Source organism: Ruegeria sp. PrR005 (assembly GCF_010500245.1).
In the GTDB taxonomy this organism is placed as follows: Bacteria; Pseudomonadota; Alphaproteobacteria; order Rhodobacterales; family Rhodobacteraceae; genus Ruegeria_B; species Ruegeria_B marisflavi.
Map to the genome: position 1 here is coordinate 56,923 of NZ_JAAGOX010000054.1, position 57,167 is coordinate 114,089.

Below are 57,167 nucleotides of genomic sequence, written 5' to 3' on the forward strand. Positions count from 1 at the left end.
CAGGGTCCCCCCGGACCGCTACTCAGCCCTCATGCAACAGACACGCGCCCTCATCAGCACCGTCTATTATCCGCCGCTTCCATAACGGCGGCTGCAATTCCTGTTCAACCGCCGCGATCCGGCGGTCCGAACATTCCACAGCCCAGACCCCATGACCCGGCATCGCGGCCCCCTTCGGAGCCTACCATGTCCTGTCACCTCACCTTCTCCTCAATCGGCCTTCTGGGCTTTGGTGCCTTTGGGCGGCTGATCGCCGCCCACCTTGCCCCGCATCTGCCCTGCCTGGTTCATGATCCTGCTCTGCCGCAAGGGGCCACCCTGCCCTCTGGCGTAACCGCCACCAGCTTCGCGGGAGCTGCCAGTTGCGATCTGGTGATCCTGGCGATGCCGGTCACCGAAATGGCGGCGGCCTGCCGTGCCATCGCACCCCATCTGCGACCCGGCACTGTGGTGGTCGACGTAGGCTCGGTCAAGCTGGCCACGGCCGCCATCATGCAGGCGCATCTGCCCGCACATGTGGGACTGGTGGGCACCCATCCGCTGTTCGGCCCGCAGAGCGCGCGAGACGGCATCGTGGGCCGCAAGATCGCCATCTGCCCGATCCGGGGCAAGGCCCACCTGCCGGTGGCGGCCTTTCTGCGCGCGCGTCTGGGGCTGCAAGTGATCGTCACCACACCCGAGGCGCATGACCGCGAGGCAGCGACGGTTCAGGGGCTGACGCATCTCATCGCGCAGGCACTGGCCCGAATGGGCCCCTTGCCCAGCCGTATGACCACGGCCAGTTTCGATCTGCTGATGCAGGCCACCGAGATGGTCCGCAACGATCCGCCCGGCGTGCTGGCCGCGATCGAATGCGCCAATCCCTTTGCGGCACCGGTACGGGCGGAATTTCAGGCCCTGATCGCGGGGCTGGACCGCTCCTATGCCGGGCCCGATTGAAAAAGGCCCGCGCAAGCGGGCCTTCAACTCTTACCTAATTGCCGGATCAGCAGTTGCCGCTGGCGCAGAGCTGGTCCTTGACCATCGGGCCCACCTTGCCAAAATCCATTTGGCCGGTATAGCGCGACTTCAATTCGCCCATCACCTTGCCCATGTCGCGGATCGACCCCGCACCCGTGGCGGTGATCGCTTCGCGCACCGCTTTTTCGACCTCGCTCTCGTCCAGCTGCTTGGGCAGGAACTCCTCGATCACCGAGATTTCCTCGCGCTCGCGCTCAGCGAGGTCAAGCCGGCCGCCTTCTTCGTAGGCGCGGGCGCTTTCCTGACGCTGTTTGGTCATCTTGCCAAGGATCGCCAGCACTTCGGCATCGCCGCAGCAGGCCCCATCCTCGGCACCGGCACCGCGCACGGCGATATCGCGGTCCTTGATCGCTGCATTGATCAGGCGCAGCGTCGAAAGGCGGGCGGCTTCTTTGTCCTTCATCGCCTGTTTCAACGCCGCATTCACCCGGGTGCGCATGTCCATATGCTGTTCCCATCCCCATGAGATTGCTCAAGTTCCGCAACATAACGAAAGAAAAAGCCCGGCACAACAGGGGGGGGCACATGTTAAGTTATTGAAAAGTAACGATAGCCTAAAATTTGATCGGGCTTGACCCTACCCCGCAACCCCCTTAGGTATGCGACCGTTTACCCAGACAGGAGAGTCGCGTCATGGCCCAGAACGCCACGTCCAAGCCCACCGCATGCCTGGCGCTCGCCGATGGGACGATATTCTACGGCACAGGCTTTGGCGCCACCGGTCAGACCGTGGCCGAGCTGTGTTTCAACACCGCGATGACGGGATATCAGGAGATCATGACAGACCCCTCTTATGCGGGTCAGATCGTGACATTCACCTTCCCCCATATCGGCAATGTGGGCGTCACCCCCGAGGATGACGAGACCGCCGATCCGGTCGCTGCCGGCATGGTGGTGAAATGGGATCCGACGCAGCCATCGAACTGGCGCGCGGCGGAAGAGCTGAAAGGCTGGCTGGCCCGGCGCGGCCGGATCGCCATCGGCGGCATCGACACCCGCCGCCTGACCCGCGCCATCCGCCAACAGGGCGCGCCACATGTAGCGCTGGCGCATGACCCCGAGGGCAAGTTCGACATCGCGGCGCTGGTCGCCGCCGCACGGGCCTGGCCGGGCCTCGAAGGCATGGATCTGGCCAAGGACGTAACCTGTGCGCAAAGCTATCGCTGGGACGAGATGCGCTGGGCCTGGCCCCAGGGCTATGCCCGGCAAGAGACCCCTAAACACAAGGTGGTGGCGCTGGATTTCGGCGCCAAGCGCAACATCCTGCGCTGCCTGGCCTCGACCGGGTGCGACGTGACCGTTCTGCCCGCCACCGCCACCGCTGCCGAGGTGCTGGCCCATGCACCCGACGGGGTGTTCCTGTCCAACGGTCCGGGCGACCCGGCGGCAACCGGCACCTATGCGGTGCCGATGATCCGCGAGATTCTGGACACCACGGACCTGCCGGTATTTGGCATCTGCCTGGGCCACCAGATGCTGGCGCTTGCACTGGGCGGCCGCACGGTCAAGATGAACCACGGCCATCATGGCGCCAACCACCCGGTCAAGGATCTGGAAACCGGCAAGGTCGAGATCACCTCGATGAACCACGGCTTTGCTGTGGATGCCCAGACCCTGCCCAAGGGTGTTGTGGAAACCCATCGCTCGCTCTTCGACGGATCGAACTGTGGCATCCGGATGACCGACCGGCCAGTGTTCTCTGTGCAATACCACCCCGAGGCGAGCCCCGGCCCGCAGGACAGTTTCTATCTGTTCGAGCGGTTCTCCGAAGCGATGGACACACGCAAGGCGACCGTCTGATCAAAACAGTGACGATTTAGACCGTTTGGATTGATCTTAACGGTGCATTAACCTGAATTGCGCAACCCTGACATTCGCGTTGGATGTCAGGGTTTTGCATTATGAGCGAGCTTCAATTCAGGCTGAGTGCTCCGGTCGCGGCATGGCCCGTCTACGCCGGGCATCTGCCGTTGGGCCGCTATCTGGTGCGCAGCGGTGTCATCACGCAGGAACAGCTGCTCGCGGCGCTGCAATTGCAGCTGCGCCTGAACGCCCCGATCGGCGAGATTCTTGTGGCCGAAGGCTGGGCCGAACCGACCGATATCCTGCGTGCCCTGGCCCTGCAAAACGGGGTGCAATGGGCGGATCTGGCGCTGGAACCGCCGCGTGCCGATCTGTGCGGATTGAAGCCCCACACGTTCTGGCTCCGACATGGTGTGATCCCCTGGATGCGCCTGGGTCCGATGGTCATCGTTGCCACATCGCGCCCCGATCGGTTCGACGAGGTGCGCGCCGACATGGCCGGGACCGGCCTTCTCTTGATGCCGGCGCTGGCCAGCCGCGACCAGATCGAGGCGGCGCTGGCACGATGTTACTCGGCGACACTGGCACGGCTGGCGGAATCCCGGGTCGATGGGATCTACAGTTGCCGCGATTGGCGGCTTGTTGCCCGGCTGCCCGCGCTTCTGGCCCTTGCATTGCTGGTGGTGGTGCCCTTCTGTCTGGCGCCATTGTACGGATTCGCGCTTCTTTTCCTTGCCGCGGCTCTGTCGCTGCTCCTGTTCACCGGGTTGAAAGCGGCGGCGCTGGTCGCGCATCTGTTGAACCAGGCTCATCTCACCGCGCCGAGCCGGGCAGAGCCCGCGGGGACTGTTCAGGGGCTGCGGCTTCCCAAGATCTCGGTCCTGGTGCCTCTTTACAAGGAGCGCGAGATCGCCGGCGCTCTGGTTGCACGGTTAAGCCGGTTGACCTATCCTAAGGCGCTGCTGGACGTGATCCTGGTGCTGGAAGAAAAAGACCGGGTGACGCGTGACACGCTGGCAAACTGCGTTCTGCCGCACTGGATGCGGGTGATTGAGGTGCCCGGCCATTCCGGCCTGACCACCAAACCGCGGGCGATGAACTATGCGCTGGATTTCTGCCGGGGCGAAATCATCGGTGTCTGGGATGCCGAGGACGCGCCCGTGCCCGATCAGCTGGAACATGTCGCCGAACGTTTTGCCCGCGCGCCCCGCGACGTGGTCTGCCTGCAAGGGATACTGGACTATTACAACCCGCGCAGCAGCTGGCGCGCGCGCTGTTTCACCATCGAATACGCCAGCTGGTTCCGCATCATCCTGCCCGGAATCGCCCGGCTGGGGCTGGTGGTGCCGCTGGGGGGCACCACCCTGTTCTTTCGCCGTGCGGCGCTTGAACAACTGGGCGGGTGGGACGCACATAACGTGACCGAGGACGCCGATCTGGGGGTTCGGCTCTGCCGCGCGGGTTACCGCACCGAACTGATCGACACGGTGACCTATGAAGAGGCGAATTTCCGTACCTGGCCCTGGGTCAAGCAGCGCTCGCGCTGGCTCAAGGGCTTCATGGTGACTTATCTGGTGCATATGCGGTCGCCCCGACGGCTGTGGGCCGATCTGGGCCCGGCGCGCTTTCTGGGCGTACAGGCGTTCTTTCTGGGGACCTTGGGGCAATTCCTGCTGGCGCCGGTCCTGTGGTCTTTCTGGTTCCTGCTTCTGGGCCTGCCGCACCCGCTGACGCAGATGCTCTCACCCATGATCCTGGTTGCCTGCATCTCGGTGTTTGCGGCGACCGAGATGCTGGCGCTGGTTGCAGGGCTGATTGCCGTATCCGGACGGGAACGGCGCTTTCTGCTGCCCTGGGTGGTGAGCATGCCGCTCTATTTTCCGCTGGGCGTGGTCGCGGCCTACAAGGCCCTCTACGAGATGATCGTGAAACCGTTCTTCTGGGACAAGACGCAGCACGGCCAGGCGGGCGAAGAGCCCTGCGGTTGACATCGCGGCCGCATCCAAACCGGAGCGCCACAAGGTTTTGAAAAAACCTTGTCCACAGGATTTCGGGGAAATCCTGTCGCTCGCTCCGCCTCAGCGTCGTTCGCGACGACCGGCGTCCAGCTTGAGCCGGGTCATGAATGCAATCGAGATATGATCCTTGAGCGCCTGCGCCGCGCCTTCCTCATCGCGGGCCGCGATGGCCTCGACGATGCCCTTGTGCTCGCCCTGCGCGATCTGGCCTCGCCCCTCTGCCGCCAGCGAAGTGGTCGCCATCAGCGCCATCGTCCGGTGTACGAGGTCGAGTTGCTGCACCAGATAGCGGTTGTGCGAAGCGAGGTGAATCTGCTCGTGAAAGCGGCGGTTGGCGCGGCTCAGCGCCTGCGGGTTGCCCACCAGCTTGTCATCGGCCTCGACCATTTCGCGCAACACCGCGATCTCCTCGGCGGTGGCGTGTCGCGCGGCCAGCCGCGCGGCCAGCCCCTCCAGCTCGCGCCGCACTTGATACAGCTCGGCCATCTGGTTGTGATCCAGCGAGGCCACGATCATCGACCGCCCGTCGCGTTCCAGCAGCGACTGGGTCTCGAGCCGTTGCAGAGCCTCGCGGATCGGGGTTCGCGACACCCCAAAGCGTTCAGCCAGCTCGCTTTCCACCAGCCGGTCACCTGGCTTGTAGACTCCGCTGTCGATGGCTTCGAGGATCAGGTGATAGGCGTCTTTCTGCGCCGGGCGGCTCTGGCTCATCTGTTTCTTGTCTCCCTGTTCCATCCTGTCTAGCCGCCGCCTGCCCTACGGATCAAGTGCGGGCGTTGAAATGAGGGCGGATCTGGCCTAAGTCCAAGCCATGGTGCGCGATGCTTTCTCTCATGTGACGACCTGGGTGTTCGATCTCGACAACACCCTCTATCCGCCCGCTATGCGGCTCTTCGACCAGATCGAAGTGCGGATGACCGCCTATGTGATGGAGGCGCTCGGTGTCACCCGGGCCGAGGCCGATCGACTGCGCGCGCAGTACTGGCGGCAATACGGCACAACGCTCGCCGGGTTGATGCGCGAACACGGGCTCGACCCCGATCCCTATCTGGTGGCGGTGCATGAGGTGGACATGAGCCACATGACCCCAGACACCGCGCTGGCCAGCCACATCCGCGCCCTGCCCGGCCGCCGCATCGTCTATACCAACGGCTCGGCCCCCTATGCCGAACGGGTGCTGGCCGCGCGCGGGCTGACCGGCCTATTCGATGCCATTTATGGCGTGGAACACGCGGGCTACCGACCCAAACCAGAGCGCGCTGCATTCGAAGAGGTGTTCACTCGCGACGGGGTGATCCCCGAGCGCGCCGCCATGTTCGAAGACGACCCCCGCAACCTGACCGCCCCGCACGAGATGGGGATGCGCACGGTGCATGTGGCCCCTGATCCGCATCCGGCCGACCACATCCACCACCATACCGACGATCTGACCGGCTTTCTCTCCCGGCTGACCTGACGGCGCTCAGTGCCCGTCGCCCAGCACGGGCAGGAAGCCGCCGCTGTCGGGGTCGCGTTGCATCTCGTAATAGAACCAGCGCCGGTGCGCGGGCGCCTTTTCCTTACGAAAAGCGATCACCGCGTCGCGCCCGTCGGTACGCAGGTTGATGGCGCCATAGACGCCGACATTGCGGCGGAACACCTCGTCCAGCAGCTTGCGCTTGGCCGCACGCATCTCGGCCAGCGCCGCCGCATCCGCCCCTGTACCTTTGGCCAGTTCCACCTCGATCCGTGCGTTCAGCCGGTCAAGCGCCGGGCGCAGGTCATCGCGCTCGCGCTCGCGGGTCGAGCGCAGGAGTTCAGTGGACAGGATCAACGGCCGCGCCCCGGCGCCGGTCTTACCTAACAGCCCCAGAAGGTCGGGGCGCGGATGCACGTGCCCCTCCTCATCGCCCGAGGACACAACATAGGCTGCCGGATGGGCGGCGAACAGAAACTCTTCGGTCACATCGGACGAGCCATGATGGCAGGTCTTCATCAGATCGACGCCGAACCGCTCGGCGGCAGCCGTGATCGCATCGGGCCTGGCGATCGCCTCCAGTTCGGTCTCGGTCGCCGCCAGCGGCGCCGAGACCGGCACATCGCCATAATGCTGCATCAGAAAGCACTCGGCCGAGGTGTTCAGATCGCCGCCGAACAGCACCCGGAACCCGTTGAAATCCAGCCGCAACAACACCGAATGGCCGTTCTTGGTCTTGCCCTCATCCATCGTTCGCGAGGTCGGCCTGTCGCCAAAGGCGCGCAGGCGCGGCTGGCCCGCGGCATCGGGTTCAACCACAGGCCCCAGCACCTCGATGGTCACCAGCCCGCCGTCAGCAGGGGCAAACCCCGGCAGCCAGGCGCGCCCGTCCTCCTGCACCGAATGGGCGGTGGTCAGCGCGGTCACCGGGCCGATCCGGTCCGCCTCCAGTGCGGTCTGCATCAGTTTGGGATAGAGCTTGCGCCCGCGCCGGGCCGGATCGGACAACAGCGCCCGCATCTGTGCGTCGGTCTCCACGATATCGGTCAGATAACCACCTTGTTCGGGCCCCAGCAGATCGTCGCCCACCCGCTCGACCAGCCCGCTGTGATAGACATGCTCGATCCGCAGGCGGCGGTTCTCGAAGATCGGCTGGAAACCGCGATAGTGATCGGCATCCGGATGGGTGACGATGGCGGCGTGGATCTGGCCCGAATTGTCGAAATCGCGGAACCGCCAGTTGAGAAACCCGTTGGTGTTGCGCCCTATCCCGGCGTCGATAACCATCACGCGCGGCAGGTGATGATGGCCCGGTTCGGTCACGATACAGGCATCGCCCTGGCCGATGTCGAGAAAGATCAGTTCCAGCACCCGCTCGTCCTGTAATTCGGCGCGTTTCATCAGATAGGGTTTCTTGCCGTAACGGACATGGGTCCAGGTGGCATCGAGCGGATCGCGGACATCCACCCAGTCGCCCCAAAGCACCTGTTTGACCTTGCGGCGACTGGTTTTGCCGTTCTTTTCAATATCGCGGTAAAGATAGCTGACCGGACCGCGTGCATATTTCAGCGTCATGGGAAATCTCCGTCTTTAATACAATTCCCGGATGATAACACAAAAGCGGATTCGCCGCGCGCCCCGGTCTGGACCGCCCGATCAGCGGCGCCGCGCCGCAGGGGCTGCGGCATCGCGTTGCACTGCGGCAAAAGGTGACTTTTTTACTCAGGTTCCAACACCTATCTGCCCCCTTACAGATATCAGAAAGGACCTGACATGAGCGCCATCGACCTGCCCCGCAACCTGCCCCTGGGCCAGCGTGTGCTGTTTGCCATCCCGCTGCTGGGCCGCATCGCCAAGGAAGTGACCTATGGCGACAGCGACAACATCTATTACGCCATCGCCGCCGGGCTCAGCCTGTGGGGCATCGCCATCCTGCTCTTTGGCATCCCCGGCCTCTATATCCCGGCGCTGGCGCTGGTGCCGGTGATCTGGACGCTCTTGATCCTGATCAGCCGCGGCTGAGACCACCGGACAGGATGTCGCTTGGCACCCCGGCCCGTTCCGGAATAGGGTGCCGCGCAACAGACGGAGCCTGCCCATGCAAGAGAGCTGCGACATCCTGATTTCCGGCGGCGGCATCGCCGGGTTGACTGCGGCGGCGGCCTTTGGAAGCGCCGGGTTCCGGGTGATCTGCGTCGATCCGGCGCCGCCGGTGACCGAACGCGACGTGGACGGATCGGACCTGCGCACCACCGCATTCCTGCAACCGGCGCAAGTGCTGCTGGAAAACTGCGGCCTCTGGGCGCGGCTGGCCGATCATGCCGCCCCCTTACAGATCATGCGCATCGTCGATGCGGGCGGCGAGGTGCCCGAACCGCGCGTGGTGCGCGATTTCAACGCCGCCGATCTGAGCGACAAGCCCTTTGGCTGGAACCTGCCCAACTGGCTGCTGCGGCGCGAGATGGTGGCGCGGCTGGCCGAACTGCCCAATGTGGATTTCCGCCCCGGCACCGCCACCACCAGCCTGTTCACACGCACAGCCGAGGCACGGGTGGGGCTGAGCAACGGCAGCCGCGTGATCTGCAAGCTGGTGCTGGCCGCCGACGGGCGCAGCTCGCCCATGCGCGAGGCGGCGGGGATCGGGGTCAAGGCTACCCGATATGGGCAAAAGGCGCTGGCCTTTGCTGTCACCCACCCGATTGCACATCAGAATGTCTCAACCGAGATCCACCGATCCGGCGGGCCCTTCACGCTGGTGCCCTTGCCCGATTGGCAGGGGCAGCCCTCGTCCGCCGTGGTGTGGATGGAACGCGGGCCAAAGACGCTGGAATTGCTGGAGATGGCGCCCGAGGCGTTTGAGGTCGCGATGACGGAACGCTCCTGCGGCCTCTTCGGACCGCTGACACTGGCCTCGCGCCGGACCATCTGGCCGATCATCAGCCAACGGGCCGAACGGCTGGCCGGCGAACGGATCGCTCTGATGGCCGAGGCCGCGCATGTGGTGCCGCCGATCGGCGCCCAGGGGCTGAACATGTCGCTGGGTGATCTCCGCACGCTGCTGGACCTGGCGCAGGCCCGGCCCGAGGGCCTGGGCGATGACCAGATGCTGTCTGCCTATCACAAGGCGCGCCATGCCGAGATCGAGCTACGTGTGAAAGGGATAGACCTGCTCAATCGCGCCTCGATGGTCGAGGCGCGCCCTTTGCGGGACGCGCGCGCGATGGGGCTGAACGCGCTCTATTCGCTGGCGCCGGTACGCCGGACCCTGATGCAGATGGGTCTGGGCGTGCGGTGAGCCCCGGGGCGCTGCCCCGGACCCCGGAGTATTTCGACCAGAAAGAAGCCAGAGTCAGAGCACCTGGTCGAGCACGCGTTTCAGCCGGTCAATCGTACCGTCGACATCATAGAGCTTGTCGAGTCCGAAGAGACCCAGCCGGAAGGTGCGGAAATCGACCGGTTCGTCGCATTGCAACGGTACCCCGGCCGCAATCTGCATACCCAGGGCCACGAATTTTTTGCCGTTCTGGATATCGGGGTCGCTGGTATAGCTCACCACCACGCCCGGGGCGCCAAACCCTTCGGCGGCGACCGAAACGATGCCCTTGCCCTTGAGCAGCGCGCGCACCCCGTTGCCCAACGCCCATTGCGCGTCGCGTAGTTTGTCGAAGCCATAGTCGCGGGTTTCGGCCATGGTGTCGCGGAAGGCGCGCAGCGCATCGGTGGGCATGGTGGCGTGATAGGCATGCCCACCACCCTCGTAGGCCTTCATTATGTCGCGCCATTTCTTCAGGTCGACAGCGAAACTGTCTGATTGAGTCTCAGCCAGCCGCGCCTCTCCCCGTTCGGACAGCATCACCAGTCCCGCGCAGGGCGAAGCGCTCCAGCCCTTTTGCGGCGCCGAGATCAGTACGTCGACGCCGGTCGCCTTCATGTCGACCCAGACGCAGCCCGAGGCGATACAATCGAGCACCATCAGCGCGCCCACCTCATGCGCGGCGGCCGCCATGGCGGTGATGTAATCGTCGGGCAGGATCACCCCGGCGGCGGTTTCCACATGCGGGGCAAAGACCACATCGGGTTTTTGCTCACGGATGGCCGCCACAACATCCTCGATCGGGGCCGGGGCAAAGGGAGCGGTGCTTTCGTTGCCGCTGCGGCGCGCCTTCATCACCGTTGTCTCTGACGTCAGGCTGCCGGTCTCGATGATCTGGCTCCAGCGGTACGAGAACCAGCCGTTTCGCACCACCAGCACGCGCGCGCCTCGGGCGAACTGGCGTGCGACCGCCTCCATCGCATAAGTGCCACCGCCCGGGATGATGGCGACCCCATCGGCATTGTAGACCGTGCGCAGCATCTCCGAGATATCGCGCATCACCTGCTGAAAACTGGCCGACATATGGTTGAGCGAGCGGTCGGTAAAAACGACTGAGAACTCTTCGAGCCCATTGGGATCGACGGTATCAAGCAGGGCAGGCATGGGCGTATCCTTCTGAGGTTTGCCCAAAGACTACCCGCCCCGGCCCCAAGGTAAAGGGGCCAATTCGCACTTCATCTCGCTGCAAGTACTCCGGGGTGAACTGGCCGAAGGCCAGGAGGGGCAGAGCCCCTCCCTCTGCCTTACAGGATCGCCGGCAGGTTCAACCCATGCTCGCGGGCGCAGTCGCGGGCGATGTCATAGCCCGCATCGGCATGGCGCATCACGCCCGTCGCGGGGTCGTTCCACAACACGTTACCGATGCGCCGGTCGGCGTCCTCGGTCCCGTCGCAGCAGATCACCATGCCGGAATGCTGGGAAAAGCCCATCCCGACGCCGCCACCATGATGCAGCGACACCCAGGTCGCGCCCGACGCGGTGTTCAACAGCGCATTCAGCAGCGGCCAATCGCTGACCGCGTCCGAGCCGTCCATCATTGCCTCGGTCTCGCGGTTCGGACTGGCGACCGAGCCGCTGTCCAGATGGTCGCGGCCGATCACGATGGGGGCCTTCAACTCGCCGTTGCGCACCATCTCGTTAAAGGCAAGCCCCGCCCGGTGCCGGTCGCCGAGACCAATCCAGCAGATCCGCGCCGGCAGGCCCTGGAACGCGATCCGTTCCTGCGCCATGTCAAGCCAGCGATGCAGATGCTCGTTCTCGGGGAAGAGTTCCTTCATCTTGGCATCGGTTTTCAGGATATCCTCGGGATCGCCCGACAGGGCGCACCAGCGGAACGGGCCGATGCCCTTGCAGAACAGTGGGCGGATATAGGCGGGCACAAAACCCGGAAAGGCAAAGGCGTTCTCGAACCCTTCGTCCAGCGCCACCTGGCGGATATTGTTGCCATAATCCAGCGTCGGCACGCCCGCGTTCCAGAAATTCACCATCGCCTCGACATGGGTGCGCATGCTGGCCCGTGCGGCCGCTTCGACCCGTTTCGGGTCGCTCTCACGGGCCGCGCGCCATTCCGCCATGCTCCAACCCTGTGGCAGATAGCCGTTCAGCGGGTCATGGGCGCTGGTCTGGTCGGTGACGATGTCGGGGCGCATGCCGCCCGCCTGCATCCGGGCATAGATCTCGGGGAAGATATCGGCGGCATTGCCCAACAGGCCCACCGATTTTGCCTCGCCCGCCTTGGTCCAGCGGTCGATCATCTCAAGCGCCTCGTCCAGCGTCTCGGCCTTTTCATCGAGGTATTTGGTGCGCAGGCGGAAATCGATCGAATCCGGGTTGCACTCCACGGCCAGACAGCACGCCCCGGCGAACACGGCAGCCAGCGGCTGCGCGCCCCCCATACCGCCAAGCCCCCCGGTCAGGATCCATTTGCCGGTCAGGTCACCGTTGTAATGCTGGCGTCCGGCCTCGGCAAAGGTCTCGTAAGTTCCCTGCACAATGCCTTGGGTTCCAATGTAAATCCACGATCCGGCGGTCATCTGGCCGTACATAGCCAGGCCCTTTTTATCCAGCTCGTTAAAATGGTCCCAGGTGGCCCAATGCGGCACCAGGTTCGAGTTTGCGATCAGTACGCGGGGGGCATCCTTGTGGGTGCGAAAGATGCCGACCGGCTTGCCCGACTGCACCAGAAGGGTCTGGTCTTCGTCCAGGTCGCGCAGGCTGGCGACGATGCGGTCGAAATCCTCCCAGGTGCGCGCGGCCCGGCCGATGCCGCCATACACCACCAGTTCATGCGGGTTTTCGGCCACGTCGGGATGCAGGTTGTTCATCAGCATCCGCATCGGCGCCTCGGTCAGCCAGCTTTTGGCGGTGATCTCGGTGCCGGTGGCGGGATAGATGTCGCGGGTATTCTTGCGGGGATCGGTCATGCCGGCCTCCATTCTGTGAGCAGGGTCAGGATCTGGGTGAGAGGAGCGCGCAGGCGGTCTGCGCGATCGGGCAGATAGGCCCAGGGCGCGGCCTCGGTCATATAGGAGGATTGCGCCAGTTCCATCTGGATGGCGTGTTGCCCTTCGGCCGGGCGGCCATAGTGGCGGGTGGTCCAGCCGCCCTTGAAGCGACCGTTGAGGATATGCGTGTAACCCTCTGCATTAGAACACATTTTCAACACACCGCATTCGATCTCCGCAGCGCAGGTCGTGCCCTCATTCGTGCCGATGTTGAAATCGGGCAAGGTGCCCTGGAACAGGAACGGGATATGGCTGCGGATCGAGTGGCAGTCGTAGAGCACCGCAAATCCGTGGATCGCGCGCACCCGCTCCATCTCGGCCGTCAACGCCGCATGATAGGGCGCGTGCCAGGTGTCGCGGCGGTGCGCGATCTCGGCGGCGTCGGGTTCCTGCCCCGCGCGCCAGATCGGGTTTCCATCAAAATCGGTCAGCGGGCAGAGCGTGGTGGTGTTCTGACCGGGATAGAGGCTGACCCCCTCGGGGTCGCGGTTCACGTCGATCACATAACGGTGCACGGTGGTGCGCACCGTCGTTGCCGGGACCAGCCCTGCGTAAAGGTCGTGAATGTGCCAATCGGTATCGGCCAGCGCGCGGCCAGTGTCGTTCAGCCGCCCGGCAATTCCGTCGGGCAGATCGGTGCCGGTATGCGGCAGGCCCAGCACCAGCGGGCTGTCGGCGCGGGCGACCTCGATCATGCCGCCACCTCCATCCCGGCCACACGCGCGATATCGCCGTCACGCACCATGGCGGCCGCGGCCTCGATATCAGGCGCCAGATAGCGGTCCTCGGCCAGCGTCGGCACATGGGCGCGCAGATGGGCGATTACCGCCTGCAAACGCTCCGACGTGACCAGCGGCGCGCGGGCCTCGATCCCCTGCGCGGCACACAACAGCTCGACCCCCAGGATCACCGACAGATTGTCGGTCATCCGGCGCAGGCGCAGCGCGCCATGCGCGGCCATGCTGACATGATCCTCCTGGTTGGCCGAGGTTGGGGTCGAATCGGTCACGCAGGGGTTGGCAAGATGCTTGTTCTCGCTCATCAGCGCCGCTGTCGTCACCTCGGCGATCATGAAGCCCGAGTACAGCCCCGGATCGGGGGTCAGGAACGGCGGTAGATCGTGGCTCAGCGTCGGGTCGACCATCAGCGCCACCCGGCGCTGCGCAATGGCGCCGATCTCGGCCACGGCCAGCGCGATCTGGTCGGCGGCAAAGCCCACATATTCGGCATGGAAATTGCCGCCCGAGACAATCTCGCCCCGCTCGACCAGAACCAGCGGATTGTCGGTGACGGCATTGGCCTCGATCTCCAGCGTCCGTGCCGCCATGCGCAGCACATCCAGCGCCGCGCCCACGACCTGAGGCTGGCAGCGAATGCAATAGGGATCCTGTACGCGGGTATCGCCCTCGCGATGGCTCTCGCGGATTTCCGAGCCTTTCATCAGCTTGCGCATCCCGCGCGCCACGTCGATCTGGCCCGCATGGCCGCGCAGGGCGTGGATCTCGGGTACCAGCGGCGCGGTCGAACCCATAATGGCGTCAGTCGAGAGCGCGGCGATGACCATTGACGCCTCGGCCATGCGCCAGGCGTCGAACAGGCCCGCCAGCGCGTTGGCGGTGGAAAACTGGGTGCCGTTGATCAGGCCCAGCCCCTCTTTCGGGCCCAGCACGACAGGGGTCAGCCCGGCCTCGGCCAGTGCCTTGTCAGCAGCCATGCGGCAGCCCTGAAACATCGCCTCTCCGGCGCCGATCATCGCCGCCGTCATATGCGCCAGCGGGGCCAGATCGCCCGAGGCCCCGACCGAGCCCTGCTCGGGCACCACCGGGATCACGCCGCGCTCCAGCATCGCCTCGATCAGCTCGATCACCTGCCAGCGCACGCCCGAGGCGCCCCGGCCCAGGGACAACAGTTTCAGCACCATCATCAGCCGCGTGCGCGCCTCGGACAGGGGCTGGCCGACACCGCAGCAATGGCTGAGGATCAGGTTACGTTGCAGCGTGGCGGTATCCTTGGCTGCGATCTTGGTCGAGGCGAGCTTGCCAAAGCCGGTATTGATGCCATAGACGGCTGCCTCCCCTGCGGCGGCCTTGGCCACCATGGCGGCGGCGGCATCGACGCCCGCGCGCGCCAAAGGGTCCAGCCGGACGGGCACGCCGGTACGATAGATGTTGCGGAGCGTGGCCAGGTCGGTGGACCCGGGGGTAAGCGAGATCATTCAGAGCTCTCCGATAAGTCGTTCGTTCAGGGGGTTGAAGCCGATCCGATAGGCCAGCTCGGCGGGTGTCTCGACATCCCAGATGGCAAGATCGGCGCGCAGGCCCGGCGCGATCCGGCCCCGGTCGTCCAGACCCAAAGCGCGGGCGGCGTGACAGGTCACGCCCGCCAGCGCCTCGGCTGGGGTCATGCGGAACAGGGTGCAGCCCATGTTCATGGTCAAGAGCAGCGAGGTCAGCGGCGACGAGCCGGGATTGCAATCGGTCGCCAGCGCCATCGGCACGCCATGGGCGCGGAAATGTGCGATGGGCGGCTGTTGCGTTTCCCGGATCGTGTAAAAGGCGCCGGGCAGGATCACCGCGACCGAGCCGCTCGCGGCCAGCGCTTGGGCGTCCTCTTCGGTGGCGTATTCCACATGATCGACCGACAGCGCACCATAGCGCGCAGCCAGTTGCGCACCACCCAGATGGCTCAGCTGTTCGGCATGCAGCTTGACGGGCAGGCCCAGTTCGGCGGCAATCTTGAAAACGCGCTCAATCTGATCAGGCGAAAAGGCGATCCCCTCGCAGAACCCGTCCACCGCATCGACCAGCCCCTCGGCATGGGCCGCGCGCAGGGCGGGAATGCAGACCTCGTCGATATAGGCGTCGTCCCGCCCCTTGTATTCGGGCGGCGTCGCATGGGCACCCAGAAAGGTGGTGCGCACCGTGACCCGCCGCTGCTGCCCCAAAGCGCGGGCGGCGCGCAGCATGGACAGTTCGGTCTCCAGATCCAGCCCGTAACCCGACTTGATTTCGACGGTCCCTGCCCCTTCGGCAATCAGCGCATCCAGGCGCGGCAACGCTCCGGCTACCAGCGCCTCGGCGCTGGCCGCGCGGGTGGCGCGCACGGTCGAGACAATGCCGCCCCCGGTGCGCGCGACCTCTTCATAGGTGGCGCCATTCAGCCGCATCTCGAACTCGGTGGCGCGGTTGCCGCCGAACACCAGATGGGTGTGACAGTCGATCAGCGCCGGCGTCACCAGCCGCCCACCCAGGTCGCGCCGGGGCAAATCCTCGGGCAGCGTCGCGCCTTGCTCCAGCACCTCGGCGATTCGCCCTTCGCGCACCGCCAGCGCCCCGCGCCTCAGGCCATAACCCGCTGATCCTTCGGTCATTGTCGCCAAATGGGCGTTGCTCAGCAGATAATCCAACTTGTCGCCCATCCGCGTCACATCTCCTCTTGCTGGCGGGTAACGTATGTGAGTAATATCATTATGTCTAGACATTAGAGGAAGACATGCAGAGGATTTTCGCGCGCCGCGCCCGCACCGCCGAAGGCTGGCAAACCGATGTCGCCGTCACGCTCGAAGATGGCCGGATCACCGCCGTTCAAGACGGCCAGTCGCCACAATCCGACGACGTCCAAGTCGATGTTCTGCTGCCCGCCCTGGGCAACCTGCATTCGCACACGTTCCAGCGGGCAATGGCCGGCATGACCGAGCATCGCGCCGCCGGACAGGACAGTTTCTGGACCTGGCGCAGCCTGATGTACCGCTTTGTCGACCAACTGACGCCCGAGGATTACGAGGCGATCGCGGCGCTCACCTTCATGGAGATGATGGAGGCCGGATATGCCGCCGTCGGTGAGTTCCACTATGTCCACCACACGCCCGGCGGCGCCCCCTACGCGCGCCTGACCGAGCTTAGCGACCGGGTCTTTGCCGCGGCAGCCGAAACCGGCATCGGCCTCACCCATCTGCCGGTGCTTTACAGCTGCGGCGGCGCGGGCGAACAGCCGCTGGCCGGGGGCCAGCTCCGCTTTGGCAACGACATCGAACGGTTCGCGGCCCTTGTTACCCAGGCCCGGGCACACGCCGTCTGCGCCCTGCCCGCCGATGCCCACGTCGGCGTGGCGCCGCACTCGCTGCGCGCGATCCGCCCCGCTGACCTGGCCGAGGCAGTGGCCCTGGCCGAGGACAACCCGATCCACATCCACATCGCCGAACAACCCCGCGAGGTCGAGGAGATCAGCGCCTGGCTGGGCGCGCGCCCGGTCGACTGGCTGCTCTCGCATGCCGAGGTGAACGCGCAATGGTGCCTGATCCACGCCACCCATATGACCGAGGCCGAGACCATCGCAATGGCGCGGTCCGGCGCAGTTGCGGGTCTTTGTCCGATCACCGAGGCTAACCTGGGTGACGGCCCGTTCAACGGGCCGCTCTACCTGCAAAACGGCGGCGCCTTCGGTGTCGGATCCGATTCCAACGTCCGCATCGCCCTGGGCGAAGAGCTCCGTACGCTCGAATACTCCCAACGCCTGCATCACCTGCAACGCAACGTGATGATCGCGGGCGAAGGCTCGGTCGGCGCCGCGCTCTACCTTGGCGCGGCCTCAGGCGGGGCGCGGGCACTTGGCCGGAATTCAGGCCGCATCGTGCCCGGTGCGCTGGCCGATCTGGTGGCGATCGACGCCAGCGGCCCGGCACTCTGCACGCTCGACGGCGACGCCATGCTGGACGGGCTTTGCTTTTCGGCACCCGACAGGATCGTCACCGACCTGTGGTCGGCCGGACGGCACAGGGTCAGGTCCGGCAGACATGTTGAACACGACCGGATCGTCCAGACCTATAAAACCCGATTGCAGGCTCTCCTGTCACGAATATGACACTAGTTAGCGTCAATTCCCCTTTACTCTCGGGCCGGAATCTGGGCAATAGCCAACGGAGTTTTTTTTCAGCGGAAGGCAATTGCTGTTGAAGAAACAGATGCGCACCAGTTTTCACGCCGTCCGGGACGAGGTGAAACGCCGGATAGAAAGCCGCGTTTGGCCGCAGGGTACCTTGCTGCCGACAGAGGCGGAACTGGCCGAAGAGTTCGGCTGTGCCCGGGCCACGGTCAACCGTGCCTTGCGCGAGCTGGCGGATCAGGGTTTTGTCGAGCGCCGCCGAAAAAGCGGCACTCGCGTCATGACCGCCCCGGTCAAACAGGCGCGGTTCGAGATCGCAATCGTGCGCCACATCGTCGAAGAACAGAACGCCGAGTACCGCTATGCCCTGGTCGAGCGCAAGGTGGCCGAGGCCCCGGCCTGGCTTGCCTCGCAGCTTGGGCTCGAAACCGGCACGCGGGTGCTGCACCTGACGTGCATGCATTACGCCAACAACCGCCCCTTCCAGTTCGAGGAGCGCTGGGTCAACCTCCGCGTCGTGCCCGCCATCGAACAGGCCGACCTAACAAAAATCGGCCCCAACGAATGGCTGCTGAACGCGATCCCCTTCACCGATGCAGAGATTGCCTTTTCCGCAGTGGCCGCCGACAGCAGGCTGGCCGATTTCCTGGCCACCACGCCGGGCACCCCGGTCATGCTGCTGGAACGGACCACCTGGCTCAAGGGCCAGCCGGTGACCTTTGTCCGGATGACCCATCATCCGGGTTACCGGGTTCGCTCGGAGTACTGACCTCGCCTCCCAGCCGTCGCCTGTTTCCGTCGGGGAACAGTGCCGAGCGACACAGGCAACGCCCGCTTGCAGTCGGCAAGTCGCTGCTGGCACGCGGCGCAGAACCGGAGCGTCCGAAACCTTGCCGTTCTCCCCTGTCCGGTATTAACATTTGATGTTTTTCAGGCTTTGCATGACAATAATCGCCAGGGTTTCCAGCCTGCGGTTCGAGGGGAAATATTGAAAAGACGCCTGTCCACAATCATGGCAGCGGATATCGTCGGCTATTCTGCCCAGATGCAGCGCGACGAGACCGGTACGCTCGACCGGACGACACGGCTGACCACGCTGCTCCAAAGAACAGCGGCCCGACATAACGGGCGCATCTTCAACCGCGCCGGAGACGGCTTTTTCCTGGAATTCTCCAGCCCGGTAGCGGCTGTTCGCTGCGCTTACGAAACTCAGCTCCATCTGGCGGAACCCGCGTCGCGCCAGTCCATCGGCCTGGAACTCAGGATCGGGCTGCACCTGGCGGATGTTATCGTGGAAGGTGACGACCTGTTGGGCGACGGCGTGAACATTGCCAGCCGGATCGAAGGACTGGCAGAACCCGGCACGGTCCTGCTCAGCGGCGCGGTGTTCGACTACGCAAAGCGGGGCGCGCAGCTCAGGTTTCAGAAACTTGGTGAAAGGCCTCTCAAGAACATTGAACACACCGTCACGCTCTATACCGTCATTGGCGAGCTCGGCATGCAGAGCCTTGGCACGGCGATGATCGAGGAGCCCCGACTGCCGGAACCTGCGCGGAGCGAGCGTTTGGTCAATTCGATAGCAGTCGTTCCTTTCCGAAACCTCAGTAGCGACCCCGACCAGGAATATTTCGCCGAAGGTCTGACCGACGACCTGATCACCGAGTTGGCACGCTTTCCAGATGTGACCGTGATCTCGCGAAATGCCAGCTTTGGTCTAAAGGGCATAGATGCGAATGCACCCGACATAGGACGGAGCCTGGCGGCGCGGTTCTGTCTCGAAGGCGGGGTACGCAAACTCGGGTCACGCGTCCGGATCAGCGCGCACCTGACCGACACGGAATCGAACGAACAGGTCTGGGCGGAACGCGCTGATTGCAGCATGGACGAATTGTTCGATATCCAGGACGACCTTGTGGCCAAGATCGTCTCTTGCGTTGCCGGTCAGATAGAACGGCAGGCCGAGGCACTGGCCCGCCGCAAACGCCCCAAGGATCTGGAGGCATACGAATGCCTCATTCGCGGCCTGTCCTATCATCGCCTCGGCGGAGTGACCCGGGAAAACGCGGAACAGGCGCTGCGCTGGTTCGACGAGGCGTTGGATCGCGACCCTGAGTTCGGTCGGGCATATGCCTGGCGGGCCTGTGCGCTGGCCACGGTCTCTGAATGGACGGGTGAAGACGTCTGGGACGAGTTGATGCGTGCCGGCAAGCGCGCGATAGAGTTGGACGAAACCGACGCCGACAGCCATCGCATCGTCGGATCGCTGGCCTTCTATCAATCAGATTTCGCACTTGCGAAATACCATTTCGACCGCGCGCTGACCCTCAACCCCAGCCATGCCTATGTGGTGGGGCGCACCGGCGAGCTATACAATTTCCTGGGCGATGGAAAAACGGCGCTCACCTATCTTGAACGGGCCAAGATGCTCGATCCGTTCCTGCCGGAATACTGCCGCGAGCTCGAAGCGGTAGCCCACTACGTTCAGGGCGATTTCGAAACCTGCTACCGGGTGGTGGGCGAATTCTCGCGTCTGACCCGGCGGTCGGCAGCCTATCGTGCCGCCGCCGCGACACAATTGAACCAGCCAGAGCGAACACAGACGGCGGCACGCGACCTGTTGATGCTGGATCCGCAGTTCGACGCCGAACAGTTCATCCAGACAGAATATTACAAGGACCGTGACTTCGCGCACCTTTTGCGCGACCGGATCCGCGATGCGCTGTCAACCGTTTCGGTCCGACTTGCAGGCTAGGTTCAGCCGATCGGCCCCGGCAAGCGCTCCTCGCTCAGCAGAACGTTGGCCTCGACCTCGCCCGCGCCGGGCAAGGTCATGATGCGCCGCCGCAGGATACGTTCAAAATCGCTCAGATCCCGTGCCACCACCCGCAGGCGATAGTCATAAAGGCCCAGCACATGCTCGACCGTCTGCACCTCGGGGATAGCGCTGACGGCGCGTTCGAAATCCTCCAGGCTGACGCGGCCCTTGCGCGCCAGTTTGACCCCCAGAAATACGGTGACGCCAAATCCCAACGCCTCGGCGTTCAGGCGCAGGCGGCGGCCCTTGATCACCCCCGCCTCCTCCAGCCGCCGGATGCGCCGCCATGTAGCGGGCTGTGACAGGCCGAACCGCCGGCCCAGCGCGCCCGCGCTTTGGGTTGCGTCCTGCGCCAGGGCGCGCAGCAGCTTGCGGTCGATCTCGTCCAGCTCGGTCATACCGGCAGTACCTCGTCGCGCTTGAGCCGCGCGATATGCATCAGCGCCTCGATATCGGCGATATGCGGCAGGGTCAGGATGCGGTCGCGATAAAGCTGCTGGTAATGCGCCATGTCGCGGGCAATCACCGACAGGCGCACATCGACCCGGCCCAGAAAGGTCTGGATCTCGATCACCTCGGGCACCTTGCGGGCGGCCTCGATGAAATCGTCAAAGGCGCGCGGCTGGGTCTTGTCGAGCGTGACGCGCAAACTGACCTCGACCGCAAAGCCCAGCGCCGCCCAGTCGATCACCGCCTCCTGCCCCTGGATGATGCCAGCCGCCTGCATCTTCTCGATCCGCCGCCAGCAGACGCCCGAGCTGATCCGGCACCGCTCGGCCAGTTCGGCGGCGCCGAGACTGGGGTCGGCCTGATAATGGCGCAGGATGCGGCGGTCGATATCGTCAAGCATGAATTTTCCACAATCTGCACATCTGACGAATTATCTTTCACTAAATTGGAAAACTCTCAACCCTGATCCTCTCGCAACCCACCGCCGCAACCGTTAGAAACGCGGCAATCGAAACAGAAAGGACCGGCATCATGCGCGTCTATTACGATCGTGACTGCGACATCAACCTGATCAAGGACAAGAAAGTGGCCATCCTGGGCTACGGCTCCCAGGGCCACGCCCACGCGCTGAACCTGCGCGACTCGGGCGCCAAGAACCTGGTCGTCGCCCTGCGCGAAGGCTCGGCCTCGGCCAAGAAGGCCGAAGGCGAAGGGCTCAAGGTCATGGGCATCGCCGAAGCGGCAGCCTGGTGCGACGTGATCATGTTCACCATGCCGGACGAACTTCAGGCCGAGACCTACAAGAAATACGTGCATGACAACATCCGTCCAGGCGCGGCCATCGCCTTTGCCCACGGCCTGAACGTGCATTTCGGCCTGATCGAGCCGAAAGAAGGCGTCGACGTCATCATGATGGCGCCCAAGGGCCCCGGCCACACCGTGCGCGGCGAATACACCAAGGGCGGCGGCGTGCCCTGCCTGGTCGCGGTTCACACCGACGCCACCGGCAAGGCGCTGGAAATCGGCCTGTCCTATTGCTCCGCCATCGGCGGCGGCCGCTCGGGCATCATCGAGACCAACTTCCGCGAGGAATGCGAAACCGACCTGTTCGGCGAGCAGGCCGTTTTGTGCGGTGGTCTGGTCGAGCTGATCCGCATGGGTTTCGAAACCCTGGTCGAGGCCGGCTATGCACCTGAGATGGCCTATTTCGAGTGCCTGCACGAAGTGAAGCTGATCGTCGACCTGATCTACGAAGGCGGCATCGCCAACATGAACTACTCGATCTCGAACACCGCCGAGTATGGCGAGTATGTCTCGGGTCCGCGGGTTCTGCCCTACGAGCGCACCAAGGCCGAGATGAAAGCGATCCTGCGCGACATCCAGACCGGCAAGTTCGTGCGTGACTTCATGCAGGAAAATGCCGTCGGACAGCCCTTCTTCAAAGGCACCCGCCGCCTGAACGACGAACACCAGATCGAGCAGGTGGGCGAGAAACTGCGCGCCATGATGCCCTGGATCTCGGCCGGCAAGATGGTCGACAAGTCCAAGAACTGATCGCCGGACAGCCGGAGATACAAGAGGCGCGCCGCTGGCGCGCCTCTTTGTTGGCAGATTTTTCGCTATAAATTCGGTTCCAATTTGGAAACGAATCGTTTCACGGGTTCGTGAACCCTTTTTCTTGCCATTTTGAAAATAACCGAAAAGGTCAATACTTGACTGACCTGAGTAACCGTCCTCCACTAGCGCCCTATTTTCCAGGGGGGGGAATACAATGGCCACATTCATCGAAATCGCTGGGTTTTCGAGCGGCCCGTTCGCAGACGACACGTTTGACAGCGCAGATACCGGAGACAACTTTCTGATCGGGGACGCTGGGAACACGCTGCTCGGCCCGGGAACGGGCGGCAACGATACGCTAGCGATTTCGGCAAGCTATTCCGGAACAAATGTCATCGCAGGAGACAGCAGCAACCTGGCGAGCGGGGCCACCGGTGGCAACGACACCTTGACAGGCGGTGACAATGCTGAACGGAACGAGATGTACGGTGATGCCTATAACATGCAGGCGTTTTCAACCGGTGGAAACGACCTTCTGATTGCGGGTGACGGCGCGTTCAAAAACGAGATGTACGGCGACGCTTACCTTGGGAATTTCCAATCTGTTGGCGGCAACGACACCCTGATCAGCGGAACCGGCAACGACCTTTTGGTTGGGGATTTCATGTTTCAATTTGGGGCGCTCACGGGTTCGGACATCTTCGTATTTCGTCCAGATAATGGCCAGGATCAGATAGTCGATTTCGAGCGGGGCAAGGACAAGATAGACCTGTCCGAACTCGTAATAGTCGACCTTTCAATCCCGAGGAAGGGCCTCGACAGACTCCCTGAAAAGGCTCTTGACGCGCTACTGGCGCGACACTCGCAATCCTTGAGCTTCGACGACCTGGATTCGAACGGTAGTGGCGTGCTGGACGACGGCGACGATTTTGTTTCAGTTGCCGATGGCCAAACGACGATAGACCTTGGGGCTGCCTTGGGCGGCGCCGTGGGAGAAAACACTGTTGAAATCCTGAACGTAACGGGTCTAACAGTCGACGACTTCATTTTCTAGGGCTGCCAGAGCGGCGACGCTGGCGAAATCCCAACATTGGCTCATTTACCGGCGTGATCCCGCGCGGGTTCGTTTTGATGGAATTGGCCAATGTGCGATTTTGCAGACTGGCGCGCTGGCAGCGGCCGCGACCCCAGTCGGTATCTTGATTGCCGCCACCGCGATCGAGCAGCTGCTCGACCGGCACCTGACCGATGAAGAGGATCTTGCGGTGCCGATCCTCCTGCATCACAAGCTGAGGGGCTAATCTTCGGCCCAAACCGAACCGTCGCCCATTGACCCCGGCGTCGCGCCGGGGTCATCTGGCGCGGCCCGAACGAAAGCGCATAAGTGACCCAGACCCCCGACATTACCGGCAAAAGCTGGGCCATGATCGCCACGCTCGGCTTTGTCTGGGGCGGCACCTTTCTGGTCCAGGCGATGGCGCTGGAAACAGCGCCGCCTTTCTGGGTTGCCGCCGGGCGCATCGGTTTTGCCGCCACGCTGACCGCTCTGGTCTGGCTGGCGCGCGGCGGGCGCATGTTCACCGCCGAAGATACCAACTGGCCCACGCTGACCTTGGTGGCGGTCCTCTCTGCTGCCGCGCCCTTCATGCTGATCGCCTGGGGCCAGCAATACGTGACCTCGTCCTTTACCGGCGTGTCGATGGCGGCGGTGGCGCTGATCGTGCTGCCGATGGCGCATTTCCTGCTTCCAGGCGAGCGGATGACCTGGCGCAAGACCCTGGGCTTTATCATCGGCTTTGCCGGGATCGTGCTGCTGATCGGCCCCGGCGCCTTCGCCAGCAGCGGCGCGGGCATAGAGCCTCTGGGACGGCTCGCCTGCCTGTCGGCGGCGGGTTGCTATGCAACCAGCTCGGTGCTGATGCGGCGGTTGCCGCCGCTCGACCCGGTGGGCCTTTCTGCGGCGACGCTGCTGATCGGCTCGGCCGTCGTGATCCCGCTGGCGCTGGTCAGCCACGGGCTGCCGCCTGACCCGGGCAGCAAGGGGCTGATGCTGATCGCACTACTGGGACTGGTGCCGACAGCGGCGGCGAACCTGCTCCGGATCATCGTGGCGCGCACCGCCGGTCCCGTCTTCATGAGCCTGACCAACTACCAGGTGCCGGTCTGGTCGGTACTCTTGGGCGCACTGGTGCTGGGCGAGCCGCTGCCACCCACCCTGCTCTGGGCGCTCCTGATGATCCTGACCGGTGTCGCGCTCAGCCAATATGGCGCGCTGCGGCGGCTGTTCACCGGCCGTTAACGCCACCCTCGCTTCATTTCGCCGAAAATACTCCGGGGGAGTCGCGCGTCCGCGCGACGGGGGGCAGCGCCCCCTAGGCCGGCGCGGATACCGCGTCGGCCACCGCCTCGACCACGCTGTCGACGGTAAGGGTCAGCAGCGCCTCATCCTCGCATTCGGCCATCACCCGGATCAGCGGTTCGGTGCCCGATTTGCGGATCAGCAACCGGCCCGAACCCTTGAGCGCCACCTCGGCCTCGGCAATCGCCCGCTGCACCGGCGCCATCTCCAGCGGCGCCTGCCCGGCGGCATAGCGCACGTTTTTCAACAGTTGCGGCACCGGCGCGAATTGCCGCGCCAGCGCGCTGGCGGGCTGGCCCGAGCGCACCATCTCGGCCAGAAAATGCAGCCCCGCCATCAGCCCGTCGCCGGTGGTGGCAAAATCACTCATCACGATATGGCCCGATTGCTCGCCGCCCAGGTTGAAACCGCCCTCGCGCATCCGCTCGACCACGTAGCGGTCGCCAACGGCGGTGCGCTCCAGCCCGATCCCCTGCCCGGCCAGATACCGTTCCAGCCCCAGGTTCGACATCACCGTCGCCACCAGCGCGCCGCCTTTCAGCTGCCCCTCGGCCGCCCAGCGCGCCGCCAGCAGCGCCATCAGCTGGTCGCCATCAGCGGGGGTGCCGGTCTCGTCGATCACGATCACCCGGTCCGCATCGCCATCCAGCGCGATACCGACATGGGCGCCATGCGCCACAACCTGCTCGGCCGCCGTTTGCGGATGGGTCGAGCCGCAGCCGCGATTGATATTCAGCCCGTCGGGCGCGATACCCACAGGGATCACATCGGCGCCCAGTTCCCACAGGATCTCGGGCGCGGCGCGGTGGGCGGCGCCATTGGCGCAATCGACCACCACCTTGAGCCCGTCGAGCCGCAGATCGCGCGGCAGCGAGGATTTCACCCGCTCGCCATAGCGGAACCGGGCATCATCCACCCTCTTGGCGCGGCCGATATTCTGGGCCTGCGCCGGGTGCACACCCTCTTCGATCAGCGCCTCGATCTCGATCTCGGCCTGGTCGGACAGCTTGAACCCGTCCGGGCCAAAGAACTTGATGCCGTTATCCTCGGCCGGGTTGTGGCTGGCCGAGATCATTACCCCAAGATCGGCCCGCATCGAGCGGGTCATCAACCCGACGGCAGGCGTCGGCACCGGCCCCAGCAGCAGCACATTCATGCCGGTCGAGGTCAGCCCGGCAGTCAGCGCGCTTTCCAGCATATAACCCGACAGGCGGGTGTCCTTGCCAATAACAACCCGGTGCACACCGCTGGCGTCGCGGCGGAAATAGCGCCCCACGGCGGCCCCGATCCTCAGCGCCATCTCGGCGGTCATCGGGTGGGTATTGGCGGTGCCCCGCACCCCGTCGGTTCCGAAAAGCTTGCGCATCGCCGCCTCACTGTCGTTCTGATCTTGTAAAGATCAGCTTTAACGGACGGCAGCCCACAGACGCAAGGCCTGCGCGGTTTCGGCCACGTCGTGGACCCGCAATATCTGGACGCCCTGCGCAAGCCCCGCCAATCCAACAGAAATCGAGCCCGGCGCGCGCGCCTGGGCCAGCGGTTCCTTGCCGATGGTGCCGATGAACCGCTTGCGCGAGACCCCCAACAGGATCGGACAGCCGATGCCGTGGAACAGCGACAGGTTCCGCAAGAGCGTCAGGTTATGCACCTGTGTCTTGCCGAACCCGATGCCCGGGTCGATCACGATCTGACCGCGCGCCAGACCCGCCGCCGCCAGCCTGTCCACCTGCGCCGACAGGAAATCGTAGACGTCGAGCAATACGTTGTCGTAGTGCGGATCCTGCTGCATGGTCGCCGGATCGCCCTGCGCATGCATGATGCAGACCGGTGTGCCGGTGTCGGCGCAGAGCGGCGCCAGCCCGGCGTCAAAGGTAAACCCCGACACGTCGTTGACCAGGCTCGCACCGGCGGCCAGCGCCGCCTCGGCCACCGCTGCCTTGCGGGTGTCGATGGAAATCGCAGTGCCGGTTTCGGCCCGGATCGCCTCGATCACCGGCTCGATACGGCGGATTTCCTCGTCGACCGGCACTTCGATGGCGCCGGGGCGGGTGGACTCTCCGCCAATATCCAGCAGCGAGACGCCCTGCTCCACCATCGCCAGCGCGGCCTGCACGGCGTCGGCCACACCATAGTGCCGCCCGCCATCCGAGAAACTGTCGGGCGTGACGTTCAGGATACCCATCAGATGCGGGCGGGCCATGTCGAGCCCGGCAATCGCATCGCGCGCCCCGGTCAGCCGCTCCAGCCATGGCGCGGGAATCCCCGCGACCGGAACGACTTCGATTGCCCCGTCACGGGACAGGTGTTCGGCATGGGTGAACCACAACTCGCCACCACCCAGCGGCACTGCATCCTTGGGCCGTGCCGCGCCCTGCTGCACCAGCGGTCGGAAATAGTCGCTCACAGGTCGGCTTGCTCCACCGGCACCGCGCGCAGCGGCACGCCGGCTTGGGCAGGCAGCGCCGCGCCGATCACCAGCATTTCGCCCGCCTCGAATGTGGCGGCGAACCAGGCGGCCAACGCCACTGCATCCGAGGGCTTGGCCGAGGGGCCATCGACCGCGTCCAACACGATCTTGGACGGCGCCCAGACGCAGATCTGGCCGTTCTTCATCGCCCAGTCCAGCTCGGTCCGGGTCGACACCACCTTGCAACGGTGATCCTTCGCCGCCAGCCGCCAGGCATTCTGTTCGATCGCGAGCAGGTCGATCCGCCGTTGGGTCATCGCGTGCCCGGTCTGCGGCACCGCCAGCGCCGAAGCGCCGACACAGATGATCAGCGGCCGGTCGCGATGTTCCAGCTGGTCGATCCAGCCCTTGAGGTGCCCCGAGTCTATCGCCGCGTTCGACAGATAGACTAGGCGCGGATGCGGGCGCAGATCCTCGGTCTGGTCCACATGCAGCTTGTCGCGGCCTCGCACGATCTCGACCCCCAGCGCGCCGGGGCCGCGATCCAGCTTCTCGATGCGGACAAAGGCCCGCACAGCCTGCGGCTCGTGCAGGATCAGTTCCGCTACCCGCTCGGCCAGGGTTTCGAGCAGGTTCAACCGCTCTTCGGCCAGGGCACGGGCAATCGCCTCGGTCACCCGGTCATAGGACAGGATCCGGTCCACGTCGTCGTCGATGGGGCCGGTCAGAGGCATCACCTCGACCACCACGTTGAAACAGATGCGCTGGGTGGTGCCGCGCTCGGCCTGAAAGGCGCCGATCTCGACCTCGACCACATGATCGCGCAGCGAGATACGGTCCAGCGGACCGCGCGATGCCGTCGCCTCGGACCGTTCCGAGGGATGGGCAAAGGCGAGGCGGATTTCGGAACTCATCTGGCGGGCCTTTCCGGGGTCATGTCAATTTGGCCCTCAATAGGCGCTTTCGCCGTCCATAATATGACGACATACGCCATGCCGGCAACCGAATGCGGCATCAGGTGACGCGAAACCAGCTTGTCATGCCCGACATGGCGTGGCCCAGCATGTGACAATGCAAAAGCCACTTGCCCGGATTGTCCGCCGCCAGCGCGATCTGCCGGGTTTCGCCCGGCGGCACCAGCACAGTATCGCGCCAGGGGCCCGGTTCGCCATTTGCCCCGATCAGGCGGAAATGGTGGCCATGCAGATGCATGCCATGGTCGAAACCCGTCTCGTTGACAAAAGCGATGCGATGCAGGCTGCCGCGCGCGGCGTCGAGGAACGGGGCCTCGGGCCGGTCGGCCCGGCCATTGAGCGCCCAGAACTTGCCCAGTTGCGCCAGTTCGCGCCCACCCATCTCGGTTTCGCCCAGCAGGGCGCGGTCGAGCCAGCGCATCGCCCCGCCCTGAAGGCGCATCTCATGCAGCGGCGCCGCCGCAAGATCGCCAATCTCGGGCAGCGGATTGGGCGGCAGCGCCTCGGGCACGCCCCGGCGCGCCTGGGCCGCCTGCCCGCCCACGTCGAACCGGCAGAGGCCAAAACCGCCGTCGCGTTCGATACTCAGCAGACTGGCCGCCGCGCCGCTCTCGGCGGTGACGTCCACGAACAGGTCGGCCCGCTGCGCCGGGGCCAGCGAGAAGGCACCGCTGACCACCAGCGGTGCCTCCAACGGCATCCCGTCCAGCGCCACGATCCAGCCCTCCAGTCCGTCCAGCCCGACCTCAAGCACCCGCGCATTGGCGGCATTGACCAGCCGCAGACGCAACCGCTCGCCGTTCTTCACCTCGAAAGCCGGGTCAAACCGGCCGTTCACGGTGAACAGGTTGCCAAACCGCCCGGCATGGCTCAGGTCATGGCCGTTGTCGAAATTCCCGTCGATGGTGGCGGTTTCGGGATCAAGCCGCCAGTCGTCCAGCATCAGCACGATATCGCGGTCGATATCGGGGGCCTGCGGCTCGCCCACGATCAACGGGCCGTAAAGACCGCGCGCGACCTGCTCCATCGAGCGGTTGTGCGAGTGGTACCAATAGGTACCGGCATCCGGCACCTGAAAATCATACTCGAAACTGCCGCCCTGCGGCACCGCCTCCTGCGTCAGGCCGGGCACACCGTCCATCGCGTTGTCGATGCGGATGCCGTGCCAATGCACCGCCGTCGGCTGCGGCAATTTATTGACCAGTCGGCGGGAAACCCTGTCTCCCTGCGCGACCCGGATTTCGGGGCCGGGGGTGCCGCCGCCATAGCTCCAGATCGCGGTGTCGGGATATCCCTCGGGCGCGATCTGCTGGCGGCTCTCAGCCGCGACCAGCTCGGGCATGGCGGCAAAGGCGCGGCGCGGCAACAATGCCAACGCGGCGCCGGTCGTCAGAACCTGTCTACGGGTAAGTTTCATCGCGGGCCTCCGTGACCCGCAATATAGACGCTCTTGGCACGTCTTCCAGCATGGCTGCGCGCGGGTGCGTCAATCGGTTCCGAACCGGCCCGATCAGTTACTGGCGGTGCGCTGACCCGGGCTGTAGAACACGTGAACGCCGATCTTGGCGGTCTGGGTGAACCGCCGCGACCAGCTGGGGCGCACGGCAGTGGTGTGATAATAGGTGGCGCCGCCCGTCAGCTTTTCGGCCACCCCGTCCAGCGCCAGCCGGGCCACCTTGGCCACCCGTTCATAAGCGGCCTTCTCGGCGATCACATCCTTGCGCCCGTCACAGGTGTAGGTGAACTGGCATTGGTACTTGCGACCCGTCCCCTGCTTGATCACACCACAGGGGGTGTCGGGAAAACGTTCGCTCTGGACCCGGTTCAGGATCACTTCGGCAACCGCGAACTGCCCTTTGACAGTCTCGCCGCGCGCCTCGAAATAAAGCGCCTCGGCCAGACAGGCCCATTGCTCGCCGCCTTGCGCCTTGGGCTGTTCGTCGATCCAGGTCCGCGAAAACGACACCTCGACCGGACCCGCGTCGGGTTGTGGACGGAAGGCGTTCAGATAGTCGCGAAACCGCTTTCCCTTCGGCGCAGATTCAGCAGATTTTGCCACAGCCTGGCGCTCTGACCCTCGATCCGCCATGGAAATATTCGGCACCGCGATGGCGGCCGACAGCAAGGCTGTCAGTAGAAATCGTTTCATATCCCAAACCCCACACAAGGCAACCGCGCCGGTTCCTCCCCAGTCGGCGCAGAGGTGCCAATACCTCAGACTTTCGCAAAGGTCCAGTTTTGGAGAATTTGCAAGGGTCTATCGCCCGAAAACACAGAGATTTTTCGAACGCTGAATCGGTGCATCACCACTATATCTAGAGGTTGATCGCCAAACTATATACCAAGTTTATCCGAGATTGCCAATTGCGCCGCAGCCAGGCGCGCGACCGGTACACGGAAGGGGGAACAGGACACATAGTCAAACCCGGCAGCCCTGCAAAAGGCGATTGATTCGGGGTTGCCGCCATGTTCGCCACAGACTGAAACGGTTACTTCAGGCTTGGCCCGCCGGCCCCGTTCCACCCCCAGTTTCAACAATTCGCCCACGCCATCCTGGTCCAGCACATGGAACGGATCTTCGGTGAACACCCCTTGCCGGACATAGGCCGACATGAACCGGCCGGCGTCGTCCCGCGACAGGCCATAGGTCATCTGCGTCAGGTCGTTGGTGCCAAAACTCAGGAACGAGGCGCAATGCGCAATCTCGTCGGCGCGCAGGCAGGCGCGCGGCGTCTCGACCATCACGCCAAGACGATAGTCGAACTCCTGCCCCCGCTCCGAGGCCACCGCCGCCGCCACCGCATCGATGCGCGCCTTGACCAGTTCCACCTCACGCTTGGCCGACACCAGCGGGATCATCACCTCGGCCACCACCGGTTCGCCCTTGCGGCTGGCCTCCAGCGTCGCCTCGAAGATGGCCCGCGCCTGCATGTCGTAGATTTCGGGCACGGTCACGCCCAGGCGCACGCCGCGCAGCCCCAGCATGGGGTTGTACTCGCTCATCGCCTCGACCCGGCGGGTCACGTCGCTGACCGGAATATCCAGCGCCTCTGCCAGCTCGCGCTGACCGGCGCGCGTGGTGGGAAGGAACTCGTGCAGCGGCGGATCGAACAGGCGGATACAGACCGGCTTGCCCTCCATGATGCGGAAGAGCTGCACAAAATCCTCGCGCTGCATCGGCAACAGCCGCTCCAGCACGGCCTTGCGCCCCGCAGGCGTGGCGGCAAAGATCATCTCGCGCATCACCGTCAGCCTGCCCGGTTCAAAGAACATGTGCTCGGTCCGGCACAGCCCGATCCCCTGCGCATCAAAGTTGCGCGCAGTCTGCGCATCGGCAGGCGTGTCGGCATTGGCACGGATGCCGATATCGCGCTCGGCATCGGCCCAGGCCATCAGCGTCTGGAAACTGTCGTCCAGCGCCGCTTCCATCATCGCGGGCTCGCCCGCCAGCACCTGGCCGGTGCTGCCGTCGATGGTCAGGATGTCGCCGGTACGAAACACCCGCCCGTCGGGCGCCTTGATCATCCGCGTCTTGGTCTGGAATTCCATGTCCGAGGCGCCAACGATACACGGCAGGCCCAGACCGCGCCCGATCACCGCCGCATGGCTGGTCATGCCGCCCCGCTCGGTCAGTACCGCCACGGCGGCATGCATGCCGCGCACATCCTCGGGCGAGGTCTCGCGCCGCACCAGAACGCAGGGTTCCCCCCGCGCGGCGCTGGCCTGCGCCTCGGCCGCGGTGAACACGATCTTGCCCGTGGCAGCCCCCGGGCTGGCGGCGATGCCAGTGGTCAGCACATCGCGCTTGGCCTGCGGGTGCACCTGCCGGTGCAACAGCTCGTTGATCGAATGCGGGTCGATCCGCATCACCGCCTCTTGCGGCGGAATGATGCCGTCCTCGGCCAGCCGCACCGCGATCCGCAGGGCCGCACGCGCACTGCGCGGCACCCGGACGCCGTCGAGAATATGCACATGGCCGTTCTCGATCACGAACTCGACCTGCATCTCCTCGCGCAGTTTTTCACGCATCAGCGCCGCATGCGTCTTGAGCGCGGCAAAGGCCTCGGGCGCCACATCCTCAAGCGAGACACCGCGTGGATCCTTTTCGAGATAAAGCGCCTCGGCCCCTGCCCCCAGCGCGTCGCGCCCCTGGCTCTGGCTCAGGTAACGGCCGGTGATCTGCGGCAGCCCGGTGGCGGGCTCCACCAGTTGCAGCACGCCCGAGCCGCATTCGCCCTGGCCGACGCCCGGGATCATCTCCTGCACAACAAGGCCCAGCCCTGCATCGGCGGGCGCGCCCTTGGCCTGACGCAACAGCCGGGCCGAGGTGCCATCCCAGGCGCGCGCCATCGAGCGCAGCACAGCAGCCAGCTGTTCACCCGGATCCTGCGGGAAACTCTCGTCGGTCTCGTCCTCATAGGCGCGCAAGCTCTGGCGCAGCCCCTCGCGGCCATCGGCCTCGATCTCGTCAAAAACATCCGGATCCAGCCGCGCCACGTGAATGGCAAAGGTCTGGACAAAGCGCAGATAAAGCGCCGCCGCCGCCTCGGCCCCCATCTTGTCGCTGAGTTCAACAAAACGGGCATCGTTCATGCCGATGTTCAGCACCGCGCCGGGCCCGCCCCAATCGGGATCCTCGGAGCTGGGCCGCACGCACAGCAGCGCGGTCGGTTCGAACTGGCTGACGATGGCGGCGATATCGGGCAGTTGCCCCCGCGCGATGTCATGCACCGCCGAAAAGGAGAGCGCCACGGTGCGTGGCACCGGCAGGTCGAGCCGCACCAGCCGTTGCAGGCATTTCGCCCGCCCGCCATGGGTGGCGGTTGCCACCGGTGCGATGGCGGTGATCAACGTCGTGTTCGGATTATTCTGCACTGCGGCACCTTTTGGTTTGGGTGCAGAATAAGGGCGTTTGGGGCTGGCGCAAGCGCCATGTGCGCACAGGCGGCACCTGCGGCAGCCGGGGAAATGAGTATTTGTTACCAGAAAGAAGCAGCAGGGGGCGCCCGCCCGGCACCCGCCCGCCTAGTTCAAGTCGCTCCGCCCTCGATCCGGGTCAGATCGGCGGTGCTGGAACAGACCTTGCGGATCTGGCTGAGCAGGTTCAGGCGGTTGCGCCGCACCACCTGGTTGTCGGAATTGACCTGCACCTGATCAAAGAAGGCATCGACCGGCGCGCGCAAGGCGGCCATGGCCGTCATGGCGGCGGCGAAATCCTCGGCCTTGAGCGCCGCGTCGATTTTCGCCTGTGCCTGATCCAGCGCGGCAAACAGCGCCTTTTCGCTGTCGGCTTCGGCGAATTTGATATCGGCGCCAAAGGAATATTCGACCCCGTCCTTCTCCTCGGCCTGGGTCAGGATATTGTTGGCGCGCTTGAAGCCCTGCACCAGATTCTCGCCATCCTCGGTCGCGATCACCGCGTTGAGCGCGCGGGCGCGCTTGACCAGCAGGTTGAGGTCGTCGTTGCCCTCCATCGCGATACAGGCGTCGATCACGTCGTGGCGGATGCCCTCGTCGCGCAGGAAGACCTTGAGCCGGTCATGGATGAAGGAGAGGAGATCGGCGGAAAGATCCGGCACGTCCCCGGCCAGCGCCTCCAATGCGCCCGGATCGCCCAGCTTCTCCTTGATGGTCTCAAAGGCGGCGCCAAACACACCATGATCAGCGATCTCGTCGATCAGGTCCGACAGCGCGGCCGCGCCATTGCTGGCGTGGTACTTGTGCCGCACCAGCTGCGCGTCGATGGGTAGGTCGAGCGGCAGGCGCAGATCGTTCGTCAGCACCAGCCGGATCACCCCCAGCGCCGCCCGGCGCAGGGCAAACGGGTCTTTCGACCCGGTGGGTTTCTCGTCGATGGCCCAGAAGCCGGTCAGCGTATCCAGCTTGTCGGCCAACGCCACGGTGACCGAGAGCGGCGCGGTGGGCACGTCGTCCGAGGGGCCAAGCGGCGCGTAATGCTCTTGCGCAACCGCGGCGATGGCGGCGTCATGGCCAGCGGCCGCGATGTAATAGCGGCCCATTAACCCCTGAAGTTCGGGGAATTCGAATACCATCTCGGAACTCAGGTCGGCCTTGGCCAGTGTTGCCGCCTGTTCGGCCTGCCCGGAATCCGCGCCGACAACCGGGGCCAGTTCGCGCGCCAGCGCGGCGATGCGGCGGATACGGTCGCCCTGACTTCCCAGCTTGTTGTGGAAGGTCACGTTTTCCAGCGCGTCCGTCCAGTCGGACATGCCCGCGCGCGCCACGCGCAGATCATTGTCCCAGAAGAACTTGGCATCGGCCAGACGCGCCGACAGCACCTTCTGGTTACCGGCCAGGATGGTGGCGCCGTTATCAGCGGTCTCGCGGTTGGCCACGGTGACAAACCGTTCGATCCGGCCGGTCTTGGGATTGCGGACCGAGAAGAACTTCTGATGCTCGCGCATCGAGGTTTGCAAGACCTCGGGCGGCAGGTCCAGGAACTCACCCCCGATCTGGCCCATCAGCACGACGGGCCATTCGACCAGCCCCGCGACCTCGGCCAGCAGGCCCTTGTCATCGACCAGTTCCAGCCCGGCGGCAAAGGCCATGTTCTGGGCGTCGTTCCAGATATGCTCGGCCCGCTCGACCGGGTCCAGCACCACAAAGGCGCGTTTGAGCTTTGTCTGATAATCCTCGAACGAGGTGACGGAAAACCGGTTCGGCGCCATGAAGCGGTGACCGGCGGTGCTGTCGCCCGCCTTGATCCCGTCGATGTCGAGCGGCACCACCTCGGCCCCGGCCTCGGTGGTCAGGATACACAGGATCGACTGCAACGGCCGCACCCAGCGCAAGGACCCCGCGCCCCAGCGCATCGACTTGGGCCAGGGGAAGTTGCGGATGGTGTCTTCCAGCACCTCGGCCACGATCGCCGCCGCCGGCCGGCCCGGCTTTTCGATAGTGGCGAAATAGATCGCGCCCTTGGGCGTCTCGCGCTCTTCCAGCTGGTCGCGGCTGATCCCGGCGCTACGCAGGAACCCCTCGACCGCCTGCTCGGGCGCGCCCACCTTGGGGCCCTTGCGCTCTTCGCGCAGGGTCGGGCTTGCGTCCAGCAGCCCCTCGATCGCCAGCACAAGGCGGCGCGGCGTGCTGAGTGCCGCGGCATGGGCATAGGTCAGGCCCGCCTCGACCAGACCGTCAGTGATCCGCTTTTTCAGGTCCTCGCCGGCACGCGCCTGCATGCGGGCGGGGATTTCCTCGGAAAACAGTTCGATCAGCAGGTCGGGCATGGTCGGTCCTTAGAAATTGACGATCATCTGGATGACGACCGCATTGGCGATGTCCACAAAGAAGGCGGATACAAGGGGGAGCACGATAAAGGCAAGAGGCGACGGACCATAGCGCTTGGTCACGGCCGTCATATTTGCAATCGCGGTCGGTGTGGCGCCCAGCGCAAAGCCACCGAACCCCGCCGCCAGCACCGCTGCGCGGTAACCGCCGCCCATCGCGGGGAACAACACCAGCAGGATGAACCCCAGGGCAAACAGCGTCTGAAGCGCGATGATCACCGCCAGCGCCAGGCCGGTCTCGGCAATGGTCCAGAGTTGCAGGCTCATCAGCGACATCGCCAGGAACGCGCCCAGCGCAAATTCCGAAATCAGCGCCAGCGTCGGCGTGCGCGACACGCGCGGGGCGCGCGGAAACAGCGCCGTGCGCAAGTTGCCCACCACGATGGCGGTCAGCAGGCAGGGCACGAAGAGCGGCAGTTTCAGCCCCATCTGGTCAATGCTCTCATACAGGCCATACCCCAGCAGGATCGAGACGTTCAGCGTCAAAAGTACCCGCATCAGCGACTTGTGGTCGATCCGGGGCGGTTCCTCGTCCTGCTCGTTGGGCAGACCAACGGTCAGTTCCTCGTCCGGGCGGTTCGGGGTCAGCTTGCGGCTGTCCACCAGATAGGTGGCGATGGGCCCGCCGATCAGCGCCGCGATCACCAGACCCAGCGTCGCCACCGCGACCCCCAGCTCGGTGGCCGCAGGCAGGCCGGTCACCCGCGCCACCTCGGGCGCCCAGGCGATGGCGGTGCCGTGTCCCCCGATCAGCGCGGCCGAGCCGAACAGCACCCCCGACTGCGCCGGAAACCCGAAGACCACCGCGCCCAGCACCCCGATGACATTTTGCGCCACGATTGTCAGCAGGGTCAGCACCAACAGGATCGCCAGCGGCTTACCGCCCGCGATCAGATCGCCAAGCCGCGCGTTCAGCCCGATCCCGGTAAAGAACAGCACCAGCAGGAAATCGCGCCCGGTCAGGTCAAAGGCCAGCTCGATCCCGAACCCGGAATAAAGCCCCAGTACCACCAGCGAGGCCAGCAATCCCCCCGTCACCGGTTCGGGGATGCTGAACCGTTCCAGAAACGGCAGCCGGTCGTTGATCCGCACACCGATCAGATAGACCGCCAGCCCCAGGGTCACGGTCATGAAGGCGGATATGTGCAGCGTTTCTGTCACCTGTCCCGGCCTGTCGCCTCAATTCTCGGGCCGGGCCGGGCATTCCTCGCCGACCACGGTGCCGTCATAGGCCTTTTGCCCGCAGTTGTTCAGCACATGCCAGGCATAGCCCCGCCCAGCCTCGGTCACGGCGACAATCCGGTCGACGCCATAATGCACGTTCTTGGCCCCCAGATAGGCCCGCGCGCGGCCGCTTTTCAGCGCCTCGTCGATTCCGCCCGCATCATAACACTCGAACCACGCGGGCGCGGTCAGCGGCTCGGGGTTCTCGACCGGGGTATAGGCCGCGCTCAGCGCATCGAGATCAAGCGGGGTGGTGAAACAAGCACGGTAACGAATGGGGGAACTGTCGGCGTCGATGGCCTGAAATCCTTCATAGGCGATGACCTCCGCCCGGTCGCCGCCCTGTGGCACCAGCGTCACATCCTGCCCCGGGCGCGGCTCGACCTCGTAATAGTAGCCGTAGACCTGAAGATAATACATCGACAGGCCGGCGCTCACGGCGCACAGCGCCAGCAGGATAACAAGAACTTTGCCGGTCATGTCTCTCTCCTTCTGCGCCGCGCGCTTTCGCCGGGCGGCAGAATCGTTCAGGGTGGGCTTTGATCTGTGCGCATAAATGTAGGAGACCGGCCGTGGATACCAGCTTTGCCGTCACTTTTTTCGGCGCGCTCTTCGCGATCATGAACCCGGTTTCCAGTCTGCCGATCTTTCTGAGCGTGACCGAAGGCGCCCCGGCGGCGGTACAGCGTCAGATCGCGCTGAAGGTCGCGCTCTATTGCTTCGTGCTCGGCGCCGCCTTTGCCCTGGCCGGTACACAGGTGCTGACGCTCTTCGGCATATCGACCGACGATTTTCGCGTCGCGGGCGGGCTGGTCGTCCTTCTGCTTGCGCTCAACATGCTGAACGGCGACGAAAGCAGCTCGCATCACGGCACCGATGACGAAAAACGCTCCTATCCGGCGCCGGACGCTGTGGCCTTCTACCCGCTGACCTTTCCCATCATCGTCGGGCCGGGCACCATCACCACGCTCATCGTCTATGCCCACCAGGCGACAACGCCTGCGCATGTCACCGCCTTTGCCGCGGTCTTTGTCGGGATGGTCGCGCTGCTCGCGCTGACCTTCTACAACGCGCCGGCGCTGGCGCGGCACCTGTCGGGAACCGCCCGCGTGATCATGAGCCGCCTGATGGGGATGATCCTGGCCGCCATCGCGGTCGGCATGATCGTGACCGGTCTCAAGACCCTGTTGCCCGGCCTGGCCTGAGCCGTCAGATCCAGTCGAGATTGACCTTCGACGGTGAAAACCGCCCGGCCATGCGCGTCTTCAGCGCCCGAAACCGGTCGCGCAGGTCCGAAAACTTGCGTTCATGGATCTCGACCAGCTTCACCCGGATCGGCGCAAAGAGATCCCGCGCGTCCATCTCTTCCAGGATATCCAGCTCCGCCCCCTCGATATCCATTTTCAGCATCGCGATATCGCCGTGATCGGCGATCAGCCCCTCCAGAAAGGCGGGAGAGCGATCATCTCGACCTCGATCACATCCGCCGCATCCGCGCTGATGCCGCGCCCACCGGGAAGTGTGGTGCAAGATCGAATTGGGCGCAGCGCTGAACCGGCGTTCCAGCAGCGAATAGGCATAAGGGTCGGGTTCGAAACAATGCACGGTGGCGCCCGTCGCCGACAGAACCTCTGTCACGTCGCCCTCATTGGCGCCGCAGTCGATCACCACGTCACCGGGCCGCAGCATGGCCGCCGCCCCGGTCATGAAGCCCTCGCTTTGCGCCGTGCCAACCTGCCGTTTCAGCTGCCGCCGCGCCTTGCGCAGCTTTTCCTCATAGCGCTCGCGCGTCGCCTCTTCTATTCGGATGCCTCTGCCCTGATGTCCTCAGGCGGCAGCATAGCCCCCGGCGGTCGTCTGCACAAACGCATCCGCGCATTGCTTGGCCAGCGCCCGCACCCGGCCGATATAGGCCTGCCGCTCGGTTACCGAGATCACGCCGCGCGCATCCAGCAGGTTGAAGATGTGGCTTGCCTTGATGCACTGATCGTAAGCCGGATGCGCCATCACGATGCGCTTGCCGGTCTTGGGGTCGTCATGGGTTTGCGCCAGGATCGCGGCACATTCCGCCTCGGCCTCTTCGAAATGCCGCAGCAGCACTTCGGTATTGGCCACGTCGAAGTTCCAGCGCGCATATTCCTCTTCGGTCTGCTTGAACACGTCGCCATAGCTGAGCGGAATAGGTGACTGCGGATCGTTAAACGGCATGTCCATCACATGGTCGATGCCCAGAATGTACATCGCCAGACGTTCCAGCCCATAGGTCAGCTCACCCGAGACCGGCGCGCAGTCATGCCCGCCCACCTGCTGGAAATAGGTGAACTGGCTCACCTCCATGCCGTCGCACCAGACCTCCCAGCCCAGACCCCAGGCGCCCAGCGTCGGGCTTTCCCAGTCGTCCTCGACAAACCGGATGTCATGCAGCGCCATGTCGACGCCGATCGCCTCCAGCGAGCCGAGATACAGCTCTTGCAGGTCGGGCGGGCTCGGTTTGATCAGCACCTGGTACTGGTAATAATGCTGCAACCGGTTCGGGTTTTCGCCATAGCGCCCGTCGGTCGGACGGCGCGAGGGCTGCACATAGGCCGCGGCCCAGGGGCTGCTGCCCAGCGCGCGCAGCGTCGTGGCCGGATGGAACGTGCCCGCGCCCACCTCCATGTCATAGGGTTGCAGGATGGCGCAGCCCTTCGAGGCCCAATAGGTTTGCAGCCGCAGGATGATTTCCTGGAAAGAGCGCGGTGCGGAGCGGGTCGTGTCGGTCATCGGGCGGCCTCGGGCGCTGGAAAACGGGTCGCGCCTTTCCTATGCAAGCGGGGGGGCAGCGTCAACGGCGCTTGTGGCGGCACGCCCGCCGCCGCTGCGATGATTGCGCCACACCCGTTTTTCCCCTGTTGCCGGGCATGGCATTTGCGCCAAATACCTGCATAACCTGCTTCAACGATACGTATTTGAAGGTACGGAACCAAAGAATGACCAGACTGTTTGCTGTAATCCTGTCCCTTGTTTCGCTGATTGCCTCGCCGCTCTTTGCCCAATCGGATACCGATGTCGTCTGGGTCCAGATCGAGGCGCAACCCAATCTGAGTACCGCCCAGGCACGGGCTCAGGATTATGCCGGCAGCCTGGGCGATGTGGCCGGGTTCTCGCTGGGCGGTGGCTGGTACGGCATCGTGCTGGGCCCCTATCTGCGCCCCGATGCCGAACAGGTGCTGCGCGTCTACCGCGCCGAGGGCCGTATCCCCCGCGACAGTTTCATCGCCCTCAGTGCCGGGCTGGGCCAGCAGTTCTGGCCGATCGGCGCCAATGTCCTGGGTCAGGGCGCGGTCAGCGCCCCGGTTGAACAGACGGCCGAACCCGCCGCCCCCGCCACTCCCGCAGCGCAACCCGAACCGGCCGACGAAACCCCGGCCGAGGCGCGCCGCAGCGAACAGGCGCTCAGCCGCGAGGAGCGCCAGGCGCTGCAAACCGCGCTTCAGGCGGCGGGCTTCTACAACGCCGCCATCGACGGCGCCTTTGGCGCCGGGACCCGCCGGTCCATGGCCGACTGGCAGAGCTTCAACGGGTATGAGGCGACCGGCGTGCTCACCACGCTCCAGCGCAGGGCGCTGATGGACCAGTACAACGCGCCGCTGATCTCGGTCGGCATGGCGCGGCGCTACGACTCGCAGGCCGGGATCGAGATGGACATGCCTCTTGGCGCGGTGCGCTTCAGCCGCTACGAGCCGCCCTTTGCCCATTACGAGGCCAGCGGCGACGAAGGCATCCGGGTGCTGCTGATCAGCCAGCCGGGCGACAAGGCGACGCTGTTCGGTCTGTATGACATCATGCAGACGCTGGAAATCGTGCCGCTCGACGGCCCCCGCGAACGCGGCAGCGACAGCTTCACGCTCGAAGGCCGCGGCAACGGCATCGTCTCCTATACCGAGGCGGCGCTCGCCAATGGCGAGATCAAGGGCTTTACCCTGATATGGCCGCAGGGCGACGAGGACCGGCGCGCCCGCGTTCTGGCGGCGATGAAAGAGAGCTTTACCCGCACCGAGGGCGTGCTGGACCCTGCCGCAGGCGGCGATGCCGAACAGCGCGTCGACCTGGTGTCGGGCCTCCAGATCCGCAAACCGCGCCTGTCGCGCTCGGGCTTTTATGTCGACGGCAAGGGCACGGTGATGACCGTGGCCGAGGCGGTGACCGGCTGCACAAGGGTGACGCTGGATCATGATTACGAGGCACAAGTGATCGACACCGACGCCGGACTTGGCGTCGCCGTGTTGCGCCCGGTTGAGCCGCTGGCGCCGATGCAGGTGGCCGATCTGGCCACCGACGCGCCGCGCATCAACGCCGAGGTGGTGCTGTCGGGCTTTTCCTACGAGGGCGTGCTGGGCGCACCGACGCTGAGCTTTGGCACGGTGGCGGATGTCTCAGGCCTGCGGGGCGAGACGGAACTTGCCCGGCTCAGCCTGACGACCCAGACCGGCGATGCCGGCGGGCCGATCCTGGATACCAGCGGCGCGGTGATCGGCATGTTGCTGGCCGAACCGGCAGGCAGCCAGCAACTGCCCCGCGACGTCAGCTTTGCCGCCAAGGCGCAGGCGCTGCGCGACGTACTGACCGTGGCGCAAGTTCCGGCACGGGACGCTGTCGGCACAGGCACCGTCACGCCCGACGAGATGAGCCGCCGTGCAGACGGGATGACGGTTCTAGTCAGCTGCTGGAACTAAGGTCCGCCCGAGCTTCAAGGCTGGGGGCGCTGCCCCCAGACCCCCGGAGTATTTCAGACCAGAAAGAAGCCAGACCCGCGCCGCGATCAGGCGTCGCGCAGGTCGGGGGTGAGACGGATCAGCGTCGGCCACGGGCGTGACAGCGCCGCGACGACCTCGGCCTGCATGTCCGCCAGCGTGGCCGGGGCGGCAGCGGCGGCACCGTAAGCCTCGGCCAGTTTCACGAAATCGGGATTGCGCGCCACCACCGCGTTGGGGGCGATCTGGGCCCGGGTCATGCTGTCCTCGATCTCGCCGAGCTTGCCGTTGTCCCACAGGATGATGGGCAGCGGCAGCCCCAGTTCCACCGCCGTGCCCAATTCCTGCACCGTGTACTGGAACCCGTAATCGCCCGCGATGGCCAGTGTCGGCTTGCCGCGCCGGGCCACCGCCCCGCCGATGGCGGCGGGCAGCGCATAGCCCAGCGTGCCGAACCCGGTCGGATGGTGCCAGTGCCCCGGCAGGGCCATGTCCCAGACCTCCTTGGCGACATAGGCGAACTGGGTCATGTCGGAATAGATCATCGTGTCATGCGGCAGCGCGGCGCGCAGGGCATCGGCCACCCGCGCGATGCCGGGGCGTTCGGCCTCGACCTCGGCCCGCCAGCGGGCGCGCGCGGTGGCGACCTCCTCCCGGCTCCAGCCGGTGGCGGGACGCGCGGTCTCGGTCGCGGCCCCCAGCGCGCGCGCGAAACTGTCGGCATCCGCCAGCAGTTTCACCTGGGCGCGCTGCGCATCGGCCAGAACGCCCGCGTCGATATCGACCCGCGCCAGCATCGCGGAATGGCCCAGGTTCGGCCGCCAGAGATCGACCTCGGCCAGTTCGGTCCCCACCGCCACCACCAGATCCGCCGAGGCGATCACCTCGGCCGAAGATGGCCGCGCCAGGGCGGCGCCGAAATCGAGCGGATAGTTAAGCCCTACCAGACCGCGCCCGGCATAGGTGGTCATCACCGCCGCGCCGAGCTGGGTCAGGATCTGCCGCCAGAGCAGCGACCGGGCACCGCCGCCCAGGATGAACAGCGGCCGCCGTGCGAGGTTCAGCAGCGAGACCACCGGCCCGACCTCGGGCGGCACCGCCCGCGCCCGCCGAGCCGGCTGGTTCGGGAAGGGCGCCGGATCGGCCTCGGCCTCCAGCACCGGGACCGGCACCTGGATATGCTTGGGCCGCGGGCGCGCGGTCTCGAACTCGTCAAAGGCGCGCTCGACCAGGCCATAGACAGCCCTGGCGCCGCGTGCCTCCTCGGACCAGTCGCAGACGGTGGCGGCGGCGGCGCGCTGGTCGCGCATCTGGTGCAGCTGGCCGCGCCGGGCGGCGGTTTCGTCCAGGCAGGAGGAGATCACCAGCATCGGCACCGAATCCGACCAGGCCTGCCCCATCGGTGTCAGGATGTTGCACAGGCCGGGCCCGGTGATCACATAGGCCACGCCGGGCTGGCCGCTGGCGCGGGCATAGCCGTCGGCCATGAACCCCGCGCCCTGTTCGTGCCGGGCCAGCACATGGGCGATACCCGCCTCCTCGATGCCGCGATACATCTCCTGGTTATGGACACCGGGAATACCGAAGATCACCTCGACGCCGCGATCCCGCAGCATATGGGATATCTGCGCCCCAAGCGGTCGTTTCATCAGGCTCTCCAGAATTGCAGGGTAAACAGGACATAGACCGACAGCACCTCGAGCCGACCGATCAGCATGCCCGCGCTCAGCAGCCATTTGGCGGTGTCGTTCAGGCCGCTGAAATTGCCCGCCGGGCCGATCTGGTCGCCCAGCCCCGGACCGACATTGGCAATCGCTGTGGCCGCCCCCGACAGCGAGGTGATGAAATCGAGCCCGGTCAGCGACAGCGCCCAGGACAGGATGCCCAGCGACACGATGAAGAAGACGAAAAAGCTCATCACCGAGCTCAGAACATCAGGCCCGACCGCGCGCCCCTGATACCGCGGCAGGAACACGCCATGCGGCGAGCGGATGCGCTGAAGCTGGGTCTTGATCGACGCAAACAGCAGCTGGTAGCGGAAGATCTTGACCGAACAGGCGGTCGACCCGGCGCAGCCGCCGATCAGCCCGATCACAAAGAACATGGTGATCAGAAGCGGCCCCCAGTTCATGTAATCGACACTGGCATACCCGGTGCCCGAGATGATCGAGGTGATGTTGAACAGCGCCTCGCGAAAGGCCTGTTCGATATGGTGCGGAAAGATCGAGGTGAGCACGAAAGTGGTCGCCACCACCAGCACGCCGATGACGATCAGAAACACCTGGATCTGGCTGTCCCTCAGGATCGGGGCGGAGTGGCCGTTCACCAGCTGCACATAGCGCACGAAGGGCAGCGCCGCGAGAATCATGAAGACCGAGGCCGCATATTCCGCCGGACCCGAAAAGGTACCGAACGAGGCGTCGTAATTCGAGAAGCCCCCGGTCGACACCGTGGTCATCGCATGCACCAGCGCATCGAAGAAGTTCATCCCCAGCGCGGCATAGACGGTCAGGCAGGCAACGGTCAGCCCCACATAGATGACGGTGATCTGGCCCGCGATCTCCTGCGCGCGGGGCAGGATCTTGCCCATCGTGTCGAACCCTTCGGAGCGGAAGATCTGCATCCCGCCCACCCGCAGCTCGGGCAGGAACACCATCGCCACCACGATGATGCCGATACCGCCCAGCCATTGCAGGATTCCGCGCCACAACAAGAGCCCGCGTGGCAGGGCGTCAAGCCCCGAGATCACCGTCGAACCGGTGGTGGTCAGCCCAGACATCGCCTCGAAAAACGCATCGACAAACCGCAGCTCGGTCGCCCCGAACACAAAGGGGATCGCGCCAAAGATCGGCAGCGCCACCCAGACCAGGGTGGTCAGCAGAAAGGTCTGCTGGATCGTCAGCCCTTCGCGCACCCCGTTGGCGCAGCTCAGCGCCATCAGCCCGCCGGTCAGCACGCTGATGATGCCGCTTTGCAGAAAGACATGCCATTCGCCGCGCCCGTCGATCACGTCGACAAACATCGGGAACACCATCGTCGCGCCCAGAATGGCGACGAGCAGACCGATCACATATCCGACGGGGCGAATGTCCAACATGGGGCGCAGGGTTGGCGCGCCCCACGGTCGGAGTCAAGCGGGCGCGGCCCTGTCACCCGTCGGTTTTCACTGTTGCCTTGGGCATCGGAGCCGGGGCCGAGGGCGCCTTGCGGCGCCGCGACGGCGCGGGCACCGGTTTTGCCTCAGCCTTGGCAGGCTGGCTGACCACGGTCTCCGGGGCTTCCGGCGCGGATGCCTTGACCTCGGCGACAACCGGCGCCGCCGCTTCGTCGGTCGTGACGATGGCTTCAACCGTGGGCGCGGGGGCCTTCGGTGCCGATTCCACGGTCGCAACGGCCGTCTCTTCAACCTTGGGCGCAACGGGCGCCTTGGGCAGGGCCGCCACCATGGCCGGACGGCTCTCTGCCCGCACAGCGGTAAAGGCCCGCGTCACCTCCGAGGGCAACGACGCAGCCGCCTGTATCGCCCGAACCTGCGCCATCGGCGCGTTGATGGCCGAGCACGCGAAGATCTGGGCCACACGCAACTGGCTGCTGACAGCATAGCCAAAGGCGCGGATCGCGGCAGCCTGGGCATGCAACGGGGAGAGGATCGAAAGCATCATGATATCACTCCGGTAGACACGGGGGGAAAAGCGGTGAACGAAAACATACTGCGGCACAGGCGACGCCCCTGCCCGGGTGGTTCAGAGATGGTAGGCCCTGTGCCAAACTGACGGTCCCTTTCAGCCCGGACCACGGACAAAGCCGCCGGATGCCGAATCTTCGCTCAGACCCAATATAGGACGGTTCTGTTTGCAAGTGCAGAGAAATGCCGCGATGCGGCAAAAACACGCCACAACCGGCCCGTTTACCGGGTCAAGCTGCCTGCGAATTGAGCCGTCCGGCTCAGCCGACGTGGAACAGGGTGGTGAACAGGCGCGGGTCCAGGCTGGCCGAGGCAAAGGTCGGCCCTTCGGTCAGCACCGACACCGCATCATGGCTGTGCAGGCTCTCCTGATGGCTCGCGATCACCCGGAAATCGCCGATATGGTGATCGGCCAACAGTTCGGCGCAAAACAGCCGCGCCGCATCCTCGACAAAGATCGGGTTGGCCGCGTTCAGCTCGGCAAAGGCCTGTTCGTCCTCGCGCTTGACCATGACCTGGGTCTCGGTCGGCACCGCCCGACGGCAAAGCGCGATCAGATCTTCGAACCACAGGCAGTCCGCGTTGCAATCGACCACCACCGAAATCCGCGCCACCGAGCGCTGCGAATGCGGCGTGGCCAGCTGGCCACGCGCCGACCGCGCATGTTCGCTCAATTCCAGCGAACAGGGGCAGGTCGAGGAATAGACATAGTCGAGATGCATGATCTTCAGCCGCTCGCCGTCCTTTTCGACCAGCTCCAGCGCGATGTCGTAATACTGGTACCCCTCCAGCCCCGAGCGCAGGCTGCGCACCTTGTCGGGATAGGAGAACCGCATCTGGATGCGCGCGTCGAACGTGTCGAGATCGGTCATGTAATCGTCCAGCGCCGCTTCCATCACCTCAAAGCTGAAGGTGCGCTCGGCATGTTTGTAGAACGACCGCATGATGCGGGACATGTTGATGCCCTTCTTCTCGGCATCCAGGCTCACCGTGCCGGTCACCGAGGTTTCCAGCGTCAGGTCGTCGCCGCTCTTGCGGTGAAACCGGATCGGCAGGCGAAAATTCGAGATGCCCACATGCTGGATCTGCTGCTTTGCCCCCCGGATCAGGCTGGCGGGCCCGTTTTGCAGATCGGGCAGCGTGTCGCGATAGGCCTCGTCTGCCACGAAATCCGCCGGATAACGGCGTGACAGGTCGGGATAGTTCGACGGCACGGACCCCGGCAGCAACCGGGCCACCGCCGGATCAAGCAGGCTGATCTCGGCCGCGCTCGCCTTGGCCGCCCAGCGCCGCAGCACATCCAGCGCCGCCTCGGCCTCGTCCCGGTCCGGGTTGGTATTCACATCGCGAGGGTGAATGTTCATGCCGTGCTTCCTCGATTGATCGCGGACCTATATATGATGCCGCTCAGGGTTCCAATCCACCCTGTTACGCGCAACATAGCAGGGTGGATCTGATTTTCCCCCCGAAATCCACCGCGTTGGCGTCCGAAACCGGCGTCGGGCGTAGCCGCCTCTGTAATATCCCTTGGCCCGAACCGAAACTATCTGCACTCTTGGGCTAACACCGCAGGAGGTCGCCAATGCACGACAGTCTTGATCTCGACCGCTATCCGCTGGATCGCCCCGGCAGCGCCGAATGGCAGGCGCTGGTCAACCGCTGCCGGGACGATCTGGCGCGGACCGGCATGTTCAACCTCGAAGGGCTGATGCGGGCCGAAACGGCAGCTTCCGAGACCGCCGCCCTGCTGCCGCGGTTCGCCAGCGATGCCTTCCTGCACGAGCGGATGCACAACATCTATTTCAAACCGGTCGCCGACCTGCCGCCGGATCACCCCGCGTTGCGCCGGTTCCACACCTCCAACCGCACGCTCTGCGCCGATCAGCTTGGCGGTTCGGCCCTGTTGCGCCTCTATGACTGGCCCGAATTCGCCCGTTTCCTGGCCGCGACCATGGATAAGCCCGTGCTCTACCCGATGGACGATCCGCTCGCGCGGGTGAACGTGATGTCTTATCAACAGGGCCAGGCGCTGAACTGGCATTTCGACCGGTCCGAGTTCACCACGACGCTCCTGTTGCAGGCGCCCGAGGCCGGCGGCGGCTTTGAATACCGCACCGACCTGCGCAGCGATGCCAATCCCAATTACGACGGCGTCGCCCGCCTGCTGGCCGGAGACGACCCCGACGCCCGCACCATCACGCTCAGCCCCGGCACCCTGAACGTGTTCCGGGGCCGCAACACCGCCCACCGCGTCACGCCCGTCGAGGGCGCCCGCGCCCGGGTCATCGCCGTGTTTTCCTATTTCGAACAGCCCGGCGTAACCTTTACCGAGGCCGAGCGGACGGGCTTCTACGGGCGGGCAGGCTAAAGCGGCCCGCCTTTCATCTTTTCAACACTACCCCCGGGGGAGGCGCCCAAAAGGCGGCGGGGGCAGCGCCCCCACTCCCCCGGCATCAGCCCTGAGATACCGCCAGCGCCTGCCGCAGATCCGCCAGCAGATCGCCCGCATCTTCCAGCCCGACCGAGAACCGGATCAGCCCCGGCGTGATCCCCAGCGCCGCGCGCTGCTCCTCGCTCAACCGCTGGTGCGTCGTGGTCGCCGGATGGGTGGCGATGGATTTCGCATCGCCCAGATTGTTCGAGATCACCGGAATCGTCAGCGCGTTCAGAAACCGGAATGCCGCCGGTTTGCCGCCCTTGATATCCAGCGACAGAACGGTTCCCCCCTTGCCACCCAGCTGCGTCTGCACCAGCGCGTTCTGCGCATGGCTCTTCAGCCCGGGATAAAGCGTGCGCGCCAGCGCCGGATGCCCTTCCAGCGCCTCGGCCAGCTTCTGCGCGGTCTCGGCCTGCGCATTGACACGCAACGCCATGGTCTCGATGCCCTTGAGCATGATCCAGGCGTTGAACGGGCTGAGCGCCCCGCCGGTATGTTTCAGATAGGGCTCCACCGTGCCCCGGATAAACTCGCGGCTGCCGATGATCACCCCGCCCAGCGCGCGACCCTGCCCGTCGATATGCTTGGTCGCGGAATAGACCACCACATCTGCGCCCTGTTCGATGGCGCGCGAGAAGACCGGTGTCGAGAACACGTTGTCCACCACCACCTTGGCGCCCACCGCATGCGCGATCTCAGCCACGGCGGTAATGTCGATCACCTCCAGCGTCGGGTTCGACATGCTCTCGAAGAACACCGCCTTGGTGCCGGGCCGCACCGCCGCCCGCCATTGCTCCAGATCGGTGCCGTCGACGAATGTCACCTCCACCCCGTAGCGGGTCAGGATATTCTCAAGGATATAAAGGCACGAGCCAAACAGCGCCTTGGCCGACACGACATGGTCGCCCGCCTTCAGCATCGACACCAACGCGCCATTGACCGCCGCCATGCCCGAGGCGGTGGCAAAGGCATCCTCGCCCCCCTCCAGCGCCGCGATACGCTCCTCGAACATCGCCACCGTCGGGTTGCCATAGCGGGCATAGATGAACTCGTCCGGCCCGCATTCGATGAACCGCGCCTCGGCCTGTTCGGCGGTCTCGTAAACAAAACCCTGCGTCAGAAAGATCGCCTCGCTCACCTCGCCCCATTGGCTGCGGCGTGTGCCGCCATGGACCGCCTGCGTGCGCTTGCTCCAATCCGTACTCATATCCGTTCCTTTCGGCCCCGGAACCAGAAGGGCAAAGAAAAACCCCAATCGCGGGTCAAGCGAAAGGGGGTCTTTCATCCTGACCTTTTAGCGGTGATGTTTAGCGTGGCCCGCAATCCGGTAACAAATCGCCACGTGGTTCCTGGGCATGGCGTTTACGCCCGCCGCCCGGTTCCGTCAAGCCCCGCAACGGCACCGTCACACAGATGTAATCGCCGCTTCATCCGCGCTTCATAGGCTTTTGCCAAGGCAGAACCACAAGTCTTGGGCGGGGGTCGGGCCGATGCCGATGATCAGGATCAATCTGATGCAGACCGGGTTGCATCTGCACGACAGCCCCCGGCCCCTGGCCCCGGTGCTCCGGTCTGCAAGCCGGGTCGAAGGGCCGGTGATCGTGATGACGCACGGGTACCGGTACCAACCCGGCAACCCCAGGATCTGCCCGCACCGCCATATCCTGTCGCTCGACCCGGAACCGCAGCCGCATCCGGCACCCAGCTGGCCCGGCGGTCTGGGCTTCGCCCCGGCCGAGGACACCCCCGGTCTCGCCATTGCGCTGGGATGGGACGGGTCCGGCACGCTCTGGCAGGCGCGCCGCCGCGCGATTCTCGCCGGTCAGGCACTGGCCGGTCTGCTGGCCCGGCTACACCATCAGCGGCCCGACCGCCCGATCCATTTCATCGGACACTCCATGGGAGTCGAACTGGCGCTCGCCGCCCTGCCCCTGCTGCCCCCCGGCGCGCTGACACGGATCATCTCGATTTCCGGCGCGGTCTATGCGGGACAGGCGCAACAGGCCCTGCGCAGCCCCGCCGGTCAGGTGGCAGAGTTCATCAACGTGACCAGCCGCGAGAACGACCTCTTCGACTGGCTCTTCGAGCGCGCGATCGCGCCGCCCCACCGCCGCGACCGCGCCATCGGCGCCGGGCTCGACCTGCCCAACGCGGTGACCCTGCAACTCGACTGCGCCCATACGCTCACCCACCTGGCGCGGCTGGGCCTTACGGTCGCCGCCCCCCAAAGCCGGGTATGCCACCGTTCGGGCTACCTTCGGCCCGGCGCCCTGACCCTCTATCGCCACCTGCTGCGCCAGTCGCACTGGCTGACCCTCGATCTGCTGCGCCACGGCCTGCCACCGCACCCGGCACCGCGCTGGTCACGCATCTTTGCACCCGCAGGCGCCCGCCCGGGCTTGCCCTTTGCGCCGAATGCCTCATGATCCCCGGCGCAGACCGCGCGGAGGATCCATGACCCAGCCCATCGAACTCTACTACTGGCCCACGCCGAACGGCTGGAAGATCGCCATAGCGCTGGCCGAAATGGGCCTGCCCTACAATCTCCACCTGGTGAACATCGGCAAGGGCGACCAGTTCGACCCCGAGTTCCTGAAAATCGCCCCCAACAACCGCATGCCCGCCATCATCGACCCCGATGGACCGGACGGCGCGCCCATCTCGGTGTTCGAAAGCGGTGCCATCCTGATGTATCTCGCCCGCAAGACCGGGCGCTTCTATGGCCAGACCGAACGCGACCGGATCGCGGTCGAGGAATGGCTGATGTGGCAGATGGGCGGCGTCGGCCCGATGGCGGGCCAGGCGCATCACTTCCTGAAATACGCCCCCCAGCTCGATCCGCCCCAGGACCTGCCCTATGCCAAGGACCGCTATCGTGCCGAGGTGGCCCGCCTCTACGGCGTGCTCGACCGGCGTCTGGCGGCAAACGAATACGTGGCGGGCGATTTCTACTCCATCGCCGACATGGCGATCTGGCCTTGGGCCTCGCTGTGGAAAGGCCAGCAGCAAACCCTTGACGACAAGCCGCATTTCGCCCGCTGGCTCGACGCGGTCGGCGCCCGCCCCGCGGTACAAGAGGGTCGCGGCCTGATGATCGAGTTGCGCGCCGACCACCGCGACAAACAGGCCCAGGACCTGCTGTTCCGGCGCTGACGGACCCGCAAACCCGCCCCGCATCCTTCACTTTGCTGAAAATACTCCGGGGGTGAATTGGCCGCAGGCCAAGAGGGGGCGGCGCCCCCTGCCCCCCTCAGCGCATCCCGGCGCGCCTCCTGCCGCTGTCCTGCACCGGCAGCCCCAGCAGCGTCGACACCCGCGCCTCGATCTCCTCATCGGTCCAGGACGGCTGGATCTCCAAAAGTTCCACCCCGGCCCGCCGCAGCGCCTCGCGCTTGACCGCATCGCGCATGAAGGTCTTGTGGTGATAATGCCCGCTGCCCTGTACCTCCACCGCCACGGCAAGCATCCCAAAGGTGTCAACAATGGCGAAATCCAGCCGTTTCGAGTTGATCGAGGCAAAGGCATCCTGCCGGTCCCGCGCTGTCCCGGAACTGGAGACAGGTCGGATCAACTCGCCCATATTGGTCTGCGCCATAACCCGATGACCGCTGTTCGCCCCGTCGACGATCCGCTCCAGCAGCAGCAGCACCCGGTATTCGGTCCTGTTGAGCAGCCGGGTCTTTTCGAACCGGACCTTGGCAATTGCCGCCACCTGGTTTTCCGGTTCGGCCATCGACGGTTTTGCGACAGGCGGCGTTTCGACGGTCGGTCTTTCAACGGGGGGTTTGCTGCTGCCCGCCCTCGATGACGGGGCGAACCTGCCGCCAAACCGGCGCGTTCCACGCCAGCGTCCTCGCCTATGACGGCGCAGGGTCTCAACCAGCACGATGATCAGCACCGCCGCGATCAGAATCAAGGTGATCATGTGATCAGGCGAAACGCCCGTCTTTTCAACCAGTAAGTGTTTCATATCAAAAGAAGGACCAGCGTCTCGAATAGAACATCCCTTCACCAGACCAGGAATTTGCGGCATTTTTTCGGCGCCACTCCGCTCCCGGCAGACCTATTCCGGCAAACCGCCGTCTTTCATCGCGTCAAAGTAACGATCCTGATCCGCCGGGTTCAGGAACGGCGTGTTCCTGTGCGTCGAAATCCTGAAATCAGGCCGGATTTCCAACAGCTTGCGGGCCTCTTCCCGCGCCTCCTCCAGACGTCCCATTTCCGCAAGGGTCGCCACCAGGATTCGGCGCGGCGGCAGCGATTTTGGATAGGTCGATATCCCGGCCTTCGCCAGCAGGATCGCTTGGTCGTAGTCCCTGAGAAAGAAATGCGCCAGTGCTGCGTTAAAGTTGTACCAGCCGGGATATCGCGGATTGACCCGTTTTGCCTTGTTGTTCCACTCCAGCGCTTCTGCGGGCTCTCCCATCAGGAACCGCAGAAACCCCATGTCATACAGAACCTCCGGGTCATTCGGGTTGCCCTCTATCGCGCGCCGATAGGCAATGTAGGCCAGCTCGTGATCATGGTCGGCAAAAAGCTGAACCTGACCCAACCGATGCTGAACGCGGTAATCCGTCTGGTCCAGCTCCAAGGCCCGCGACAGGTGATCGCGCGCTTTGGCCAGGGCGGCGTCCGGGTCTTCGGCCCCGCCAAACCGCCACAGGCTCAGATACCGGCCCGACAGTTCCACATGCGCGGCCAGATACCCGGGGTCCAGGGCAACCGCCTGTTTCAGAAAATCGATCGCCTCCTGACGGCTTGCCGTGTTCAACAGCTTGCTTTTGGCGACCGCCCTCAGAAACAGGGCATAAGCCTCTGAATCCCGCGTCGGCCGCGTGCCAAGGGCGGCGATCTCCTCCTTCTCGATCTCGATCTCCAGGGTCGCGGCGATCTCTCTCACGAAATCCGCCTGCGCGTCGAACACATCCGCGATGGAAAACCGGTACTGGTCCGACCAGGCGGTATGCTCGGTTTCCGCCTCGACCAGTGCCGCCGTCACCGACAGCATATCGCCCCGTTTCAGGATGTTGCCGGACAGCACGTATCGCACACCCAGCGCGCGCGCGATGTCGCGCGGCCGTGTCGTGGTGTCCGCGAATGTGATCGCCGTCGATCCGGCGATCACGAAAAGCTGCGGAAACTTCGACAACTGGGTCGTGATCGCGGTGCCAAAGCCCTCGGCCAGATATCCGATCTCGGGATCGTCGGATGTGGTGGCAAACGGCAGGACAACGATCGACGGCCCGGACACCACCGGCTGCGCCATGTTGTCCGAACCGGCTATATCCGCCTCCGGGGCCCACAAGTGCCAGGACAGGACGGCGATCACCGCCAGAATCGCGCAACCGCCCACGATCAGCACCGGCCACCGCCAGGGCTTGGGGCGGCGGGCCGGGCGCGCGGGCCTGTCCGCCGCCAGCCGCTGCGCCCTTTCGTCCAGAACCACCTGAAAGACCGGAACCGGCCGGACGATGTTCTTGACCTGTATCTCTCCCAGATCCTTAAACCGCAGGTCCAGCTTGTCGCGCACCTGATCCCGGACGCTGCGGTGAATGCAGATGCCGCCGGGCTCGGCCAGCCCTTCGAGCCGCGCGGCGATGTTTACACCATCGCCATGAATGTCGTCCTCCTCGGCGATCACGTCGCCGATGTTGATGCCGATGCGAAAGGCGATGCGGTCCTCTTCCGGCACCCCGGCCATCTGTACGGGCATCGCCTGTTGCACCGTGACGGCAAAACGGACCGCTTCGACGGCGCTGCCGAACTCCATCAGCGCGCCATCCCCCATCAGCTTGATCGTCTTGCCGCCATATGCGGCGGCCGCAGGATCGACGACATGGGACCGTATGGCCTTCAACGCCGACAGCGTCTCCGCCTCGTGCCGCTCCATCAGGCGGGAATAGCCGACGACGTCGATGCTCAATATGGTGGTAAGCCTGCGTCCCAAGACCGTTCTCCCATAATAAGAGAGTAACGATCACCGCGTTCCAAATCTACAGCGCGAAGGCTGGCGGTCGCCCAGGCGCAGGTCCAATGCCGGGCGGACCCGCAGACCGCAAGCCCCCGGGGCTGGCCAGGTCTCGCGTCAGGCAAGAGTCGAGGCTCTAGCCTTCGACCTGCACCGCGACCAGCCCCAGCTTGCGCGCGGCGGCCAGCGACAGGATCCCGCTATCGAGCCCCTGCGGCTTTTGAAAGCGGCGGATGGCGGCGCGGGTGCGGTTGTCCATCTCGCCGGTGACCGCGCCGCGATACATCCCGCGCGCGGCCAGCGCCCGCTGCACCGAGGCCACGAATTCCGGCGTCATGTCCTGCTGGCAGGGGGTTTCGAACCAGGTCTCCTTGCGCTCGCGCACGATCTGCTGCCGGGTCTCGGTCTTGTAGATCGCCGGACGCAGCACGGTGCCATCGGTCTGCACCTCGGCCGGCTGCATCAGCACCTGATGGGTCACCGTCTCGATGATCGCGGGCGTCACATGCTTGCCCCAGCAGGTGCCGGGCGCCGCCCCCGGCGGCGCCACCTCGGTGAACCGGCTGACCTCGGGCTCGGCCAGCGCCTCGACATCCGGCAAGGCACCGGAACAGGCGGCCAGACCGGCAAGCGCTAGCGCACACACAACGGGAAACACTCGGATCATGCTCGGGCCTCTGAGGGGCGTTTTGCCGACACTCTAGCGCATTTCCCCCTCCGGCGCAAAGCCCGCCGGCCCCTCGGGCCGGACCAGAAGGTCGAGCAGGGCCGAGATATCTTCGATCTCTTCGGCGATCACATGGGTGACCGAATGCGCCCGCTGCATCCGCCCCGTCACCCGCAGCATCCGCCCCGCGATCACCGCCCGGCGGAACCGCTCGTAGATCTTGCGCCAGACGATCACGTTGACCACCCCGGTCTCGTCCTCGAGCGTGACAAAGATCACCCCCTTGGCGGTGCCCGGCCGCTGCCGCAGGATCACCAGCCCGGCCACCGCCACCCGCGCGCCCTCGGGCGGCAGACCCAGGTCGCAGGCGCGCAGACAGGCCGGCGGCCGCGGCCAGACGGGCCCCGAGCGACGCGGCGCGGATGCGGCCCGGCGGCCCGGCAGCGGATCTGATTGGGGAACTGATTGGGGATTCGTCAGCATCATCCTCACCCGGAAATGGGAACAAAGATAGAACATATGCGCAGAAAGTCCAGACGCGCCGCCCGAGGTCGCAAATGAGGCTGGCGCGCCCTAAATGGCTTGTCTAAGGAGTTTGCGGAACGTCACAGAGGAACACCCGAGCGATGGCAAAGATCACCTATATCGAGCACAACGGCACCGAGCATACCGTCGACGTGGCCAATGGCCTGACCGTGATGGAAGGCGCGCGCGACAACAACATTCCCGGCATCGAGGCCGATTGCGGCGGCGCCTGCGCCTGCTCGACCTGCCATGTCTATGTCCACCCCGACTGGGTCGAGAAGCTGCCCGCCAAGGACGACATGGAAGAGGACATGCTCGATTTCGCCTACGAGCCCGACCCGGCCCGCTCGCGCCTGACCTGCCAGTTGAAGGTCACCGACGCGCTCGACGGCCTTGTAGTGCAGATGCCCGAAAAGCAGATCTGATGCGCGGCGCGATGCCCGGACCGGTGGAACTACGGCTCCCCTCCGGCATCGCACGCCTGTTTGGCAAGGCGCCGCGCCCACCGTCGCGCCCGTGGCCCGCGCGGGCCACGGGCGCGGGGCTGGCGCTCAGCCTGTGGCTGGCCGGACAGGCGGCCACCGCCTGCGAGGCCCGCTATCCCGAACGCGGCCTGCAAGGTCGCGCGGCCGAGGTCGCCTTCTCCAACCGCACCGCCACTGGCCGGCACGAGACCTGGGCGCCCCGCGACGCGGGGCTGCACCTCTTTGCCGCCTATGCGGTGGAGACCGATGAATATGGCCATGGCGTGCTGGGCAGGCTGCGCGACGCCAAGGCGCTGACCATCCATGTCTCCCGCCCCGGTGACCCCCGCATCACCTGCCCGGCCGAGGTCACCCTGCCCCCCGGCCATGTCTTCGAGGATATCGCGCCGCATCTCGCCGATCTCGACGGCGACGGCCTGCCCGAGGTGATCGCGGTGCGCAGCACGGTGACCGATGGCGCCCGGCTCGAGGTCTATGACCGCCGCGCCCGCCTCTTGGCCGCGACACCCCCCATCGGCACCCGCAACCGCTGGCTGGCGGTGCTGGGTGCTGCCGATCTGGATGGCGACGGATACATGGAAATCGCCTATGTCGACCGCCCCCACCTGGCCAAGACCCTGCGCCTCTGGCGCTACCGCGACGGCAGGCTGACCGAGGTCACCGCCCTGCCCGGCCTCAGCAACCACCGCATCGGCGAGGAATTCATCAGCGGCGGCCTCCGCGACTGCGGCACGGGTCCCGAACTGGTGCTGGCCAGCGGCGACTGGCGGCAGGTTGTCAGCGTCCGCCAAGCAGGCGGCTGGCAGGTCCAACCGCTGGCGCCCTTCAGCGCAGATGCCATGGCCGCCGCGCTGGCCTGCCAGATCCCCTGACCGCCCGGCCCTTACGGCCCTGACTGCACGATATGCTGCCCCTCGATATCGCCCAGCGACTGGAACAGCGCAGCGGTATTGCTGACCCCGAATTTCTTGAGCAGCCGCGCCCGGTGCACCTCGACCGTGCGATAGCTCAGCTCCAGCTCGCGTGCGATCTCCTTGCTGGTCTTGCCCTCGCCGAGCAGAGAATAGACCTCGCGCTCACGCCGGGTCAGCGGCTGGTACCGGCGGATCTCCGACAGGTCGGCAAAGGTCCAGACGGCGCGACCAAGCGGATCTTCCGGGGTAAAGGTCTGGCCCCGCACCCGGCACCAGAACAGCTCGCCATCGCGCCGCCGCATCACCCGCTCGTCCCAATACAGGTTCCCCTCGCCCAGCTCCTTGTCGCCCCGGTGCAGGACATTCTGGAACTCCTCGTCCGAGGGGTAGAGAAACACGAAAAGCCGGTCCAGCAGCTCCGCGCGCCCATAACCGAACATCGAGCAGAACCTGTGGTTCACTTCGCGGATCACCCGCGCTTCGGTCACCACGATGCCGACAGGCACCCAGTCAAAGGCCAGCCCGCGCAGATCGCGCGTGGCATAGGCCTCGTCCAATACCTGCTTGTCTATCGGTCCCGGCATCTTTGCTCTCCTCGCCCGGAACCATACGTCGCAACCGCGGCAAATGAAAACCTTTCACCGCAGCCGAAACGCACAGGCGCAAAGCACAACCTGCTCCATCCTCTTGCCGGAAATATCCCGGGGGAGGCGCCCGGAACGGGCGGCGGGGGCAGAGCCCCCCTTACCTCAAAGCGCGCGCCAACCGATGTCGCGGCGATAGAACCCGCCGGGCCAGTCGATCGCCTCGACCATGGCATAGGCCCGCTCGCGCGCCTCGGCCAGGCTGTCGCCCCGCGCGGTCACATTCAGCACCCGGCCGCCGGAGGCCACAATCGCGCCCTCCCGCGCGGCGGTCCCGGCATGGAACACCATGTTGCGGCTGTCCTCGGGAAGCGCATCCAAACCCTTGATCTCACTGCCCTTCTCATAAGAACCCGGATAGCCATTGGCGGCCATCACCACGGTGATCGCATGATCGTCGGACCAGTTCACCTGCGCCTCGTCCAGCCGTCCTTCGGCGGCGGCATGCATCAGGTCCATC

At 65.2% G+C, this 57,167-nt stretch carries 52 protein-coding genes and 1 riboswitch (1 of these 53 running past the window's edge); of the genes, 19 read left to right on the top strand and 33 right to left on the bottom strand.

The genetic code is table 11. From position 1 onward, the window contains the following. The first annotated feature begins 186 nt into the window (after window positions 1-186). On the top strand, window positions 187-939 hold the full coding sequence (locus tag G0P99_RS20405; protein ID WP_164132328.1) for a prephenate dehydrogenase: 753 nt from the start codon (window positions 187-189) through the stop codon (window positions 937-939). Window positions 940-985: 46 nt separating this feature from the next. Here G0P99_RS20405 and G0P99_RS20410 read toward each other — a convergent pair whose 3' ends face one another. Next, window positions 986-1,465 carry a GatB/YqeY domain-containing protein gene (locus G0P99_RS20410; RefSeq protein ID WP_164132329.1) on the bottom strand — a complete coding sequence of 160 codons (480 nt, stop codon included), beginning with the start codon at window positions 1,463-1,465 and terminating at the stop codon, window positions 986-988. Window positions 1,466-1,653: 188 nt separating this feature from the next. Between G0P99_RS20410 and carA the strand changes: the two genes are divergently transcribed. Both carA and G0P99_RS20420 read left to right on the top strand, forming a co-directional pair. Beyond that, window positions 1,654-2,820, top strand: a complete 1,167-nt coding sequence (carA, locus tag G0P99_RS20415; protein WP_164132330.1) for a glutamine-hydrolyzing carbamoyl-phosphate synthase small subunit — start codon at window positions 1,654-1,656, stop codon at window positions 2,818-2,820. 101 nt (window positions 2,821-2,921) lie between these two features. Next, window positions 2,922-4,811, top strand: a complete 1,890-nt coding sequence (locus G0P99_RS20420) for a glycosyltransferase family 2 protein (protein ID WP_239059888.1) — start codon at window positions 2,922-2,924, stop codon at window positions 4,809-4,811. Window positions 4,812-4,901: 90 nt separating this feature from the next. Here G0P99_RS20420 and G0P99_RS20425 read toward each other — a convergent pair whose 3' ends face one another. Further along, window positions 4,902-5,552, bottom strand: coding sequence for a GntR family transcriptional regulator (locus G0P99_RS20425; protein ID WP_164132332.1), 651 nt, complete (start codon window positions 5,550-5,552; stop codon window positions 4,902-4,904). A gap of 100 nt (window positions 5,553-5,652) precedes the next feature. Here G0P99_RS20425 and G0P99_RS20430 point away from each other — a divergent pair, with 100 nt between their 5' ends. Further along, window positions 5,653-6,297, top strand: coding sequence for a pyrimidine 5'-nucleotidase (locus G0P99_RS20430; protein WP_164132333.1), 645 nt, complete (start codon window positions 5,653-5,655; stop codon window positions 6,295-6,297). A gap of 6 nt (window positions 6,298-6,303) precedes the next feature. On the opposite strand, the gene G0P99_RS20435 is transcribed toward G0P99_RS20430, so the two are convergent. Beyond that, entirely contained in the window at window positions 6,304-7,872 is a 1,569-nt protein-coding gene (locus tag G0P99_RS20435) for a ComEC/Rec2 family competence protein (protein ID WP_164132334.1), read from the bottom strand. A 198-nt stretch (window positions 7,873-8,070) separates the two neighbouring features. On the opposite strand from G0P99_RS20435, the gene G0P99_RS20440 reads away from it, so the two are divergent. Further along, window positions 8,071-8,319, top strand: coding sequence for a hypothetical protein (locus tag G0P99_RS20440; protein ID WP_164132335.1), 249 nt, complete (start codon window positions 8,071-8,073; stop codon window positions 8,317-8,319). A 76-nt stretch (window positions 8,320-8,395) separates the two neighbouring features. Beyond that, window positions 8,396-9,592 (top strand): UbiH/UbiF family hydroxylase, encoded by a 1,197-nt coding sequence (locus tag G0P99_RS20445; protein WP_164132336.1) that lies wholly within the window; start codon window positions 8,396-8,398, stop codon window positions 9,590-9,592. A 54-nt stretch (window positions 9,593-9,646) separates the two neighbouring features. Here G0P99_RS20445 and G0P99_RS20450 read toward each other — a convergent pair whose 3' ends face one another. From G0P99_RS20450 to hutI, 5 genes are all read right to left on the bottom strand, one after another. Further along, the gene (locus tag G0P99_RS20450) at window positions 9,647-10,774 is read right to left on the bottom strand and encodes an aminotransferase class V-fold PLP-dependent enzyme (protein WP_164132337.1); all 1,128 of its coding nucleotides are present in this window, start codon (window positions 10,772-10,774) and stop codon (window positions 9,647-9,649) included. A gap of 140 nt (window positions 10,775-10,914) precedes the next feature. Then, the gene (hutU, locus tag G0P99_RS20455) at window positions 10,915-12,594 is read right to left on the bottom strand and encodes a urocanate hydratase (protein ID WP_164132338.1); all 1,680 of its coding nucleotides are present in this window, start codon (window positions 12,592-12,594) and stop codon (window positions 10,915-10,917) included. Further along, the gene (gene hutG / locus G0P99_RS20460; RefSeq protein WP_164132339.1) at window positions 12,591-13,370 is read right to left on the bottom strand and encodes an N-formylglutamate deformylase; all 780 of its coding nucleotides are present in this window, start codon (window positions 13,368-13,370) and stop codon (window positions 12,591-12,593) included. Before hutG ends, hutU begins: the two co-directional genes overlap by 4 nt. Further along, window positions 13,367-14,890: a histidine ammonia-lyase gene (gene hutH / locus G0P99_RS20465; protein WP_164132340.1), complete on the bottom strand. Its 1,524-nt coding sequence runs from the start codon at window positions 14,888-14,890 to the stop codon at window positions 13,367-13,369. Before hutH ends, hutG begins: the two co-directional genes overlap by 4 nt. Further along, window positions 14,891-16,093, bottom strand: a complete 1,203-nt coding sequence (hutI, locus tag G0P99_RS20470; RefSeq protein ID WP_164132341.1) for an imidazolonepropionase — start codon at window positions 16,091-16,093, stop codon at window positions 14,891-14,893. It lies immediately after the preceding gene. Window positions 16,094-16,167: 74 nt separating this feature from the next. Here hutI and G0P99_RS20475 point away from each other — a divergent pair, with 74 nt between their 5' ends. From G0P99_RS20475 to G0P99_RS20485, 3 genes are all read left to right on the top strand, one after another. Beyond that, window positions 16,168-17,535, top strand: a complete 1,368-nt coding sequence (locus G0P99_RS20475) for a formimidoylglutamate deiminase (protein WP_164132342.1) — start codon at window positions 16,168-16,170, stop codon at window positions 17,533-17,535. 100 nt (window positions 17,536-17,635) lie between these two features. Further along, a complete protein-coding gene (locus G0P99_RS20480) occupies window positions 17,636-18,325 on the top strand; it encodes a GntR family transcriptional regulator (protein ID WP_164132343.1) in 690 nt (229 codons plus the stop codon). A gap of 219 nt (window positions 18,326-18,544) precedes the next feature. Then, window positions 18,545-20,308 (top strand): adenylate/guanylate cyclase domain-containing protein, encoded by a 1,764-nt coding sequence (locus tag G0P99_RS20485; RefSeq protein WP_164132344.1) that lies wholly within the window; start codon window positions 18,545-18,547, stop codon window positions 20,306-20,308. Between the two features lie 2 nt (window positions 20,309-20,310). Here the strand turns inward: G0P99_RS20485 and G0P99_RS20490 are convergent, their stop codons facing one another. Continuing rightward, the gene (locus tag G0P99_RS20490) at window positions 20,311-20,769 is read right to left on the bottom strand and encodes an Lrp/AsnC family transcriptional regulator (RefSeq protein ID WP_011047106.1); all 459 of its coding nucleotides are present in this window, start codon (window positions 20,767-20,769) and stop codon (window positions 20,311-20,313) included. After that, window positions 20,766-21,221 carry an Lrp/AsnC family transcriptional regulator gene (locus G0P99_RS20495; RefSeq protein ID WP_164132345.1) on the bottom strand — a complete coding sequence of 152 codons (456 nt, stop codon included), beginning with the start codon at window positions 21,219-21,221 and terminating at the stop codon, window positions 20,766-20,768. The genes G0P99_RS20490 and G0P99_RS20495 overlap by 4 nt, the downstream gene beginning before the upstream one ends. Before the next feature lie 131 nt (window positions 21,222-21,352). On the opposite strand from G0P99_RS20495, the gene ilvC reads away from it, so the two are divergent. After that, window positions 21,353-22,375, top strand: a complete 1,023-nt coding sequence (gene ilvC / locus G0P99_RS20500) for a ketol-acid reductoisomerase (protein WP_164132346.1) — start codon at window positions 21,353-21,355, stop codon at window positions 22,373-22,375. Window positions 22,376-22,592: 217 nt separating this feature from the next. Continuing rightward, on the top strand, window positions 22,593-23,432 hold the full coding sequence (locus tag G0P99_RS20505) for a hypothetical protein (RefSeq protein ID WP_164132347.1): 840 nt from the start codon (window positions 22,593-22,595) through the stop codon (window positions 23,430-23,432). Here G0P99_RS20505 and G0P99_RS20510 read toward each other — a convergent pair. Further along, window positions 23,422-23,661, bottom strand: coding sequence for a hypothetical protein (locus G0P99_RS20510; RefSeq protein ID WP_164132348.1), 240 nt, complete (start codon window positions 23,659-23,661; stop codon window positions 23,422-23,424). The genes G0P99_RS20505 and G0P99_RS20510 overlap by 11 nt on opposite strands. A gap of 101 nt (window positions 23,662-23,762) precedes the next feature. Here G0P99_RS20510 and G0P99_RS20515 point away from each other — a divergent pair, with 101 nt between their 5' ends. Next, window positions 23,763-24,677 (top strand): DMT family transporter, encoded by a 915-nt coding sequence (locus G0P99_RS20515; RefSeq protein ID WP_370462861.1) that lies wholly within the window; start codon window positions 23,763-23,765, stop codon window positions 24,675-24,677. Window positions 24,678-24,750: 73 nt separating this feature from the next. Here the strand turns inward: G0P99_RS20515 and glmM are convergent, their stop codons facing one another. The 9 genes from glmM to G0P99_RS20560 form a co-directional block, all read right to left on the bottom strand. Further along, entirely contained in the window at window positions 24,751-26,103 is a 1,353-nt protein-coding gene (gene glmM, locus G0P99_RS20520; protein ID WP_164132349.1) for a phosphoglucosamine mutase, read from the bottom strand. Between the two features lie 39 nt (window positions 26,104-26,142). Next, the gene (gene folP, locus G0P99_RS20525; protein ID WP_164132350.1) at window positions 26,143-27,141 is read right to left on the bottom strand and encodes a dihydropteroate synthase; all 999 of its coding nucleotides are present in this window, start codon (window positions 27,139-27,141) and stop codon (window positions 26,143-26,145) included. Then, window positions 27,138-28,058: a dihydroneopterin aldolase gene (locus G0P99_RS20530; RefSeq protein ID WP_164132351.1), complete on the bottom strand. Its 921-nt coding sequence runs from the start codon at window positions 28,056-28,058 to the stop codon at window positions 27,138-27,140. Before G0P99_RS20530 ends, folP begins: the two co-directional genes overlap by 4 nt. A 100-nt stretch (window positions 28,059-28,158) precedes the next feature. Further along, window positions 28,159-29,535 carry a multicopper oxidase family protein gene (locus G0P99_RS20535; protein WP_164132352.1) on the bottom strand — a complete coding sequence of 459 codons (1,377 nt, stop codon included), beginning with the start codon at window positions 29,533-29,535 and terminating at the stop codon, window positions 28,159-28,161. Window positions 29,536-29,628: 93 nt separating this feature from the next. Continuing rightward, complete coding sequence (locus tag G0P99_RS20540; RefSeq protein WP_164132353.1) at window positions 29,629-30,267, bottom strand: cell wall hydrolase; 639 nt, start codon at window positions 30,265-30,267, stop codon at window positions 29,629-29,631. 185 nt (window positions 30,268-30,452) lie between these two features. After that, window positions 30,453-32,993: a pyruvate, phosphate dikinase gene (ppdK, locus tag G0P99_RS20545; RefSeq protein WP_164132354.1), complete on the bottom strand. Its 2,541-nt coding sequence runs from the start codon at window positions 32,991-32,993 to the stop codon at window positions 30,453-30,455. Between the two features lie 155 nt (window positions 32,994-33,148). Then, window positions 33,149-35,365 (bottom strand): glycine--tRNA ligase subunit beta, encoded by a 2,217-nt coding sequence (gene glyS, locus G0P99_RS20550; protein ID WP_164132355.1) that lies wholly within the window; start codon window positions 35,363-35,365, stop codon window positions 33,149-33,151. Window positions 35,366-35,374: 9 nt separating this feature from the next. Then, window positions 35,375-36,586: a sodium/glutamate symporter gene (gltS, locus tag G0P99_RS20555; RefSeq protein ID WP_164132356.1), complete on the bottom strand. Its 1,212-nt coding sequence runs from the start codon at window positions 36,584-36,586 to the stop codon at window positions 35,375-35,377. A gap of 18 nt (window positions 36,587-36,604) precedes the next feature. Then, the gene (locus G0P99_RS20560; RefSeq protein WP_164132357.1) at window positions 36,605-37,129 is read right to left on the bottom strand and encodes a DUF6446 family protein; all 525 of its coding nucleotides are present in this window, start codon (window positions 37,127-37,129) and stop codon (window positions 36,605-36,607) included. Between the two features lie 92 nt (window positions 37,130-37,221). On the opposite strand from G0P99_RS20560, the gene G0P99_RS20565 reads away from it, so the two are divergent. Then, complete coding sequence (locus G0P99_RS20565; protein ID WP_164132358.1) at window positions 37,222-37,854, top strand: MarC family protein; 633 nt, start codon at window positions 37,222-37,224, stop codon at window positions 37,852-37,854. A 4-nt stretch (window positions 37,855-37,858) separates the two neighbouring features. Here the strand turns inward: G0P99_RS20565 and G0P99_RS20570 are convergent, their stop codons facing one another. Next, the gene (locus G0P99_RS20570) at window positions 37,859-38,356 is read right to left on the bottom strand and encodes an FkbM family methyltransferase (protein ID WP_164132359.1); all 498 of its coding nucleotides are present in this window, start codon (window positions 38,354-38,356) and stop codon (window positions 37,859-37,861) included. 120 nt (window positions 38,357-38,476) lie between these two features. After that, window positions 38,477-39,412, bottom strand: a complete 936-nt coding sequence (locus G0P99_RS20575; RefSeq protein ID WP_164132360.1) for a glycine--tRNA ligase subunit alpha — start codon at window positions 39,410-39,412, stop codon at window positions 38,477-38,479. Window positions 39,413-39,618: 206 nt separating this feature from the next. Here G0P99_RS20575 and G0P99_RS20580 point away from each other — a divergent pair, with 206 nt between their 5' ends. Beyond that, window positions 39,619-41,364, top strand: a complete 1,746-nt coding sequence (locus tag G0P99_RS20580) for a serine protease (RefSeq protein ID WP_239059889.1) — start codon at window positions 39,619-39,621, stop codon at window positions 41,362-41,364. Window positions 41,365-41,450: 86 nt separating this feature from the next. On the opposite strand, the gene G0P99_RS20585 is transcribed toward G0P99_RS20580, so the two are convergent. The 4 genes from G0P99_RS20585 to folE2 form a co-directional block, all read right to left on the bottom strand. Beyond that, window positions 41,451-43,031: a 5-guanidino-2-oxopentanoate decarboxylase gene (locus G0P99_RS20585; RefSeq protein ID WP_164132362.1), complete on the bottom strand. Its 1,581-nt coding sequence runs from the start codon at window positions 43,029-43,031 to the stop codon at window positions 41,451-41,453. Further along, entirely contained in the window at window positions 43,031-44,479 is a 1,449-nt protein-coding gene (locus G0P99_RS20590; protein ID WP_164132363.1) for a TrkH family potassium uptake protein, read from the bottom strand. Before G0P99_RS20590 ends, G0P99_RS20585 begins: the two co-directional genes overlap by 1 nt. 52 nt (window positions 44,480-44,531) lie before the next feature. Beyond that, window positions 44,532-45,044 (bottom strand): hypothetical protein, encoded by a 513-nt coding sequence (locus G0P99_RS20595; RefSeq protein WP_164132364.1) that lies wholly within the window; start codon window positions 45,042-45,044, stop codon window positions 44,532-44,534. Between the two features lie 283 nt (window positions 45,045-45,327). Further along, window positions 45,328-46,431 carry a GTP cyclohydrolase FolE2 gene (gene folE2 / locus G0P99_RS20600; RefSeq protein ID WP_164132365.1) on the bottom strand — a complete coding sequence of 368 codons (1,104 nt, stop codon included), beginning with the start codon at window positions 46,429-46,431 and terminating at the stop codon, window positions 45,328-45,330. A 218-nt stretch (window positions 46,432-46,649) separates the two neighbouring features. Between folE2 and G0P99_RS20605 the strand changes: the two genes are divergently transcribed. Continuing rightward, a complete protein-coding gene (locus G0P99_RS20605) occupies window positions 46,650-47,435 on the top strand; it encodes a 2OG-Fe(II) oxygenase (protein WP_164132366.1) in 786 nt (261 codons plus the stop codon). 85 nt (window positions 47,436-47,520) lie between these two features. Here G0P99_RS20605 and metZ read toward each other — a convergent pair whose 3' ends face one another. Beyond that, window positions 47,521-48,711 (bottom strand): O-succinylhomoserine sulfhydrylase, encoded by a 1,191-nt coding sequence (gene metZ, locus G0P99_RS20610; RefSeq protein ID WP_164132490.1) that lies wholly within the window; start codon window positions 48,709-48,711, stop codon window positions 47,521-47,523. Window positions 48,712-48,778: 67 nt separating this feature from the next. After that, a riboswitch (SAM riboswitch) is annotated at window positions 48,779-48,856 on the bottom strand. A gap of 144 nt (window positions 48,857-49,000) precedes the next feature. On the opposite strand from metZ, the gene G0P99_RS20615 reads away from it, so the two are divergent. Both G0P99_RS20615 and G0P99_RS20620 read left to right on the top strand, forming a co-directional pair. Then, a complete protein-coding gene (locus tag G0P99_RS20615; protein WP_203583189.1) occupies window positions 49,001-49,930 on the top strand; it encodes an alpha/beta hydrolase in 930 nt (309 codons plus the stop codon). Window positions 49,931-49,958: 28 nt separating this feature from the next. Further along, window positions 49,959-50,657, top strand: a complete 699-nt coding sequence (locus tag G0P99_RS20620) for a glutathione S-transferase N-terminal domain-containing protein (RefSeq protein WP_164132368.1) — start codon at window positions 49,959-49,961, stop codon at window positions 50,655-50,657. A 97-nt stretch (window positions 50,658-50,754) separates the two neighbouring features. Here the strand turns inward: G0P99_RS20620 and G0P99_RS20625 are convergent, their stop codons facing one another. The 4 genes from G0P99_RS20625 to G0P99_RS20640 all read right to left on the bottom strand — a co-directional run bounded on the left by G0P99_RS20625 (window position 50,755) and on the right by G0P99_RS20640 (window position 54,622). Further along, window positions 50,755-51,429, bottom strand: a complete 675-nt coding sequence (locus G0P99_RS20625) for a DUF2726 domain-containing protein (protein WP_164132369.1) — start codon at window positions 51,427-51,429, stop codon at window positions 50,755-50,757. 138 nt (window positions 51,430-51,567) lie between these two features. Further along, window positions 51,568-53,451, bottom strand: coding sequence for an adenylate/guanylate cyclase domain-containing protein (locus G0P99_RS20630; RefSeq protein ID WP_164132370.1), 1,884 nt, complete (start codon window positions 53,449-53,451; stop codon window positions 51,568-51,570). A 157-nt stretch (window positions 53,452-53,608) separates the two neighbouring features. Further along, the gene (locus tag G0P99_RS20635; RefSeq protein WP_164132371.1) at window positions 53,609-54,139 is read right to left on the bottom strand and encodes a peptidoglycan-binding protein; all 531 of its coding nucleotides are present in this window, start codon (window positions 54,137-54,139) and stop codon (window positions 53,609-53,611) included. 33 nt (window positions 54,140-54,172) lie between these two features. Further along, window positions 54,173-54,622 (bottom strand): OB-fold nucleic acid binding domain-containing protein, encoded by a 450-nt coding sequence (locus tag G0P99_RS20640; protein WP_164132372.1) that lies wholly within the window; start codon window positions 54,620-54,622, stop codon window positions 54,173-54,175. A 143-nt stretch (window positions 54,623-54,765) separates the two neighbouring features. Here G0P99_RS20640 and G0P99_RS20645 point away from each other — a divergent pair, with 143 nt between their 5' ends. After that, window positions 54,766-55,089, top strand: a complete 324-nt coding sequence (locus tag G0P99_RS20645; protein WP_164132373.1) for a 2Fe-2S iron-sulfur cluster-binding protein — start codon at window positions 54,766-54,768, stop codon at window positions 55,087-55,089. Then, window positions 55,089-56,021, top strand: a complete 933-nt coding sequence (locus G0P99_RS20650; RefSeq protein ID WP_239059890.1) for a VCBS repeat-containing protein — start codon at window positions 55,089-55,091, stop codon at window positions 56,019-56,021. Before G0P99_RS20645 ends, G0P99_RS20650 begins: the two co-directional genes overlap by 1 nt. Window positions 56,022-56,032: 11 nt before the next feature. Here the strand turns inward: G0P99_RS20650 and G0P99_RS20655 are convergent, their stop codons facing one another. Continuing rightward, the gene (locus G0P99_RS20655; protein ID WP_164132374.1) at window positions 56,033-56,647 is read right to left on the bottom strand and encodes a LuxR C-terminal-related transcriptional regulator; all 615 of its coding nucleotides are present in this window, start codon (window positions 56,645-56,647) and stop codon (window positions 56,033-56,035) included. Between the two features lie 165 nt (window positions 56,648-56,812). Further along, on the bottom strand, window positions 56,813-57,167 hold the 3' portion of the coding sequence (gene purD, locus G0P99_RS20660; protein WP_164132375.1) for a phosphoribosylamine--glycine ligase. It continues 908 nt past the right edge of the window; the window shows 355 of its 1,263 coding nt (coding positions 909-1,263); its start codon lies beyond the right edge, outside the window; the stop codon is at window positions 56,813-56,815.

Coding starts and splice junctions, on each gene's coding strand:
- G0P99_RS20405 (WP_164132328.1), top strand. CDS start 187: ATGTCCTGTCACCTCACCTTCTCCTCAATCGGCCTTCTGGGCTTTGGT.
- G0P99_RS20410 (WP_164132329.1), bottom strand. CDS start 1,465: ATGGACATGCGCACCCGGGTGAATGCGGCGTTGAAACAGGCGATGAAG.
- carA (WP_164132330.1), top strand. CDS start 1,654: ATGGCCCAGAACGCCACGTCCAAGCCCACCGCATGCCTGGCGCTCGCC.
- G0P99_RS20420 (WP_239059888.1), top strand. CDS start 2,922: ATGAGCGAGCTTCAATTCAGGCTGAGTGCTCCGGTCGCGGCATGGCCC.
- G0P99_RS20425 (WP_164132332.1), bottom strand. CDS start 5,552: ATGAGCCAGAGCCGCCCGGCGCAGAAAGACGCCTATCACCTGATCCTC.
- G0P99_RS20430 (WP_164132333.1), top strand. CDS start 5,653: ATGGTGCGCGATGCTTTCTCTCATGTGACGACCTGGGTGTTCGATCTC.
- G0P99_RS20435 (WP_164132334.1), bottom strand. CDS start 7,872: ATGACGCTGAAATATGCACGCGGTCCGGTCAGCTATCTTTACCGCGAT.
- G0P99_RS20440 (WP_164132335.1), top strand. CDS start 8,071: ATGAGCGCCATCGACCTGCCCCGCAACCTGCCCCTGGGCCAGCGTGTG.
- G0P99_RS20445 (WP_164132336.1), top strand. CDS start 8,396: ATGCAAGAGAGCTGCGACATCCTGATTTCCGGCGGCGGCATCGCCGGG.
- G0P99_RS20450 (WP_164132337.1), bottom strand. CDS start 10,774: ATGCCTGCCCTGCTTGATACCGTCGATCCCAATGGGCTCGAAGAGTTC.
- hutU (WP_164132338.1), bottom strand. CDS start 12,594: ATGACCGATCCCCGCAAGAATACCCGCGACATCTATCCCGCCACCGGC.
- hutG (WP_164132339.1), bottom strand. CDS start 13,370: ATGATCGAGGTCGCCCGCGCCGACAGCCCGCTGGTGCTGGGCCTGCCG.
- hutH (WP_164132340.1), bottom strand. CDS start 14,890: ATGATCTCGCTTACCCCCGGGTCCACCGACCTGGCCACGCTCCGCAAC.
- hutI (WP_164132341.1), bottom strand. CDS start 16,093: ATGGGCGACAAGTTGGATTATCTGCTGAGCAACGCCCATTTGGCGACA.
- G0P99_RS20475 (WP_164132342.1), top strand. CDS start 16,168: ATGCAGAGGATTTTCGCGCGCCGCGCCCGCACCGCCGAAGGCTGGCAA.
- G0P99_RS20480 (WP_164132343.1), top strand. CDS start 17,636: ATGCGCACCAGTTTTCACGCCGTCCGGGACGAGGTGAAACGCCGGATA.
- G0P99_RS20490 (WP_011047106.1), bottom strand. CDS start 20,769: ATGACCGAGCTGGACGAGATCGACCGCAAGCTGCTGCGCGCCCTGGCG.
- G0P99_RS20495 (WP_164132345.1), bottom strand. CDS start 21,221: ATGCTTGACGATATCGACCGCCGCATCCTGCGCCATTATCAGGCCGAC.
- ilvC (WP_164132346.1), top strand. CDS start 21,353: ATGCGCGTCTATTACGATCGTGACTGCGACATCAACCTGATCAAGGAC.
- G0P99_RS20505 (WP_164132347.1), top strand. CDS start 22,593: ATGGCCACATTCATCGAAATCGCTGGGTTTTCGAGCGGCCCGTTCGCA.
- G0P99_RS20510 (WP_164132348.1), bottom strand. CDS start 23,661: ATGCAGGAGGATCGGCACCGCAAGATCCTCTTCATCGGTCAGGTGCCG.
- glmM (WP_164132349.1), bottom strand. CDS start 26,103: ATGCGCAAGCTTTTCGGAACCGACGGGGTGCGGGGCACCGCCAATACC.
- G0P99_RS20530 (WP_164132351.1), bottom strand. CDS start 28,058: ATGAGTTCCGAAATCCGCCTCGCCTTTGCCCATCCCTCGGAACGGTCC.
- G0P99_RS20535 (WP_164132352.1), bottom strand. CDS start 29,535: ATGAAACTTACCCGTAGACAGGTTCTGACGACCGGCGCCGCGTTGGCA.
- G0P99_RS20540 (WP_164132353.1), bottom strand. CDS start 30,267: ATGAAACGATTTCTACTGACAGCCTTGCTGTCGGCCGCCATCGCGGTG.
- glyS (WP_164132355.1), bottom strand. CDS start 35,365: ATGCCCGACCTGCTGATCGAACTGTTTTCCGAGGAAATCCCCGCCCGC.
- G0P99_RS20560 (WP_164132357.1), bottom strand. CDS start 37,129: ATGACCGGCAAAGTTCTTGTTATCCTGCTGGCGCTGTGCGCCGTGAGC.
- G0P99_RS20570 (WP_164132359.1), bottom strand. CDS start 38,356: ATGACCGGGGCGGCGGCCATGCTGCGGCCCGGTGACGTGGTGATCGAC.
- G0P99_RS20575 (WP_164132360.1), bottom strand. CDS start 39,412: ATGACCGACACGACCCGCTCCGCACCGCGCTCTTTCCAGGAAATCATC.
- G0P99_RS20580 (WP_239059889.1), top strand. CDS start 39,619: ATGACCAGACTGTTTGCTGTAATCCTGTCCCTTGTTTCGCTGATTGCC.
- G0P99_RS20585 (WP_164132362.1), bottom strand. CDS start 43,031: ATGAAACGACCGCTTGGGGCGCAGATATCCCATATGCTGCGGGATCGC.
- G0P99_RS20590 (WP_164132363.1), bottom strand. CDS start 44,479: ATGTTGGACATTCGCCCCGTCGGATATGTGATCGGTCTGCTCGTCGCC.
- G0P99_RS20595 (WP_164132364.1), bottom strand. CDS start 45,044: ATGATGCTTTCGATCCTCTCCCCGTTGCATGCCCAGGCTGCCGCGATC.
- folE2 (WP_164132365.1), bottom strand. CDS start 46,431: ATGAACATTCACCCTCGCGATGTGAATACCAACCCGGACCGGGACGAG.
- G0P99_RS20605 (WP_164132366.1), top strand. CDS start 46,650: ATGCACGACAGTCTTGATCTCGACCGCTATCCGCTGGATCGCCCCGGC.
- metZ (WP_164132490.1), bottom strand. CDS start 48,711: ATGAGTACGGATTGGAGCAAGCGCACGCAGGCGGTCCATGGCGGCACA.
- G0P99_RS20615 (WP_203583189.1), top strand. CDS start 49,001: ATGATCAGGATCAATCTGATGCAGACCGGGTTGCATCTGCACGACAGC.
- G0P99_RS20620 (WP_164132368.1), top strand. CDS start 49,959: ATGACCCAGCCCATCGAACTCTACTACTGGCCCACGCCGAACGGCTGG.
- G0P99_RS20625 (WP_164132369.1), bottom strand. CDS start 51,429: ATGATCACCTTGATTCTGATCGCGGCGGTGCTGATCATCGTGCTGGTT.
- G0P99_RS20635 (WP_164132371.1), bottom strand. CDS start 54,139: ATGATCCGAGTGTTTCCCGTTGTGTGTGCGCTAGCGCTTGCCGGTCTG.
- G0P99_RS20640 (WP_164132372.1), bottom strand. CDS start 54,622: ATGCTGACGAATCCCCAATCAGTTCCCCAATCAGATCCGCTGCCGGGC.
- G0P99_RS20645 (WP_164132373.1), top strand. CDS start 54,766: ATGGCAAAGATCACCTATATCGAGCACAACGGCACCGAGCATACCGTC.
- G0P99_RS20650 (WP_239059890.1), top strand. CDS start 55,089: ATGCGCGGCGCGATGCCCGGACCGGTGGAACTACGGCTCCCCTCCGGC.
- G0P99_RS20655 (WP_164132374.1), bottom strand. CDS start 56,647: ATGCCGGGACCGATAGACAAGCAGGTATTGGACGAGGCCTATGCCACG.